At 73.2% G+C, this 54,871-nt stretch carries 54 protein-coding genes (2 of these 54 running past the window's edge); 25 read left to right on the top strand and 29 right to left on the bottom strand.

Annotated elements, in window-relative coordinates; genetic code table 11:
• From ACGF3A_RS26190 to ACGF3A_RS26160, 7 genes are all read right to left on the bottom strand, one after another.
• Positions 1-5,223: the beginning of an amino acid adenylation domain-containing protein gene (locus ACGF3A_RS26190; RefSeq protein ID WP_393733383.1), read on the bottom strand. Its footprint begins 5,949 nt before the window's first position; 5,223 of the gene's 11,172 nt are visible here — the first part of the coding sequence; it begins with the start codon at positions 5,221-5,223; its stop codon lies beyond the left edge, outside the window.
• 58 nt (positions 5,224-5,281) lie between these two features.
• On the bottom strand, positions 5,282-7,111 hold the full coding sequence (locus ACGF3A_RS26185) for an ABC transporter ATP-binding protein (RefSeq protein WP_393732765.1): 1,830 nt from the start codon (positions 7,109-7,111) through the stop codon (positions 5,282-5,284).
• Between the two features lie 8 nt (positions 7,112-7,119).
• Complete coding sequence (locus ACGF3A_RS26180) at positions 7,120-8,169, bottom strand: iron-siderophore ABC transporter substrate-binding protein (RefSeq protein ID WP_393732764.1); 1,050 nt, start codon at positions 8,167-8,169, stop codon at positions 7,120-7,122.
• A 69-nt stretch (positions 8,170-8,238) separates the two neighbouring features.
• Entirely contained in the window at positions 8,239-9,081 is an 843-nt protein-coding gene (locus ACGF3A_RS26175; RefSeq protein ID WP_393733382.1) for an ABC transporter ATP-binding protein, read from the bottom strand.
• A 105-nt stretch (positions 9,082-9,186) separates the two neighbouring features.
• On the bottom strand, positions 9,187-10,272 hold the full coding sequence (locus ACGF3A_RS26170; protein ID WP_393733381.1) for a FecCD family ABC transporter permease: 1,086 nt from the start codon (positions 10,270-10,272) through the stop codon (positions 9,187-9,189).
• 20 nt (positions 10,273-10,292) lie between these two features.
• Positions 10,293-11,354, bottom strand: coding sequence for a FecCD family ABC transporter permease (locus ACGF3A_RS26165; RefSeq protein ID WP_393732763.1), 1,062 nt, complete (start codon positions 11,352-11,354; stop codon positions 10,293-10,295).
• Between the two features lie 11 nt (positions 11,355-11,365).
• Positions 11,366-12,727 (bottom strand): lysine N(6)-hydroxylase/L-ornithine N(5)-oxygenase family protein, encoded by a 1,362-nt coding sequence (locus tag ACGF3A_RS26160; protein ID WP_393732762.1) that lies wholly within the window; start codon positions 12,725-12,727, stop codon positions 11,366-11,368.
• 209 nt (positions 12,728-12,936) lie between these two features.
• Here ACGF3A_RS26160 and ACGF3A_RS26155 point away from each other — a divergent pair, with 209 nt between their 5' ends.
• Positions 12,937-13,884 carry a methionyl-tRNA formyltransferase gene (locus tag ACGF3A_RS26155; protein WP_393732761.1) on the top strand — a complete coding sequence of 316 codons (948 nt, stop codon included), beginning with the start codon at positions 12,937-12,939 and terminating at the stop codon, positions 13,882-13,884.
• A gap of 83 nt (positions 13,885-13,967) precedes the next feature.
• Here ACGF3A_RS26155 and ACGF3A_RS26150 read toward each other — a convergent pair whose 3' ends face one another.
• The 3 genes from ACGF3A_RS26150 to ACGF3A_RS26140 form a co-directional block, all read right to left on the bottom strand.
• The gene (locus ACGF3A_RS26150) at positions 13,968-14,840 is read right to left on the bottom strand and encodes a calcium-binding protein (protein WP_393732760.1); all 873 of its coding nucleotides are present in this window, start codon (positions 14,838-14,840) and stop codon (positions 13,968-13,970) included.
• A gap of 172 nt (positions 14,841-15,012) precedes the next feature.
• On the bottom strand, positions 15,013-16,188 hold the full coding sequence (locus ACGF3A_RS26145) for a M24 family metallopeptidase (protein WP_393732759.1): 1,176 nt from the start codon (positions 16,186-16,188) through the stop codon (positions 15,013-15,015).
• Between the two features lie 16 nt (positions 16,189-16,204).
• Entirely contained in the window at positions 16,205-16,510 is a 306-nt protein-coding gene (locus ACGF3A_RS26140) for a hypothetical protein (protein WP_393732758.1), read from the bottom strand.
• 254 nt (positions 16,511-16,764) lie between these two features.
• Here ACGF3A_RS26140 and snpA point away from each other — a divergent pair, with 254 nt between their 5' ends.
• Positions 16,765-17,433 carry a snapalysin gene (snpA, locus tag ACGF3A_RS26135; RefSeq protein WP_393732757.1) on the top strand — a complete coding sequence of 223 codons (669 nt, stop codon included), beginning with the start codon at positions 16,765-16,767 and terminating at the stop codon, positions 17,431-17,433.
• Positions 17,434-17,522: 89 nt separating this feature from the next.
• Here the strand turns inward: snpA and ACGF3A_RS26130 are convergent, their stop codons facing one another.
• Complete coding sequence (locus tag ACGF3A_RS26130; RefSeq protein ID WP_393732756.1) at positions 17,523-19,052, bottom strand: VWA domain-containing protein; 1,530 nt, start codon at positions 19,050-19,052, stop codon at positions 17,523-17,525.
• 2 nt (positions 19,053-19,054) lie between these two features.
• Positions 19,055-20,302, bottom strand: a complete 1,248-nt coding sequence (locus tag ACGF3A_RS26125) for an AAA family ATPase (RefSeq protein ID WP_393732755.1) — start codon at positions 20,300-20,302, stop codon at positions 19,055-19,057.
• Positions 20,303-20,400: 98 nt separating this feature from the next.
• Here ACGF3A_RS26125 and ACGF3A_RS26120 point away from each other — a divergent pair, with 98 nt between their 5' ends.
• The 3 genes from ACGF3A_RS26120 (at position 20,401) to ACGF3A_RS26110 (ending at position 22,360) form a co-directional block, all read left to right on the top strand.
• On the top strand, positions 20,401-20,925 hold the full coding sequence (locus ACGF3A_RS26120; RefSeq protein WP_393732754.1) for an AAA family ATPase: 525 nt from the start codon (positions 20,401-20,403) through the stop codon (positions 20,923-20,925).
• 182 nt (positions 20,926-21,107) lie between these two features.
• Entirely contained in the window at positions 21,108-21,695 is a 588-nt protein-coding gene (locus ACGF3A_RS26115) for a dihydrofolate reductase family protein (RefSeq protein WP_393732753.1), read from the top strand.
• Positions 21,692-22,360 (top strand): DUF1772 domain-containing protein, encoded by a 669-nt coding sequence (locus ACGF3A_RS26110; protein ID WP_393732752.1) that lies wholly within the window; start codon positions 21,692-21,694, stop codon positions 22,358-22,360. The genes ACGF3A_RS26115 and ACGF3A_RS26110 overlap by 4 nt, the downstream gene beginning before the upstream one ends.
• Positions 22,361-22,393: 33 nt before the next feature.
• Here ACGF3A_RS26110 and ACGF3A_RS26105 read toward each other — a convergent pair whose 3' ends face one another.
• Positions 22,394-23,977: an MFS transporter gene (locus ACGF3A_RS26105; protein WP_393732751.1), complete on the bottom strand. Its 1,584-nt coding sequence runs from the start codon at positions 23,975-23,977 to the stop codon at positions 22,394-22,396.
• A gap of 94 nt (positions 23,978-24,071) precedes the next feature.
• Between ACGF3A_RS26105 and ACGF3A_RS26100 the strand changes: the two genes are divergently transcribed.
• Genes ACGF3A_RS26100 through ACGF3A_RS26085 form a run of 4 tightly spaced genes read left to right on the top strand, consistent with a single transcriptional unit; the run spans position 24,072 to position 26,433 of the window.
• Positions 24,072-24,512 carry a MarR family winged helix-turn-helix transcriptional regulator gene (locus ACGF3A_RS26100; protein ID WP_393732750.1) on the top strand — a complete coding sequence of 147 codons (441 nt, stop codon included), beginning with the start codon at positions 24,072-24,074 and terminating at the stop codon, positions 24,510-24,512.
• Between the two features lie 23 nt (positions 24,513-24,535).
• Positions 24,536-24,715: a GNAT family N-acetyltransferase gene (locus ACGF3A_RS26095; protein ID WP_393732749.1), complete on the top strand. Its 180-nt coding sequence runs from the start codon at positions 24,536-24,538 to the stop codon at positions 24,713-24,715.
• A 37-nt stretch (positions 24,716-24,752) separates the two neighbouring features.
• Positions 24,753-25,685, top strand: coding sequence for an alpha/beta hydrolase (locus ACGF3A_RS26090; RefSeq protein ID WP_393732748.1), 933 nt, complete (start codon positions 24,753-24,755; stop codon positions 25,683-25,685).
• 34 nt (positions 25,686-25,719) lie between these two features.
• On the top strand, positions 25,720-26,433 hold the full coding sequence (locus tag ACGF3A_RS26085) for a helix-turn-helix transcriptional regulator (RefSeq protein ID WP_393732747.1): 714 nt from the start codon (positions 25,720-25,722) through the stop codon (positions 26,431-26,433).
• Here the strand turns inward: ACGF3A_RS26085 and ACGF3A_RS26080 are convergent.
• From ACGF3A_RS26080 to ACGF3A_RS26070, 3 genes are all read right to left on the bottom strand, one after another.
• Entirely contained in the window at positions 26,423-27,493 is a 1,071-nt protein-coding gene (locus ACGF3A_RS26080; RefSeq protein ID WP_393732746.1) for a BtrH N-terminal domain-containing protein, read from the bottom strand. The genes ACGF3A_RS26085 and ACGF3A_RS26080 overlap by 11 nt on opposite strands.
• A complete protein-coding gene (locus ACGF3A_RS26075; protein WP_393732745.1) occupies positions 27,490-28,296 on the bottom strand; it encodes a MerR family transcriptional regulator in 807 nt (268 codons plus the stop codon). Before ACGF3A_RS26075 ends, ACGF3A_RS26080 begins: the two co-directional genes overlap by 4 nt.
• Before the next feature lie 61 nt (positions 28,297-28,357).
• Positions 28,358-29,278, bottom strand: coding sequence for an NAD(P)-dependent oxidoreductase (locus tag ACGF3A_RS26070; RefSeq protein ID WP_393732744.1), 921 nt, complete (start codon positions 29,276-29,278; stop codon positions 28,358-28,360).
• Between the two features lie 85 nt (positions 29,279-29,363).
• Here ACGF3A_RS26070 and ACGF3A_RS26065 point away from each other — a divergent pair, with 85 nt between their 5' ends.
• Positions 29,364-29,771 (top strand): MerR family transcriptional regulator, encoded by a 408-nt coding sequence (locus ACGF3A_RS26065; RefSeq protein ID WP_393732743.1) that lies wholly within the window; start codon positions 29,364-29,366, stop codon positions 29,769-29,771.
• 29 nt (positions 29,772-29,800) lie between these two features.
• Here the strand turns inward: ACGF3A_RS26065 and ACGF3A_RS26060 are convergent, their stop codons facing one another.
• The 3 genes from ACGF3A_RS26060 to ACGF3A_RS26050 all read right to left on the bottom strand — a co-directional run bounded on the left by ACGF3A_RS26060 (position 29,801) and on the right by ACGF3A_RS26050 (position 31,274).
• Positions 29,801-30,241: a GNAT family N-acetyltransferase gene (locus tag ACGF3A_RS26060; RefSeq protein WP_393732742.1), complete on the bottom strand. Its 441-nt coding sequence runs from the start codon at positions 30,239-30,241 to the stop codon at positions 29,801-29,803.
• A 33-nt stretch (positions 30,242-30,274) separates the two neighbouring features.
• On the bottom strand, positions 30,275-30,772 hold the full coding sequence (locus ACGF3A_RS26055; protein ID WP_393732741.1) for a GNAT family N-acetyltransferase: 498 nt from the start codon (positions 30,770-30,772) through the stop codon (positions 30,275-30,277).
• A gap of 97 nt (positions 30,773-30,869) precedes the next feature.
• Positions 30,870-31,274: a hypothetical protein gene (locus ACGF3A_RS26050; RefSeq protein WP_393732740.1), complete on the bottom strand. Its 405-nt coding sequence runs from the start codon at positions 31,272-31,274 to the stop codon at positions 30,870-30,872.
• A 166-nt stretch (positions 31,275-31,440) separates the two neighbouring features.
• Between ACGF3A_RS26050 and ACGF3A_RS26045 the strand changes: the two genes are divergently transcribed.
• From ACGF3A_RS26045 to ACGF3A_RS26020, 6 genes are all read left to right on the top strand, one after another.
• Positions 31,441-32,082, top strand: coding sequence for a PadR family transcriptional regulator (locus tag ACGF3A_RS26045; protein WP_393732739.1), 642 nt, complete (start codon positions 31,441-31,443; stop codon positions 32,080-32,082).
• Between the two features lie 151 nt (positions 32,083-32,233).
• Positions 32,234-32,704 (top strand): SgcJ/EcaC family oxidoreductase, encoded by a 471-nt coding sequence (locus tag ACGF3A_RS26040; RefSeq protein WP_393732738.1) that lies wholly within the window; start codon positions 32,234-32,236, stop codon positions 32,702-32,704.
• A gap of 72 nt (positions 32,705-32,776) precedes the next feature.
• Positions 32,777-34,879 (top strand): hypothetical protein, encoded by a 2,103-nt coding sequence (locus tag ACGF3A_RS26035; protein WP_393732737.1) that lies wholly within the window; start codon positions 32,777-32,779, stop codon positions 34,877-34,879.
• Between the two features lie 69 nt (positions 34,880-34,948).
• On the top strand, positions 34,949-35,350 hold the full coding sequence (locus tag ACGF3A_RS26030; protein ID WP_393732736.1) for a GntR family transcriptional regulator: 402 nt from the start codon (positions 34,949-34,951) through the stop codon (positions 35,348-35,350).
• Complete coding sequence (locus ACGF3A_RS26025; RefSeq protein WP_393732735.1) at positions 35,350-36,285, top strand: ABC transporter ATP-binding protein; 936 nt, start codon at positions 35,350-35,352, stop codon at positions 36,283-36,285. The genes ACGF3A_RS26030 and ACGF3A_RS26025 overlap by 1 nt, the downstream gene beginning before the upstream one ends.
• Positions 36,282-37,238, top strand: coding sequence for an ABC transporter permease subunit (locus ACGF3A_RS26020; protein ID WP_393732734.1), 957 nt, complete (start codon positions 36,282-36,284; stop codon positions 37,236-37,238). Before ACGF3A_RS26025 ends, ACGF3A_RS26020 begins: the two co-directional genes overlap by 4 nt.
• A gap of 44 nt (positions 37,239-37,282) precedes the next feature.
• Here the strand turns inward: ACGF3A_RS26020 and ACGF3A_RS26015 are convergent, their stop codons facing one another.
• The gene (locus tag ACGF3A_RS26015) at positions 37,283-37,810 is read right to left on the bottom strand and encodes a nitroreductase family deazaflavin-dependent oxidoreductase (protein WP_393732733.1); all 528 of its coding nucleotides are present in this window, start codon (positions 37,808-37,810) and stop codon (positions 37,283-37,285) included.
• A 97-nt stretch (positions 37,811-37,907) separates the two neighbouring features.
• On the opposite strand from ACGF3A_RS26015, the gene ACGF3A_RS26010 reads away from it, so the two are divergent.
• Positions 37,908-38,519, top strand: a complete 612-nt coding sequence (locus ACGF3A_RS26010) for a TetR/AcrR family transcriptional regulator (protein WP_393732732.1) — start codon at positions 37,908-37,910, stop codon at positions 38,517-38,519.
• A 21-nt stretch (positions 38,520-38,540) separates the two neighbouring features.
• Here the strand turns inward: ACGF3A_RS26010 and ACGF3A_RS26005 are convergent, their stop codons facing one another.
• Complete coding sequence (locus ACGF3A_RS26005; protein WP_393732731.1) at positions 38,541-39,677, bottom strand: DUF4132 domain-containing protein; 1,137 nt, start codon at positions 39,675-39,677, stop codon at positions 38,541-38,543.
• A gap of 98 nt (positions 39,678-39,775) precedes the next feature.
• Here ACGF3A_RS26005 and ACGF3A_RS26000 point away from each other — a divergent pair, with 98 nt between their 5' ends.
• Entirely contained in the window at positions 39,776-40,294 is a 519-nt protein-coding gene (locus ACGF3A_RS26000; RefSeq protein ID WP_393732730.1) for a proline dehydrogenase, read from the top strand.
• Between the two features lie 80 nt (positions 40,295-40,374).
• Here ACGF3A_RS26000 and ACGF3A_RS25995 read toward each other — a convergent pair whose 3' ends face one another.
• Positions 40,375-41,604: a serine hydrolase domain-containing protein gene (locus ACGF3A_RS25995; RefSeq protein WP_393732729.1), complete on the bottom strand. Its 1,230-nt coding sequence runs from the start codon at positions 41,602-41,604 to the stop codon at positions 40,375-40,377.
• A 106-nt stretch (positions 41,605-41,710) separates the two neighbouring features.
• Complete coding sequence (locus ACGF3A_RS25990; protein ID WP_393732728.1) at positions 41,711-42,460, bottom strand: dienelactone hydrolase family protein; 750 nt, start codon at positions 42,458-42,460, stop codon at positions 41,711-41,713.
• A gap of 109 nt (positions 42,461-42,569) precedes the next feature.
• Between ACGF3A_RS25990 and ACGF3A_RS25985 the strand changes: the two genes are divergently transcribed.
• Positions 42,570-43,052, top strand: a complete 483-nt coding sequence (locus ACGF3A_RS25985) for a MarR family winged helix-turn-helix transcriptional regulator (RefSeq protein ID WP_393732727.1) — start codon at positions 42,570-42,572, stop codon at positions 43,050-43,052.
• Between the two features lie 256 nt (positions 43,053-43,308).
• Here the strand turns inward: ACGF3A_RS25985 and ACGF3A_RS25980 are convergent, their stop codons facing one another.
• The 3 genes from ACGF3A_RS25980 to ACGF3A_RS25970 form a co-directional block, all read right to left on the bottom strand.
• The gene (locus ACGF3A_RS25980) at positions 43,309-44,337 is read right to left on the bottom strand and encodes a hypothetical protein (RefSeq protein WP_393732726.1); all 1,029 of its coding nucleotides are present in this window, start codon (positions 44,335-44,337) and stop codon (positions 43,309-43,311) included.
• 178 nt (positions 44,338-44,515) lie between these two features.
• Positions 44,516-45,571 (bottom strand): phosphotransferase family protein, encoded by a 1,056-nt coding sequence (locus tag ACGF3A_RS25975; protein WP_393732725.1) that lies wholly within the window; start codon positions 45,569-45,571, stop codon positions 44,516-44,518.
• A 57-nt stretch (positions 45,572-45,628) separates the two neighbouring features.
• Entirely contained in the window at positions 45,629-46,033 is a 405-nt protein-coding gene (locus ACGF3A_RS25970) for a hypothetical protein (RefSeq protein ID WP_393732724.1), read from the bottom strand.
• Between the two features lie 66 nt (positions 46,034-46,099).
• Between ACGF3A_RS25970 and ACGF3A_RS25965 the strand changes: the two genes are divergently transcribed.
• The 4 genes from ACGF3A_RS25965 to ACGF3A_RS25950 all read left to right on the top strand — a co-directional run bounded on the left by ACGF3A_RS25965 (position 46,100) and on the right by ACGF3A_RS25950 (position 49,932).
• Positions 46,100-47,284 carry a 4-hydroxybenzoate 3-monooxygenase gene (locus ACGF3A_RS25965; protein WP_393732723.1) on the top strand — a complete coding sequence of 395 codons (1,185 nt, stop codon included), beginning with the start codon at positions 46,100-46,102 and terminating at the stop codon, positions 47,282-47,284.
• 136 nt (positions 47,285-47,420) lie between these two features.
• On the top strand, positions 47,421-48,191 hold the full coding sequence (gene pcaH, locus ACGF3A_RS25960) for a protocatechuate 3,4-dioxygenase subunit beta (RefSeq protein WP_393732722.1): 771 nt from the start codon (positions 47,421-47,423) through the stop codon (positions 48,189-48,191).
• Positions 48,188-48,772 (top strand): protocatechuate 3,4-dioxygenase subunit alpha, encoded by a 585-nt coding sequence (gene pcaG / locus ACGF3A_RS25955; RefSeq protein WP_393732721.1) that lies wholly within the window; start codon positions 48,188-48,190, stop codon positions 48,770-48,772. Before pcaH ends, pcaG begins: the two co-directional genes overlap by 4 nt.
• Positions 48,769-49,932: an alpha/beta fold hydrolase gene (locus ACGF3A_RS25950; protein WP_393732720.1), complete on the top strand. Its 1,164-nt coding sequence runs from the start codon at positions 48,769-48,771 to the stop codon at positions 49,930-49,932. Before pcaG ends, ACGF3A_RS25950 begins: the two co-directional genes overlap by 4 nt.
• 10 nt (positions 49,933-49,942) lie before the next feature.
• On the opposite strand, the gene ACGF3A_RS25945 is transcribed toward ACGF3A_RS25950, so the two are convergent.
• Complete coding sequence (locus ACGF3A_RS25945) at positions 49,943-50,992, bottom strand: methyltransferase (protein WP_393732719.1); 1,050 nt, start codon at positions 50,990-50,992, stop codon at positions 49,943-49,945.
• Positions 50,993-51,071: 79 nt separating this feature from the next.
• Positions 51,072-52,073, bottom strand: coding sequence for a GlxA family transcriptional regulator (locus ACGF3A_RS25940; protein WP_393732718.1), 1,002 nt, complete (start codon positions 52,071-52,073; stop codon positions 51,072-51,074).
• 97 nt (positions 52,074-52,170) lie between these two features.
• Between ACGF3A_RS25940 and ACGF3A_RS25935 the strand changes: the two genes are divergently transcribed.
• Complete coding sequence (locus tag ACGF3A_RS25935) at positions 52,171-52,995, top strand: dienelactone hydrolase family protein (RefSeq protein WP_393732717.1); 825 nt, start codon at positions 52,171-52,173, stop codon at positions 52,993-52,995.
• A 7-nt stretch (positions 52,996-53,002) separates the two neighbouring features.
• Here the strand turns inward: ACGF3A_RS25935 and ACGF3A_RS25930 are convergent, their stop codons facing one another.
• The gene (locus ACGF3A_RS25930) at positions 53,003-53,608 is read right to left on the bottom strand and encodes a CGNR zinc finger domain-containing protein (RefSeq protein ID WP_393732716.1); all 606 of its coding nucleotides are present in this window, start codon (positions 53,606-53,608) and stop codon (positions 53,003-53,005) included.
• Between the two features lie 138 nt (positions 53,609-53,746).
• Between ACGF3A_RS25930 and ACGF3A_RS25925 the strand changes: the two genes are divergently transcribed.
• On the top strand, positions 53,747-54,871 hold the 5' portion of the coding sequence (locus ACGF3A_RS25925) for an MFS transporter (RefSeq protein ID WP_393732715.1). 129 nt of this gene lie beyond the right edge of the window; the window shows 1,125 of its 1,254 coding nt (coding positions 1-1,125); it begins with the start codon at positions 53,747-53,749; its stop codon lies off the right edge, out of view.

The following is a 54,871-nucleotide window of genomic DNA, read 5'->3' as shown; positions in this document are numbered from 1 at the left end:
GCCTCCGGCGGTGGCGCACGCGACGAGGGCGACGACCTGTTCGAGAGAGCGGGGGAGGGCGACGGCGACGCGGGTGCCGGGGCCGATTCCGGCGGCGCGCAGCGCGGCGGCCGACGCGTCCTTGGCCTCGGCCAGTTCGCCGTACGTCAGCGAGCGGGTGCCGCCGTCCAGCGCGCACTGCGTGACGGCGGTGGCGGCCGGGTCGCGCCGCGCGGCGGCGTCGAAGAGGGCGCCCAGCGTTGTCGGCGCGGCCGTGGCGGGGAGCTGGTCGTCCTCGGATGCCAGCTCCTCGACGTGCGTGTCCGGGCGGGTGAGCAGGGCGGTGAGGGCGTCGGCGAACGTCCGCAGGACGCGCCGGGCGCTCGACTCGCGCAGCAGCTCGCCGTCGTAGATCAGGCTGAAGCGCGGGCCGCCGTCGGGCGTGCGTTCCACGACCAGGGTCAGCGGGTAGTGCGGGGCGCCCTCGTTGACGACGTCGGTGACGACGAGCGTGTCGCCGGGGCGGCGCAGCGCGGCGACGTCGGTCGCGACGTCGAAGACGACCAGCGTGTCGAACAGGGGGCCCGCCGCGCCCGCCTGGCGGCCGGTCCGGGAGAGCGAGACGTGCTGGTGCGGCTGGACGGCGCCCTGGTGCTCCCGTACGGAGGCGAGCAGGTCGCGCGCGGTGGTGGTGCCGGTCCAGTGGGCGCGTACCGGGATGGTGTTGATGAAGAGGCCCACCATGTCCGCGATGCCGGGCACGTCGGCGTCGCGTCCGGAGACCGTGGAGCCGAAGACGACGTCCCGGCTGTGCAGGATGCCGCCCAGCGTCGCCGCCCACGCGCTGTGCACGGCGACGCTCAGCGGCACACCGGCCGAGGCGGCGGCCGCGTCGATGTCGTCCGGCGGGACGAGGACGGTCTCGGCGTACCGGTCCGAGGGGGTGTGGCCCTCGGCGACGAGCGAGGGGCCCGGCAGCCCGGCGAGCTGCTCGCCCCAGACGTGGTCGCTCTCGTCCTCGTCGCGCCCGGCGAGCCAGCGGACGTAGTCGGGGAAGCCGCCGAGGGGGTGGACGGTGCCCGGCGCGTGGTACTCGGCCAGCAGGGCGCGGAGCATCGGCGGCACCGACCAGCCGTCGGCGATGAGGTGGTGCACGGTCTGCACGAGGACGTTCCGGCCGGAGCCCGCGCGGACGAGGGTGCAGCGCATCAGCGGCCCGGCGGCCAGGTCGAACCCGGCGCGGCGGTCCCGCTCGGCGAGCGCGCGGATCTCCTCGTCGCCGATGCCGGGACGGTCCAGGACCGTGAACGGGGCCTCCACCCCGCTCTCCAGCACCGAGACGACACGTCCGTCGGCCAGCGGCACGAACCGTGCGGCCAGGTTCGGGTAGAGGGCGAGCAGCCGAGTGGCCGCTGCCGCGAGCCGGTCGGCGTCCACCTCACCGTCAAGGGTGAGGAGCTGCTGCTCGACGTAGCTGCCCGCCGAGTCCTCGTCGTAGACCGAGTGGAAGTACAGGCCCTCCTGCAGCGGGGTGAGCGGCAGGATGTCGCGCAGCTCCGGGCCGTCGAGGGCGTCCACGTCGGCCTGCGTGAGCGGCACGGGGGCGAAGTCGCTGGGGGAGTGGCCGCCGTGGCCGGGTCCTGAGAGGTCGGCGAGCCCGTGCAGCGCGTCCTGGAAGTAGGCGGCGAGGGCCGTGACGTCCTCGTCGCGGAAGACACCCTCGGGCCAGGAGAGGGCGGTGGTCAGCTCGTGCCCGCCGCCCGCGTCGGGGGCGGGTTCGGCGATCGCGTTGAACTCCAGGGCGCGCGGCAGCCGCATCGCCGGGTCGCGCCGCTCGCCGAGCTGCCCGGTGGGGCCCGCGAGCTGCCAGTCCTCGGCGGAGCCCGAGTCGAAGCGGCCCAGGTAGTTGAAGAGCACCTGCGGCGCGGGCCCTTCGAAAGCGGGCCCTTCGAAAGCGGGCCCTTCGAAAGCGGGCCCTTCAAAAGAGGTGCCGTGCAGATAGCGCAGTACGCCGTACGCGAGCCCGTTGCCCGGCACCCGGGCCAGGTCCTCCTTGACGGCCTTGAGTGCGGCGGCCAGATACGCGGGCGCGGTGAGGTCGTCCGTGAGGTCGTCCGCGGGGCCCGGGTCCACGGTCACGGGGAAGAGCGTGGTGAACCAGCCGACGGTCCGCGACAGATCCGGCTCGGCACCGTCGGCCGCCGCGGCCACGTGGCGGCCCTCGCGGCCGTGTCCCTCCAGCTCGATGTGCGCGAACGTCTGGTCCTGCCCGAGGTCGCGGCGCCACCGGGCGAGGGCGACGGCGAGCGCCGTCAGCAGCACGTCGTTGACGCCCGCGTGGAACCGCGCGGGGACCTCGCCGAGCAGCGCGGCCGTGGTCCGGGGGCCGACCGTGACAGTACGTGTCCGCTCCCGCGCGACGGTGTCGCCCGCGGCGAGCGCGCGCCTGCCCACCGGCAGGTCCGGGCCCGGCAGGGGCTCCTGGAAGAAGGCGCGGTCGGCCTCGAAGTCCGTCCGCTCCAGCAGCTGCGTCCAGCGCCGGAACGAGGTACCGGCGCGCGGCAGCGCGATCGGCTCGCCCGAGGCGAACTGCCGCCAGGCCGTGGCCATGTCCTCCATCAGGACCCGCCAGGAGACCCCGTCGATCACCACATGGTGGGCGACGAGGACGAGTTGGCGCTCGGCGCGGCGCCAGACGGCGCGCAGCATCACGCCGCCCGCCGGGTCCAGCTCCGCGGTGGCCAGCGCCACGCACGCGTCCACCGGACGGTCGCTCTCCCGCCACCCCGTGCCGCCGGGGCCCGCTGGGCCCGCCTCCTCCGGGATGTCGAAGCTCCAGCGGTCGCCGCGCACCAGCCGGGCGCGGAGCATGGCGTGCCGTGCGACGAGGGCGCCGAGGAGCGCGTCGAGCGCGTCCGGGGTCAGCTCCGCCGGGGTGCCCAGCACCACCGACTGCGTGAAGCCGTCGATCGCGTCCGTGGTCTCGCCGAGCCACTGCACGATGGGCGAGCCCACGACGGGGCCGGTCGCCACGTCGCCGCGGTCCACCGGGGCGGCGTCCTCCCGGCTCGCGACCGCCGCCAGGGCGCCGAGGGCGCTGTGGGCGAAGATCTGCCCGACGGTGACATGGAGGCCCGCCTCGCGCAGCGCGCTCAGCAGCGAGATGGTCAGCAGACTGTCGCCGCCGAGCCGGAAGAAGTCCTGGTCGACGCCGACCTCGTCGGGCGCGAGCCCCAGCACCGAGGCGACCGCCGCGCACACCGCGCGCTCGTTCTCGGTGGCGGGCGGTACGACCGAGGCCGTACGGAGCACGGGTTCGGGCAGCGCGCGCCGGTCGAGCTTGCCGTTGGCGGTGAGCGGGAACGCGTCCATCACCACGAGGTGGGCGGGCACCATGTGCTCCACCATGTGCGCGGCGGCCCACTCCGTGACCTCTTCGGCCCGCAGGTCCTCCCTGCCGGACACCGGGATCACGTAGCCCACCAGATACGTGCTGCCCGCCGGGCTCTTCTTGGCGACGACGCAGCTGTGCCGTACGGCGGGGTGTTCGGCGAGTCCGGCCTCGACGTCCTCGATCTCCAGCCGCATGCCGCGGATCTTGATCTGGTTGTCCGCGCGGCCCAGGAAGTCGAGCGAACCGTCGGGCGCGAACCGCGCGAGGTCGCCGGTCCGGTAGAGCCGGGAGCCTCGGGAGCCGTCCGTGGCGAAAGGATTCGCCACGAAGCGGGACGCGGTCAGCCCCGGCGCGCCGACGTAGCCGCGGCCGAGGAGGAAGCCGCCCGCGTACAGCTCGCCGCCGACCCCGACGGGGACCGGGCGCAGCTCGTCGTCCAGCACGTACAGCTCGGTGTTGGGGTTGGCCTTGCCGATGGACGTCGAGAGGCGCTCGGCCGCGCCCCGGTAGATGACGTGGGAGACGCCGATCGTCGTCTCGGCCGGGCCGTAGCCGTGGTAGAGCGGGATGTCGAGCTGGGTGCGGAACCGTTCGTACAGCTCGGGGGTGAGCACCTCGCCGCCGCACCAGACATGGCGCAGGCTGTCCAGCCGCCCGGTGCCGTCCGCCATCTCCAGCAGCACGTCCAGCATGGAGGAGACGAGGTAGGTGAACGTGACGCGCTGCTCGGCGATGACGCTCAGCAGATGGTGCGGGTCGCGCTCGCCGCCGGGCCGCAGGACCACGAGCCTGCCGCCGCGGACCAGCGGCAGGAAGATCTCGTTGATGGAGATGTCGAAGGAGAGCGGCGCCTTGAAGAGGGAGGCGTCGTCGTGGCCGAATCCCAGGATCTCCCGCGACTGCCACAGCAGCCGTTCGCTGATCGCCTCGTGCCGGATCATCGCGCCCTTGGGCCGCCCGCTCGAACCCGAGGTGAAGATCACGTAGGCCAGCGCCTCGCCCGGGAGCGTGACCTCGGGCGGTTCGACGGGCAGCGCACCGTACGCCCAGTCGTCGAGGTCGACGGCGAGGGCCGGTGGTTCGCCGGGTGACCCCGCGCCCGATCCGTCGAGCTGCGCGACGACGCCCGCGTCGTCGATGACGAGGGCGCGGCGCTCGGCGGGCCACTGCGGGTCGAGCGGGACGAACGCGCCTCCGGCCTGGAGCACGCCGAGCAGCCCGATCACCATCTCGGCGGAGCGGCCCAGCGAGATCCCGACGGTCTGCTCGGCTCCGAGCCCGTCCGCGCGGAGCCGGTGCGCCAACTGGGCGGACAGCTCGGCGGCCTGGCGGTACGTCAGCGTGCGCCGCTCGTCGACGACCGCGATCTCGTCCGGCCTGGCCCTGACCTGCTCGTGGAAGAGCTCGACGAGGGTGGGGCGTACGCGCTCGGCCCGGGTGTCGTTCCACCGGGCCAGCTGCGCGATCCGGGCGGGGATGCTGGAGGGGGCGATGGTGCCGAGCGGCCGGTCGGGGAAGTCGGCCAGGTCGTCGAGCGCGAGCTGCGCTTCGGCCAGGTCGACGCCCTCGGGGACGGCGATGCCCCAGCCGTCGGCGCCTCGCGCCCCTTGTGCCCCGATGTCCCAACCCGGCGTCCCCGCACCGCCGTTGTCCGCCCAGCCGAGGACGTCGGGGAAGGGCGTGCCGGGGGAGAGGTCGATGCCGTCCGGGCTGCGGCCCGTCGCCCAGTACGCCAGTCCGATGGCGCACGCGGTGGCGACGGTCCGGTCGGGATACTCGCCGATCCGGCGGCGGACGCCGGTCAGACGGGAGGGAGACAGCAGGGCGGTACGGGGGCGGCGTTCCATCATCGAAGAGTCGGCCATCGAAGACTCAGCGTCCCTTCCAACGGATGAAAGTTAGCCTAACCTAACCTGCGACGTTGTCACTACCGCCTCGCCAGGCCCGCCACAGCCGTGCGTACCAGCCGCCCAGCGCGACCAACTCCTCGTGCGTGCCCTGCTCCACCACGCGGCCCGCGTCCAGCACGGCGATCCGGTCGGCGGACATCGCCTGGGTCAGCCGGTGCGCCACGAACAGCGTGGTACGCCCCGCGCACGCGGCCAGCACGGACCGCTCCAGCTCGGCGGCGCCCTCGCTGCCCGCCTCGGCGGTCGACTCGTCGAGCACCACCACGGGCGCGCGGCCCAGCACCAGCCGGGCCAGGGCGAGCTGGGTGACCTTGGTGACGTCCAGGCGCTCGCCGCCCTCGCCGACCGTGGTGTCCGGCCCCTCGGGCAGCGCGTCGGCCCACTCCTCGGCGCCCACCGTGCGCAGCGCTTCCCGCAGTTCGGCGTCCGTCGCGTCCGGCGCCGCCAGCCGCAGATCGTCGGCGAGCGGGCCGGAGAACACGTGCGTCTCCTGCGTCAGGATGCTCACCAGGGCCCGCGCCCCGGCCTCGTCCAGCCCGGCCAGATCGGTCTGCCCGATGCGGACCGACCCGGCCTCCGGCGTCCCGATGCCCGCGATCAGCGCGGCCAGGGTCGTCTTCCCCGCGCCCGTGGCGCCTACGAGCGCGAGGGAGCCCCCGGCCGGGATCGTCAGGCCGACGTCCCGCAGGACCGGTTCCTCGGTGCCCGGGTAGCGGAAGGTCAGCCCCTCCACGGTCACCGGGAGCGGCGCGACGCCCGCGCGGGCCACGGGCGCGTCGCCCACCAGCCGGTCCTCGGCGTCCTCGCCCAGCACCCCCACGAGCCGGGTCAGGCTGGCGCCCGACTTCTGCGCCTCGTCGAAGGTGAACATGATGGCGCCCAGCGGCGTGAAGAGCCGGTGGAACATCAACGGGGCGGCCGAGACCTGGCCCAGGCTGGCGGCGTCGGCCTCCAGCAGCGCGTACCCCACCACGATGATCAGGACCAGGCCGATGAACTCCGCGCGGTTCTCCCGCCCGACGAACCGGCCGAAGAAGCGGAACACCTCGACGCCCAGGTCGCGCACCCGCCACGACTTCTCCGTGACCTTCTCGCGGAAGGCCCCCTCCAGCCCGTACGCGCGCACCGTGTCGATGCCGTCCAGCCCGCTGATCAGCGCCTGCGCGCGGTCGGCCTGGGCGGCGCGCTGCTTGCGGTAGAGCGGTGCGGAGCGGGGCAGGTACCAGCGCAGCGCGAGCGCGTAGGCGGGCAGCGCGCCGGCGCCCGCGAGGCCCAGCCGCCAGTCCAGCCCGAACATGCCGACGGTGGCGATGGCGACCAGCACGCCCGCGGAGAAGACCGTGGGGATCGCCATGCGGATGCCCTTGGACAGCACCGCCACGTCGTCCCCGACGCGGGAGAGCACATCGCCCCGGCCGACCTGCTCGATCCGCGCGCTCGGCATGCCCAGCACCGCGCGCACGGCGCCCTCCCGCAGCGTGGCGAGGAGATCGGCGCCCAGCCGCCCGATGAGGTACGTGGACACGGCGGTGGCCACCGCGCCCAGCAGCGCGGCGGCCACGAGCACCACGCCGATCGTGGCGAGGACCGAGCGCGGCTCGTCTCCGACGACCCCGTCGACCACGCGGCTGAGCAGCAGCACGGGGAGCACCTGGAGCGCCGCGCCCGCCACCGTGGTGAGCACGGTGGCGGTCGTCAGCCAGGGCTTCTCGCGGCAGTGCTCGCCGACCCAGCGCGCCGCCTCGCGGCCGCTCGCCGTGCGCAGGGTGTTCCGGGCAGGCCTGGGGTCGGGGGTACGGGCGCCGGGGTGCGTCTCGGTCGTGCTCACGCCTGCCGCTACCCGGCCGACTTCACGAGCTCGTCGATCGCGTACGGCAGGGAGAGCAGCGTCGCCTGGGACATGGCCGCGCCGACGGCCGGGCCCTCGCTGTCGAGCAGATAGGAGACCTTGTCCTTCTTGACCGCGTCCAGGTTGGCGAAGAGCTTGAACTTCTTCAGCGCCTTCTGGTCGGCCTTGTCGTTGATGACGAAGATCCGGTCGACGTCGACCAGGTCGACGCGCTCGGGGGAGAGCTCGACGGAGAACTTGTCGCCCGCGATCTTGTCGATCTTCTTCTCGCCCTTGAAGCCGATGCCGGACAGCAGCTGCCCGCGCACGTCCTTGGTGGTGAAAGGTGCCACCGAGTTCTTGTACCAGGACAGCGCGACGGCCGTCTGGTTCTTGAAGTCCGGGTGCTTCTTACGGGCTTCCGCCATCTGGTCCTCGATGCCCTGGACCAGCTTGTCGCCCTTCTTCTCCTGGCCCAGTGCCTTGGCGATGTGGCGCGCGTTGTCCTGCCAGGGCGCGCTGAAGGGCTCCTTCTCGGCCTTGGTGCGGCCCACCGTGGGAGCGATCTTGGAGAGCTTGTCGTACGCGGCCTGGTCGATCTCGGAGTAGACCGCGATGATCAGGTCGGGGCGCAGGGAGGCGATCTTCTCGTAGTTCGGCCCTGAGTCGCCGTTCTTCATGATGACCTCGGGCTTGGTGTCGCCCCACTTGTCCTTGACCCAGGGCCACTGGGTGTTGATGTCGGGGGACTTGCCCTGCGGGTTGGGGTACTGGTCGGTCATGCCGACCGGCTTGGTGCCGAGCGCGAGGGCCGCCTGGTCGTCCGTGTAGCCGACGGTGACGACGCGGCGCGGGGCCTTGTCGACCTTCGTGGTGCCGAACGCGTGCTCCACGCTGACCGGGAACGAGCCCTTCGCGGCGGCCGGGCTGTCGTCGCTCGGCTGGTCCGACGAGTCGGAACCGCATCCCGCGAGGAGGCCGACGCCGAGAGCGGCGGCGGACACCGTCGCCGCCAGCCGCCGTGCCGACTTCTGGAGCGTCGTTCTGTGGAGGAGCATGCGTCAGTCCCCTGCTTTCGCGCTGGCCATAGATGAGGTAAGCCTAGCCTAAATATGCCTTGCGCGGATCTAGTTGAGCCGCACGTGCGTGCGGCCGATCGGGACGATGAGCGGCCGGTCGCCCACCGGGTCGTCGATCACCTGAGCCCGCAGCCCGAACGCCTCGTCCAGCAGCTCTGCGGTGATGACCTCGCGCGGATGGCCCTGCGCCAGGATCGACCCGTCCTTCATCACGATCAGGTTGTCGCTGTACCGCGTCGCCAGGTTGAGGTCGTGCAGCACCATGACCACCGCGCACCCCGTCTCGTGCAGATCGTCCACGAGGTCGAGCACGTCGATCGCGTGCGCCAGGTCCAGATACGTCGTCGGCTCGTCCAGCAGCAGCAGATCGGTGCCCTGGGCCAGGGTCATGGAGATCCATACGCGCTGGCGCTGCCCGCCCGAGAGCGAGTCGACCGGCCGGTCGGCGAGGTCGGCGACGCCGGTCATCGCGAGCGCGCGCTCCACCACGCCGGCGTCGTCCGAGGACCACTGGCGCAGCCAGCTCTGGTGCGGATGGCGGCCCCTGGCGACCAGGTCCGCCACCGTGAGCCCCTCGGGCGCGACGGGCGCCTGCGGCAGCAGGCCCAGCTTCTTGGCCACGTCCTTGGTCCTGAGCTTGGCGATGTCGTCGCCGTCCAGCACGACCGTTCCCCTGGCGGGCTTGAGGAGCCGTGAGAGGGTCCGCAACAGGGTCGTCTTGCCGCAGCCGTTGGGGCCGATGATCGTGGTGATCACCCCGGGCGGTATCGCGACGTCGAGCCCGTCGATGACGTTCCGGCCGCCGTAGCCGACCGTGACGTCACGGACGGCCAGACGTGCGCCGTCGGTACGGGCGGTACGGGCGGTACGGGATCCGTCCGTACGCGACACTTCCGTACGCGCGGCGTCCGCGTCCCCGGGGACGGTCTTCGTCCCGCCGGTACCGGTCCCGGTGATGTGCTGAGCGGCCACAAGACCCCCTCGACTTAGGTTCGCCTAGCCTTTGTACATCGATCGGAGGTTCGCCCGCACCAGCAGGTACACGAGGAACGGTCCGCCGATCGCCGCGGTGACCACGCCCACGGGCAGCGTCATCGGCAGCGCCACCCGCGCCACGAGGTCGGAGCCGATCAGCAGCACCGCCCCCACCAGCCCCGAAGCGGCCAGCGGCGGCGTCGGGTGCCGTGCGAGCCGCATCGCCACCTGCGGTGCCACCAGCGCGACGAACGGGACCGGCCCCGCGGCGCTGACCGCCACACCGGCGAGCAGGACCGCGCACAGCAGCAGGACGGCCCGCACCCGCGTGAACCGCACGCCCAGGCCCGCGGCGATCTCGTCGCCGAAGTGCAGCGGCTTGAACTGGAAGGCCACGCAGGTCACGACGGCGAGCAGCGCCACCGTGGACCACCCAGCCACCCCCACCTCGTCCCAGGAGCGGTCCTCCAGCGAGCCGACCAGCCACGCCTGTGCCTTGGCCACGTCCCTGATGTCGGCCCTGACCAGCAGCCAGGTCGTGAGCGCCTGCGTCACGGCGCTCACCGAGATGCCGATGAGGATGAGGCGGAAGCCGTCGATCCCGCGCCGCCAGGCGAGGAAGTACACCAGCAGCCCCGCGCCGAGCCCGCCCGCCAGCGCCGCGACGGAGAGGCCCACGGAGCTGGTGACGGCCATGGCGGCGCCGCCCGACGTGGTCACCAGGAACACCGCGACGACTCCGGCGCCGCCGGTGATGCCCAGCACGTCCGGGCTCGCCAGCGGATTGCGCGCCACGGACTGCGTGATCGCCCCGGACACCCCCAGCGCGATCCCCACCACGAGACCGGCAAGGGCGCGGGGCATGCGCAGGTCCATGATGACGAACTCGTCGGCCTGCTCGCCCCGTCCGACGACCGTGGCCATCACCTGCGGCAGTCCGATCTGGAAGTCGCCGGTGCCGATGGAGAGGCAGAACACCAGGAAGGTCGCCGCCGCCAGCAGCAGCGTGACGCCCATGACCCAGGGCCGCCAGACGAACGACAGCGGGCCGAGCCGCACTCCGGGCGGCACCGACGGCTTCCCGGGCTCCACTTCCGTCCCGCTCATCGTCCCGTTCACGGTGTCGCTCATGCCTTCCTGAACTTTCCGCGCCAGACCAGCGCCGCGAAGAACGGGGCGCCCAGCAGCGCGACGACGACTCCGGCGTCCAGCTCGCCCGGCCGTACGACCAGGCGCCCCACGATGTCGCAGACCAGCAGGACGACCGCCCCCAGCAGCCCCGCGTACGGCACCAGCCAGCGGTAGTCGGGCCCGGTCAGATACCGGGCCACGTGGGCGACCATGAGGCCGAGGAAGGCGATGGGCCCGCACGCGGCCGTCGCCGCGCCCGCGAGCAGGGTGATGGCGAGGATGCCGACGGTCCGGCTGCGCGCGATGTTCACGCCCAGCCCCCGCGCCACGTCGTCGCCCAGGTTGAGCAGGTTGAGGGCGGGCAGCGTGGTCAGGGCCAGCACCAGGCCGACGGCGATGAAGGCGGTGACCGGCCAGATGACGTCGAAGCCGACCCCGGCCACCGAGCCCGTGTTCCAGAACCGCAGCGCGTTCAGCGACTGCTTGTCCGAGAGCGCGACGGCCGTGGTCATCGCCGCGAGGAACACCGTGATCCCCTGCCCGGCCAGGGCGAGCGTCAGCGGATTCCCGGCCCCCCGCCCCAGGCTCGCCAGCCCGAACACGACGACGCCCGAGAGCGCGGCGCCCGCGAAGGCGAACCAGACGTACTGGAACGGATTGCTGAAGCCGAACAGGGCGATCACCGACACCACGGCGAACGAGGCACCCGCGTTCACGCCCAGCAGCCCCGTGTCGGCGATCGGGTTCCGGGTGTACCCCTGGATCAGCGCCCCGCCCACGCCCAGCGCGACACCCGCGACGACCGCGAGGACCGTACGGGGCACCCGTACGGTCCGCACGATCAGCCGGATCTCGGTGAGCCGCTGGTCCGGGTCCGGGGGAGCGAAGAGCCCGTGCCACACGTCGGCGGGGCTCAGCGCGCGCGCCCCGACGGCCAGCGACAGCGCGGCCGTGACCACGAGGAGCACCGCCAGCGCGAGCAGCCCCGTCAGCCGTCGCCGACGGGCCCCCGTCGTGGTTCCCCCGGGGGCGGGGCGCTCAAGTGCGGTTGTGGACATGCCGACGTACGTTATCCCTTCGGTGCCGGACCACCGGACGGGACCTCCGACGGTGCGCCGGCGAGCAGCGAGTCGAGGATGTCCCCGACCCGGACCGCGGTGTTGGAGAGCAGCGACGAGGTGATGCCGTGCGTGTGCTCGGTGCCGCCCTGGAGGTAGATGCCGCAGCGCAGCCCCGGGTCCGTCGCCACGCGGTAGTCGCGCTCGACGCGGACGCGGCCCTCCTCGTCGCGCAGGCAGCGCCCGGCGGTCTCGCCGAGCAGCCCGAGGGGGTCGGAGGGCCCGTAGCCGGTGGCGAAGACCACGAGGTCCGCGTCGAGAGCGGTCTCCTCGCCGGTGACGAGGGACTGCACGGTGGCGCGGACGTGGCCCGGGGTCTCCTTCACGTCGGCGAGCCGGGAGACGTTGAAGAAGCGCAGCCGCTCGGTGCCGAGGACCTTCTCCTGGTACATCTGCCGGTACAGGCTGTCGATGAGATCGATGTCCACCACGGAGTAGTTGGTGTTGCCGTGGTAGTCCATGAGCTGCCGCTTGATGTTCTCGGGCGCCGCGAAGTAGTCGTCGACGGCGCCCGGGTCGAATATCCGGTTCGCGAAGCCGCTGTCGTCGGCCGGGCTGTAGCCGTAGCGGGAGAACACCGCGCAGACCTCGGCCTCGGGGAAGCGGCGGCTCAGATAGGCGACGTTCTCGGCGGCGCTCTGTCCCGCGCCGACGACGACGAACCGGGAGGGAGCGGCGCCCTCCTGGCCCTCCAGCGCGTCGATCCTCTTCAGCAGCTCGGAGTTGTGCCACACGCGGTCGCCGCGCTCGACGCCCTCCGGCATGAGGGGGCGCAGCCCGGTGCCGATGACGAGGTTGCGGGTCCGGTGCACCTCCAGCCCCTCGCCGGAACGGACCGTGACGTCGAGGAACTCCACGTCCCCGTCGGGCCCGTCGCTCCCGTCCCGGACCACGGGGGTGACGCCGACGACCTCGTGACCGTAGGAGACCATGTCGCCGACCTGCGCCGCGGCCCACTCGAAGTAGTCGTGGAACTCGACGCGGAGCGGGAAGAGGCTCTTGTGGTTGATGAAGTCGACCAGCCGCCCCCTGCTCTTGAGGTAGCACAGGAAGCTGAACTCGCTGGCCGGGTTCCGGAGCGTGACCAGGTCCTTGAGGAAGGAGACCTGCATGGTCGCGTCGTCGATGAGCATGCCGCGGTGCCAACCGAAGCGCGGCTGCTGCTCGAAGAAGTGCCCGGTGACGGCCTCGTCCCTGCCGGCGCGTGCGTTGTGCTCGTGGAGCGCGATCGCCATGGCCACGTTGGACGGGCCGAAACCGATGCCGATCAGGTCGTGGACCGTGGGGGTGTCACCAGGAAGAGCCCGTGACATGTCACTCCTATCGTGAGCGGCTCACCATCACAACTTAGGTGAGCCTAAGCTAAACCTGGAGGGCTGTCGATAGGGCGGGCCGGACGATGGACGGAGGCCGTCCTCCCCCAACTGGGGTATCGCATGCGCGCATTGGCCACTAAGGTAAGGCTTGCTTTAGTTTCTGCTGGTCAGTCCTGCCCTGAGAGTCACGCACTGAGGAGGAGCCCATGCGGGTCGTCATGTTCGGTTACCAGACCTGGGGCCACCGCACCCTGCGAGCCCTGCTGGACTCCGAGCACGACGTGGTGCTGGTCGTCACGCACCCCAAGAGCGAGCACGCGTACGAGAAGATCTGGAGCGACTCCGTCGCCGACCTCGCCGAGGAGCACGGCGTTCCGGTGCTGATCCGCAACCGCCCCGACGACGACGAGCTGTTCGAGCGCCTCAAGGAGGCCGACCCGGACATCATCGTGGCCAACAACTGGCGGACCTGGATCCCCCCGCACCTCTTCGCCCTGCCCCGCCACGGCACGCTCAACGTCCACGACTCGCTGCTGCCCCAGTACGCGGGCTTCTCCCCGCTCATCTGGGCCCTCATCAACGGCGAGTCCGAGGTCGGCGTCACCGCGCACATGATGAACGACGAGCTGGACGCGGGCGACATCGTCCGCCAGGAGGCCGTGCCGGTCGGCCCCCGCGACACCGCGACCGACCTCTTCCACAAGACCGTCGACCTCATCGCCCCCGTCACCATCGGGGCGCTCGCCCGCATCGCCGCCGGGGAGACGGAGTTCACCGCGCAGGACCGCTCGCGGGCCAGCTTCTTCCACAAGCGCGCCGCCGAGGACATCCGCATCGACTGGACCTGGCCCGCCGAGGACCTCGACCGCCTGGTCCGCGCCCAGTCCGAGCCGTACCCGAGCGCGTTCACCTTCCACCGGGGCAAGCGCCTCGAAGTCCTCGGCGCCGTGGTCTCCCAGGGGCGCTACGGCGGCACGCCGGGCCGGATCTTCTACCGCGAGGGCGAGGGCGTGGTGATCGTCGCCGGGGCCGACGCGCGCACGGGCCGCAACCATGGGCTGGCGATCACCCGCGTGCGTACGGAGGACGGGCGCGAGCTGGCGGCCACCGACTACTTCACGTCGATGGGCGGCTATCTGACCAACCGCCCCTGACGCGTGCCCCGTGACCGGGAGGCCGCCCCACGCGAGCGGCCTCCCGGACGGACGGGCGTACGGGCGTACGGATGGGGAAGCGGTCAGTCCTGGACGACCACGTTGCTGCCCGGGCCCCCGGAGAGGGTGTCCCGGCCCGCGCCGCCGTACAGCTTGTCGTCGCCGCTGTTGCCCCACATGCGGTCGGCCCCGGCGTTCCCGTACATGAGGTCGTTGCCCTTGCCGCCGTACATCTCGTCGTCCCCGTCGGCGCCGTAGAGCTTGTCGGCGCCGTCGTCGGCGTGCATGATCTGGCCGCCCTTGCCGCCGCGGAGCACGTCGTCGCCCGCGCCGCCGCTCAGGAACTCGCCGCCGTCGGTGGTCGAGACCGTGTCGTCGCCGTCGTCGCCCGCGGCGGACCCGTACGCGCCTATCGCGAGGACGTCGTCACCCGCGCCGCCGTGCACCGACGCGCCGTCGTCCTTGCCGCCGTGGTCGCTGTTCCACTTGTCCTTTCCGTCGCCCAGCCGGACGGTGTTGAAGTAATAGACCTGATCGGTCGCATTGTCGAAGGTGGCGGAGTCGTCGCCGTCGCCCAGGTCCATTTCCAGGGATTCGAGCGGCGACTGGCTCTCGGGCGCTTCGACCGTGCACGAAATCCTGGTCTTGTCCGAGGCGTCCGGGTGCTCGCACCCGTCCCCGGTCTCGACCGGGACCGAGTCGTCGATGACGAAGGTGAACTGCGAACGGTCGTCGTTGTACGACTGCTCGATCGCCACCTTGTTGGCCTGACCAGCGGCGGCGGTGTAAGTGAGGTGCCATCCGTACTCGTTGACCGAGGCGGTGGCCGCGGGCTCGGCCGCCGCCGCAGGCCCGGCGAGAGCGAGCGGGACGGCCAGCCCTGTGCCGAGAACGGATGCCAGCACGGACACGGACAGGGCACGGCGCGTCCGGCGGCTGCCGGGGCGAGAGGACATTGCATAACCTCCAAGAGGTGGGGTGAATTCCTTTCGCGATGTGTGACAGCCGGGATATCCACTCGGTTGCCCGCCTTCGGCGAGTAAATGGATTGTGCAATATTATGGACCGTGGAATTCATGCACGGTTCCCGATCCATTCACCGAAGGCGGGCCAGGACCGCCAGGACCGTCAGTCCGCCGGGAGCACCGTGAGTTCGCGGTGCGTCAGATTGAGGCGCTCGCCGCCCTGTTCGGTCACCGTGACGATGTCCTCGATGCGGGCGCCGAAGCGGTCGGGCAGATAGATGCCCGGCTCGATCGAGAAGGCCATGCCCGGCTCCAGCGGCAGGTCGCTGCCCGCGACGATGTACGGCTCCTCGTGGGTGGACAGGCCGATGCCGTGCCCCGTGCGGTGGATGAAGTGCGGGCCGTATCCGGCGGCGGTGATGATGTCCCGTCCCACGGCGTCGAGCTGCTCCGCCGTGATGCCCGGGCGCACGGCGTCGGTCTGCGCGGCCTGGGCCCGCTCCAGGACCGCGTACAGCTCGCGGAACTCCTCGGGCGGCTCGCCCACGGCGTACGTCCGCGTGGAGTCCGAGCAGTAGCCCTCCGGCGTCGTGCCGCCGATGTCGACGACCACGGGGTCGCCGGAGCGGATGATCCGCTCGCCCACCTCGTGGTGCGGGCTCGCGCCGTTGGGGCCGGAGCCCACGATGACGAAGTCGACGGTGACGTGCCCCGCCTCCATGATCGCGTCCGCGATGTCCCGGCTCACCTCCTGCTCCGTACGGCCGGGACGCAGCCACTCGCCCATGCGGCGGTGGACGCGGTCGATGGCCGCACCGGCCCGGCGCAGCGCCTCGGTCTCGGCGGGGGACTTGCGCATCCGCAGCTCGCGCAGCACGTCACCGGCGAGGACCTGCTCGGTGCCGGGCATCGCGCCGCGGAAGGCGAGGAGCTTCTCGGCCCACATGTGGTTGTCGACCGCGACGCGGCCGGAGCCGCCCGTACCGCTGGTGCCGCTCGCGCCGCCGGGCAGGCGGCGGGCGACGAGTGCGTACGGGTCGTCCGTCTCGTCCCAGCCGACGATCTCGATCCCCAGCCCTCCGGCCGCCGAGGCCCGCGCCGCGGGCTCCTCCAGCGCGGGCACGACGAGGAAGGGGTCGCCCGCCGCCGGGAGGGCGAGGCAGGTGAGCCGCTCCAGCGGCAGTGCGTGATAGCCCGTCAGATACCGCAGGTCCGCGCCCGGCGAGACGAGCAGCGCGTCGATCCCCGCTGCGGCGGTCACCTCGCGGGCACGGGCGAGACGGGTGGCGCCCTCGTCGGCGGGGGCGGATGCGGACGGGAGTTCGGAAGGCTCGATCATGCCCGCCACGGTAGCGTCACCGCCGCCACGGAAGCCTCTCCACCGAGGCGATGTCGCCCCTCGCCAGCAGCCCGAAGAGCCGGAGGATCTCCTCGCGGGCGACCTCCCGCAGCTCCCCGGGAGGTGCCGAGCCGTCCTCCGTGTTCTCCCAGACGAGCAGGCCGTCGCGGAACGCGCTGAGGTACCAGCCGCTCTCGTGGGACAGCGACACGTCCGGGTGCTCGTCGTCCGCTTCGGCGAGGCCGTCCAGCACGCGGGCCCTCGTCTCCGGGTCCGGTTCGTCGACCGTCGCGCCCATGACGTCATGCATGAAGTGGCTCATGCGCCCATTCCCTCACGCGGCGCTCCGCGCCCGGACGCGGGTGCGCCGGGTACCGGGTACGCGTGTGCCGTAGGCCGCACTTCGCACATCGGCGGATGCGTCGCTCCTATCACCACTTGGCATCATTCCGCCGGACCCTGCCCCCGCACAGACTCTCCGGCAGCAGGAATCCCACCGGAAGGACCGGCCCCGCCCCCACGTTCCCGCGTTCCCCACGCGGCGGCCGGTCTGCGGACCCACAAGGAGACCCCCCGATGAGAAACCGAAGAACCGCTCTGTCGGTGACGCTCGGCCTGGGCGTGGCCGTCACCCTCGGCCTGGGCGCGGGCCCCGCCTCCGCCCAGGAGGCACCCACCCCCTCCGCTCCCGCGCTCACCTCGGGCACGCAGGGCTACACGGGCGAGAGCCAGAAGACGAACGAGAAGTTCTTCAAGGCCGTCGTAGAAGACGCCCTGAAGAAGCAGGCCGCGAAGCCGGGCATCCAGCTCGTCACGGTCAACTACTCGGCGAGCGGCGCCCCGACCTTCAGGAACCAGATAGCCAACAGCACGGCCGTATGGAACTCCTCCGTCCGGAACGTGCAGCTCCGCGAGGGCGGCAACGCGTCGTTCAGCTACCGCGAGGGCAACGACCCGCGCGGCTCGTACGCGCAGACCGACGGACACGGACGCGGCTACATCTTCCTCGACTACCGGCAGAACCAGCAGTACTCCTCCAACCGCGTCGTCGCCCACGAGACCGGCCACGTGCTCGGCCTGCCGGACCACTACTCGGGTCCCTGCTCCGAGCTGATGTCGGGCGGCGGCCCCGGCACGTCCTGCAGGAACGACCGGCCCAACGCGACGGAGCGCGCCCGCGTCGACCGGCTCTGGCAGAACGGCGTGGCGAGCGTCGCCTTCGACAAGGTGGCCTTCGGCAAGTAGCCCTGACCCCCGTCCCTACGGGCCTTCGGCACCCGGCACCCGGTACGCGGCCGCACCGCGCGTGCCGGGTGCCGTCCGACGTCCCGTCGTCAGATCACGCGGAACAGGTCGGCCGCCGCGTGGACGTCGGTGAGGTCCTCCACCGAGCGGAGGTTGTCGCACAGCGTGTCCAGCACCGAGTCGGCCTCGGCCGCGCGCGGGGCGCCGATGGCCACGCCGAAGACGCGGAAACCCAGCGCGCGCTTGGCCTCCCGCCAGCCCCGCATCCACTCCTCGGTGACCTCGCATTCGTCGTCGGTGAGCATCACGATGTCCCCGCGCGTACGGGCCGCGTCGTTGAACTCCTCCTCCAGCAGCGCGCCCGCCGCCGACAGCGGCGCCTGGTAGCTGGTGCCGCCGCCGAGGAAGCTCTCGGCGAAGTCGAGCACCTGGAGGGGATCCGCGGGCGCGTCGGCGGGGAAGCGGAAGACGCGGACCTTGTCGGCGGCCGAGAAGAGGATGCCGACGAAGTCCCGCCGGGCGTGCCGGGCCTGGTCCAGCAGGGCCAGGGCACACCCCTTGGCCCACGCCTCCCGGGTGACCCCGCCGGGCCCCGCCTCGTACATGGAGTGCGAGGTGTCCACGCACGCGATCACGGCGCCCTGCCCGGTGGGCCGCTCGCCCTGGCTCTCGTAGAGCATCAGCTCCCCGGCGGCGTACCGCGCGGCGAACACCGCGCGCAGCTCGGGCAGGCCCAGATTGGCCAGCTCGGAGGGGATGAGGCGCGAGAGGTCGTCGCCGAGGGTGACACCGACCAGCTCCCCGCCCGCGTTCTCGACCTTACGGGCGCGCTCCCCGCCCGCCATCTGCCGGAAGCGGCCGATCAGTTCGGCCCACTGCGCGAGCCGGCTGGTGCGCAGCCGCTCGGCGAGCCGGGCCCGCTGCTCGTACGGCAGCCGTTCCAGCTCGCCGGGGTCCACGCCCCACGCCCGCAGCAGCGCGACCTCCTCCCGTTCCGGCCCGGGCCCCGGCGGCGCCGCCGCGTTCCGTACGGCGCCGGGAGCGCCCGGCTGTGCGGGGGCGCCGGACGCCTGGACGGCCTGTCGCGGAGCCTCGGCGGCAGGAGCCGGTGTCGGTGCCGGAGCCGGTGCCGTACGGGAGGCGTCGTCATCGGCCCGGACGGGGGCGGGGACGGAGGCGGGGGCCGGGGTCGGGGCCGGTCGGGGGTCTCGTTGCGGGGCGTCGTCCCGTTCGCGCTCCAGCATCCGGCGCACCGCCGCGGCCTGGGCGAGCACGGCCATGGCGGCGGCGTACGGGTCCCCGGCCGTCTCCCGGCGCAGCACGGCGAAGTCCGCCGACTCCACGAGCGCGCCGACGACCTGCCGCTGGACGCGCCGGGACGGCGCCATCTCCTCGGGCCCGCGCAGCCGGGGGCCGGTCTTGTAGGCGGCCAGGAAGACGTCGGCGAGGAGGTCGGCGGCGTGCTCGTGGCGCGCGCCCAGCTCCTGGGCCAGCTCGCGCAGCGCCGCCGACCGCTCGAACGTCTCGCTCCAGGCGGCCCGGTCGAACCGGTCCGCGACCACGACCGACGTGTGCTGTCCGGCGCCGTCTCCGGCGGAACCGTGCGGTGTCTCGTCCATGATCAGCGCTGGGCTGCCTGCGCCACGCTGGCGTCCACGCCGAGCGCCTCGGTGAGCACGCGGGCGCGGACGGCGCGCTGGCGGGCGGTGACCCGGTCGATGGCGGCGGTCGAACGGCCCGCGCGCGCCGCCTCCGCGCGCAGCAGCTCCAGCCGCTTGCCCGCCTGGGCGAGCTGGCCGTGCGCCTTTCTGATCACCCAGTCGCTCAGCGCCTCGCGCGACTGCCCGGCCAGCGCGTCGAGCTGCGTCTCCAGCTCCTCGACGGTGTCGGCCAGATCGAGGGCCTCCTTGGCGTCGGGGTTGACCAGCTGCAGCACCTCGCGCTCGACGGTGGGCCGTTCGGCGGGGGAGCCCCACAGCACATGGGTGAGCACCGACAGATCGGCCTCGGCCACCTCCGTACGGCCGTCGAGGTACGCGGAGGCCTGGAGCAGGCCGACCGCCTGGCGCCAGCGGCGGTCGGAGGCGACCAGCTCCCTGCGGCGCAGGGCGGCCCGCAGCGTGCACACCGCTTCGACGATCGCCTCGGGGACGTCCACCGCCGGGACGCCTTCGCGCACCGCGTGCGTCAGCTCGGCCAGTCCGACGGTGGTGCGCGCCGGCGTCTCCGGGCGGCGGACGGCGGAGCGGACGAGCGCGGCGAAGTTCGAGGGGTCCTCCAGGTATCCGACCTCGATCCGTACGAGCAGCCGGTCGTAGATCGCGGCGGAGTCCTCGCCGCTGGGCAGCTCGTTGCTCGCGGTGATGGCGCCGATGAGGGGGCAGGGGATCGGGGCGCCGCCGTTCTCGGGGTGGTAGATCCGCTCGTTGAGATAGCCCAGCGTCTCGTTGAGTGCCGCCGTGGAGCACTTGAAGATCTCGTCGATGAACGCGACGTGCGCGGTCGTGGCCCGCCCGTCGTAGACCTGGCGGTACTCGCCACGGGCCAGCGCGGCCACGTCGATGGGCCCGAAGATGCGCGTCGGCGCCGTGAACTTGGAGAGCAGGATCTCCCAGTAGGACGCCCCGTCGATCCGTCCCGCCAGTTCCCGGGCCATCTCGGACTTCGCCGTTCCGGGCGGGCCGAGCACGAGCGAGTGCTGCCCGGCGAGCAACGTCACCACGAGCGTGCGCACCACGTCGGCACGCTCGTAGAAGCGGTCCGCCAGCTCGTCGCCGATCATCCGCAGCCGCTTCGCGGTGTCCTCCGCGTCCCGCGCGCCCTCCGCGCCCTCCGCGTCCCGTACGACCTCAGCGTCCTGTACGCCCATGCCCAAGCCAACCCCCTGCCGGTGACGCCGGAATGTCCCCGCGATCGATCCTTTGTCCGAGCAAGATTACGCGGGCGGATCCCCGTAGGGTCGGACAGATGATCATCTGGTTGAACGGAACCTTCGGAGCCGGGAAGACCACCACGGCAGGGGAGCTCACCGCGCGGGTCCCGGACTCGCGGCTCTTCGACGCGGAGAAGGTCGGCGAAATGCTCTGGCACGTCCTGGGCGTCCCGGAGCGGGACTTCCAGGACTTCCCGCCGTGGCGGGGGCTCGTCGTGGAGACGGCCAGGCAGGTGCTCGACCACGTCGGCGGCACCCTGGTCGTCACACAGACGGTGCTGGTGGAGTCGTACTGGCGGGAGATCCACGGCGGGCTGACCCGGGCCGGGATCCCGGTGCACCACTTCCTGCTCCACACCGACCAGGAGACGCTGGTGGAGCGCATCGAGACCGACACCAAGCCGGAGAGCGTCGAGGGACGCCAGTGGCGGCTCGACCACCTCGCCGACTATCAGCGGGCCCTGCCCTGGCTGCGCGCGGCGGCCGACGTCGTCGACACGACCTCGACCCCGCCCGGCCGGGTCGCGGAGACCGTCATGTCGCGGGTGCCGGCCCGGTGACGACGGTGGTGACGCGGGAGTGTCCGGCGGCGGCATCGATTACCCGCGGATAATCGAGCGGTATCCGATTCAGCGTTGTTCCAGGGCACGGCATCGGCTGGGATGGGTGGCACACCGACGCGGAACCGTACCTCGTCACGGCGGACGGACCGCCGTCCCCGCCCTCATCCCAGGAGACGCGCATGCGACGTCTGACCTACTTCGTCGGCGCCAGCGTGGACGGCTTCATCGCCGACACCGACGGCTCCCTCGACGCCTTCTTCCCACTGCCCGACGGCCTCGTCGAGCACGTGGTGGCCCACTATCCGCAGACCCTGCCCACCCATCTCCACGAGCAGCTGGGGGTCAGCGACCCCCAAGGTCCCTTCGACACCGTCGTGATGGGCCGCGGCACCTACGAGCCCGGCCTGAAGGAGGGCGTCGCGAGCCCGTACTCCCATCTGCGGCAGTACGTGTTCTCCACCGGCATGACCAGCCCGGACCCCGCCGTCACCGTCGTCTCCACCGACCCGGCCGAGGCGGTACGGGAACTCAAGCGCGAGCCGGGCGAGGGGATCTGGCTCGCCGGAGGGGGCGGCCTCGCCGCGGCGCTGGCGCCCGAGATCGACGAACTGATCGTGAAGTTCTACCCGTTCGTGCTCGGCGCGGGCATCGGCATCTTCAACGGCCCGATCGCGCCTCTCCACCTCACCCTCACCGGCACCGAGGTCCTCGCGGGCGGCGCCGTCGTCCACACCTACACCCGGAACTCGGCGAGGAGGCCCGCGTGAAGACGCTGCAGACGGTCACGCTGCTGGCCGCCACGCTCGCCACCGGCCTGATGGCGGGGCTGTTCACCGCCTTCTCCTACGCGGTCATGCCCGGTCTGGGCCGCTCCTCCGACCGCACGATGGTCGAGGCGATGCAGAACATCAACAAGGCCATCCTCAACCCCGCCTTCATGCTCCCCTTCATGGGCGCCCTCCCGCTCCTCGGGCTCGCCACCTATCTGGCCTGGCGCGGGCAGGGCCGCCAGGCGCTGCCCTGGATCATCGGCGCACTCGTGCTGTACGTGATCGCCTTCGCGATCACCAGCGCCGTCAACGTCCCCCTCAACGACCAGCTCGCCGGGGCCGCGAACCCGGACAGCGCCTCGGGAGCCGCCGCGGCCCGGGAGAAGTTCGAGAGCAGCTGGGTCCTCTGGAACACCGTGCGTGCCCTCGTGCACACCGCGGCCTTCGTCTGCCTCCTGTGGGCCCTGATCACCTACGCCGCCCAGCAGCTGCACGACAGCAACGCGTCGGGCGCCCGCGGACAGGGCGTCCGGAGCGGGGTCCCGGTCGCCGGGGCCGGTCCGGCTCCCGCCGTCGGGCCGTGGTCCCCGTCGACTCCGTCGGCTCCGGTGGCTCCGTGGTCCCCGTCGGCTCCGGCCGGGGCGCCGGGGTCACCGGTCTGACGCCCGCGCCGCCGCCCGCTCTGGGCACAGGGGTCACCCCTTGATCCGGTCCGGGACCGCCTCGTCCACCGGGGGCGGCCCGGGCCGGTCGGCGTCCGTGCCGCCCCCGGACCCGGCCGGGCGGAGGGCGTACGCCAGCAGCGCGGCGGCGGCGAGGGCGATCAGCATCAGGACAGCCGAACCGGCGTGCATGGCCTTGATGAACGCCGCGTCGGCGGCGTCCGCCAGCGCGGGGCGGTCGAGCGTCGCGGCGAGGTGCCGGGCCTGTTCGGCGGAGACCTGGGCCTGTTCCCGTACGGGGGCGGGGGCACCGTCCAAGGAGCTCTCGACGGCGTTGCGGTAGACGAGCGACATGAGCGTGCCGCCCACCGCGATCCCGAGCAGACTGCCGGTCTGCCGGACGGTGTTGAGGACCGCCGAGCCCGCTCCGGCCCGGTCCAGCGGCAGGGTCGCCAGCAGCGCGGCGGTCACCGGGCCGATCACCATGCCGATCGAGAGGCCCTGGACCAGCAGCACGCCCTCGATGGGCAGGAGCGGCGTGTGCTGCCCGAACTGGGTGAAGCAGCCCATGGCCAGAGCCGTCGAGGTCAGCGCCGTGCCGGAGACGCGGAGCAGCGACCAGCGGCGCACCAGGCGGACGCCGAGCGGCGCCCCGACGATCGTCCCGAGCGCCGCCGGGGTGGTGGTGAGCCCGGCCTCCAGCGGCGAGAAGCTGCGTACGCCCTGGAAGTAGAAGGCGCCGTAGAAGCCCGAGGCCGTCATGGCGAGGAGCAGCAGCCCGACCGCGGCGTTGCCCCCGCCGAACATCCGCCGGGCGAGCAGCCGGGGGTCGAAGCTGGGCTGCCGGTGGCGCAGTTCGGCGCGGACGAAGGCGGCCAGCAGGGCCAGTCCGGCGGCGGCCGGTCCCCAGACCTCCGGGTCGCTCCAGGACGTCACCTGTCCGGCCCGGATCAGCCCGTACGCCAGCGACGCGAGCCCGGAGACGGACAGGAGGAGCCCGGTCACGTCGAGCGTACGGCGGGTGGGGCTGCGGAAGTCGGGGATCAGCGTGAGGATGCCGACCAGGGCCAGCACCACGACCGGGATGTTGACGAGGAAGACCGAGCCCCACCAGAAGCGGTCGAGCAGCACCCCGGCCAGCAACGGGCCCGCGGCGACCCCGACACCGGCCGACGCCGAGGAGATGCCGATCGCGGTCGTCCGCGCGGGCCCGCTGAACGTCCACATGAGGACGGCCATGGAGGCGGGCATGATCAGCGCGCTGCCCAGGCCCATCGCGGCCCGGGCGGCGATGAGTTGGCCCGGCCCCGCGGCGTAGGCGGCCCAGACGGAGGCGGCGGCGAAGACCGCCATGCCGGTCGCGAGCACGGTCCGGTGGCCGAAGCGGTCGCCCAGGGCGCCCGCGGTGAACATGAGCGTGGCGAAGACCAGGGTGTACGAGCCGGTGGCCCACTGCAGCTCGGCCGGGTCGGCGCCCAGTCCGCGCGCCGGATCGGCGAGGGTCTCGAAGGCGGTGGTGAGGATCGTGTTGTCGAGCCAGATCAGCAGCGAGGACGACAGGAGGACGGCGAGGATCAGCCGCTGCCGGGTTCTGGGCAGCGCTGGGGACGTGGTCATGGATACCTTCGGTAGAATCGACAGGAACCTGACGGCTTGAGTGTGAGAGAACGTCAAGAACCTGTCAATCTCCGCAGCTTGAGGAGGACGCACGGTGGAATCGGACGGTCCCGGCCGGGACGGAACCGGCTCGCTGACCTTCATGGTCCGCAGGGCCTGGCTGAACATGCGGGCGGCGATCGGCGCCGAACTGGAGGAGTTCGGGCTGTCCACCTCGCAGTACGCGACCCTGATGATGACCGCCGCACAGCCCGGCCTCTCCGTCGCGGAGATCGCCCGCAGGGTCGCGAGCACCCGGCAGGCCGCCAACGAGATGCTCGGCAGCCTGGAGCGCGAGGGCCTGATCGAGCGCCGCCCCAACCCCTCCGACCGGCGTACGCAACAGGTCCACGTCACCGAGCCGGGGCTCGCCCTCCTGGCGAAGGCCCGGATCGCGGTCGACCGCCGCGAGGCCGAACTGGAGGCCACGCTCCCGCCGGAGCAGCGGCGCGCGATCCGCGACTGGCTCGAAGGCATCGCGGACGCCTGCCGCTGACCCCGGACGGCGGCCCCGTCTCCATGGCCGCGGCGACCTCGCCGGTCGCGGGCGCCATGGACGTCGTCCTCTTCGCGGATCCGGCCAACGCCACCAGCAACGCCCTCTACCAGCGTCTCGGCTTCGTCCGGCTCGTCGAATTCGCCGTGTACGACGTCCCGTTCACCGGTGGGGCTGTGACGCAGGTCGCAGAGGAAGGGTGACACGACGCTGTCGCGGCCCGCTGCGACGGTCGGCGGCATGACGATCACAGATGAGGACTGCCTCCCCGAGACCCTCGCGTTCAACGAGCGGTACGCGGCCGCCGCGGCGAGCCGTCCCGCACGCGGGCGGGCCCCGGACGCGCGCACCCTGGCGCTCCTGCGGCGCAACCGGCTCGGCGGCGACACGCCACCGGAGAGACTGCCGCACGGCCAGGACCGCGTCGTCGGGAACGGGGTGCCGGTGCGGGTCTTCGTGCCGGACCTCGTGGACGGCGTATATCTGCACTTCCACGGCGGCGGCTGGGCGTTCGGCTCGGCGGGCGGGCAGGACGAGCGGCTGTGGCGGCTCGCCGGGCAGGCGCGGCTGGCCGTGGTGAGCGTGGACTACCGGCTCGCGCCGGAACACCCGTTCCCCGCCGGACCTGACGACTGCGAGACGGCCGCCCGCTGGCTGGTGGAGCACGCCGCGGCCGAGTTCGGCACCGAACGGCTGCTGATCGGCGGCGAATCGGCCGGTGCGCACCTGGGCGTCGGCACGCTGCTGCGCCTGCGCGACCGGCACGGCATCACGGGGGCGTTCCGCGCCGCCCACCTGCTCTTCGGCCCGTACGACCTGTCGATGACCCCGAGCCAGCGCACGTTCGGCTCCCGGGGGCTGCTGAGCGGCACGGACTCCCTCCGGGGCAGCTACGAGCTGTTCACGCCGGGGATGGGGGAGGAGCAGCGCCGCGATCCCGAGGTGTCGCCCCTGTTCGCTGAGCTGGCCGGGATGCCGCCCGCGCGGATCGTCGTCGGCACCGAGGACCCGCTGCTGGACGACTCGCTCTTCCTGGCCCAGCGCTGGGAGGCGGCCGGTGCGGCCGTACAGCTCGGCGTCGTCGCCGGGGCGATGCACGGCTTCACCCTGTTCCCGCTGACCGTGACCGCGCGGGAACTGCGGCGCGAGCGGGACTTCCTGGCCGCCGCGTGACGCTGGCGTCGGCCGCGCCGGTAGCGTCACCGTCATGAACCGGACCGCACGGCTGTACGCGCTGGTGGAGGAGCTCCGCGCGGCGGCGCCACGCCCGCTCACCGTCGCGGCGCTCGCCGCGCGGTTCGAGGTCAGCGCCCGCACGGTGCAGCGCGACCTGCAGACCCTGATGGAGACCGGCGTCCCGGTGCGCTCCGTCACCGGCCGGGGCGGCGGCTGGTCCATCGACCCGGAGATGACCCTGCCCCCGGTCCACTTCACCGCCGGCGAGGCCGCAGCGCTGACCGCCGCGCTCGCCGCGACCGGCGCCACCACGCCCTACGCGGACGCCGCCCGTACGGCGGCCCAGAAGATCACGGCCTCGATCGCCGGTCCCGCCTCGGCGGCGGCCAGGGAGCTCGCCGCGCGGATCGTCGCCCTGCCGACAGGCCGCGGCTCCGCCGTCCGTACGGCGGTGGAGCGCGCCCTCGCCCGCAACCTGGTGCTGCGGCTGTCCTACACCGACGCGGCGGGCCGCGCGAGCGACCGCGTCGTGGAACCGGCCGGACTGCTCACCGCGGACGGCCGCTGGTACCTCATCGCCTGGTGCCGTACGCGCGGGGCGGGCCGGGGCTTCCGGCTGGACCGGATCGTGGAGGCGGAGCCGACCGGTGAGCAGGCCCGGCCCCACGACCTGGCCGAACTGCTGCTCGGCTCGGCCGGGGCGGGCGCGGTGCGGCCCACCGCGCTGACCCCGCTCACCCGGTGACCGTGACGCCGTCCCGGGTGCCGTCACCGAGGCCGCTCAGCGCCTCCATGGCCGCACGCTCCACGCGCGCGAGGTCGCCGAGGACGGCGCCCGCCCGTACGAGGGGACGGGTGTCACCCGACTCACCCGTCTCGCCCGTCTCGCCCGACTCGCCCGGCCCACCGGCCTCGGCGATGAGCGCCGCGGTCTCCGTCCAGAGCGTGGCCGCCTCGGCGTACAGCCGGTGCCCGGTGCGCAGACGGTGGTCGTCGAGGAGTTCGAGGGACTCGGCGAGGAAGTCGCGGTAGAGGTTGCGGAAGAGGGCGCCGCCGGTGCCGCCCCGCTCCATCAGGAAGGCGGCCCGCGGCAGATCGCGCCGCGGATCGTCCGTGCGTGAGAGCCAGGTGGGGACGAGCCGTGCCGCCTTCGCGATGCCCCGGTGGCCGAGGTTGGCGATGGGCGGATGGAGGAACGCGTCGGCGCACGCGGTGATCGCGGGCACGAGGTGCTCCCGGGGCAAGGGAGGGCCGTTCGGCGCCGTGAGGGTGAACGACCGGTGCCTCGCCGTCATCGGACCGCGCGCGGCCCTCGCCCGGGCGAGGCTCGCCAGGCTCGTGGCCACCGCCCCGCCCTGCTGCTCGGTGTCCACGAGGTGGGCGTCGCGGTCGTCGTAGCCGTACATGGCCACGACATGGCCGCCGAAGTGCACCTTCGTGGCGAAGTGGTCCAGGTGGTAGCTGTCGAGCTGGAGCCCGACGGGCCGTCCGGCGCCGAGCGGGGCGGCCACGTTCTCCCATGCCCTGCGGGCCGAGCCGGTCTCCTTGACCTGGAGGTCCAGTCCCAGGCGGGCGGCCAGGTTCCGGGTCAGCTCGAAGGGCCTGACCCGGCCGCCGAGGAAGGGGAAGTCCATGTTCTTGCTGTCCCAGTAGACGAAGGACAGCCCGGCGCCGAGCCCGAAGAGCATCGGCTCGGACAGCTCCAGCCCCTCGTGCCGCAGCAGCACCCCCAGGGCGGTCGTCTCGCAGTGCCGCATGCCGCGCGGATCGATGCCGCTCACCCGTGTGTCGCTCGCCTGCGTCATGCCGCGCCCTCCTCGACGGGAACGACCACCCGGGTCGTCAGCTCCTCCTGCGGTGCCTCGTCTGGCCCGACGAGATACGCCTCGCGTACGGGCGCGCGCGGCCGCAGCCCCTGCTCGTGCACGGCCGCGAACAGCGCGTTGTACGCCAGGGGCACCTCGGCGTAGGACCCGATGTGCGTGGTCGCGGCGGCGCGCCCGCCGGGCAGCTCCTCGCACTCCACGCCGGGCACCGCGACGTCCCGCGGCACCCGCGCCCCGACGGCGATCTCCATCCGCTCCGCCAGGTCCAGCGGGTACAGCCCCCACAGCGGCGGCTCCCACGCCACCCCCGCCCCGCCGAGCGCGGAGAGCAGCCGGCCGACGCACGCCCCGACCGTCTCCCCGATCTCCGGGGGAGCGCAGCGCGAGCGTACGACCGCGAGGCGCCGCTCCGGCTCGCCGCCCAGCTCCACCTCGTAACCGGGCAGACCGCCCGCCGCGAGCCGCTCCAGCATCCGCATCCGCGCCTGGTCCCTGCTGATCCGCTCGGCGACCCGGTCCCGCTCCGTGCGCAGGATCCGCGCCCGGTCCTCCGGTCCGGCGGCCAGCGCCCGGGCGATGACGGGCAGGGGGAGGTCCATCTCGCGGAGCAGCGCGATGGTCAGGGCGTCGCGCGCCTGCTCCGGCGCGTAGGAGCGGTAGCCCGTACGGGCGTCCACGTGGGCGGGGCCGAGCAGGCCGGTCTCGTCGTAGTGCCGCAGCTGTTTGACGCTGAGGCGGCAGAGGCGGGCGAAGCGCCCGATGGTGAGGAGTTCGTCGCGCACGCCCTCATGGTGGACTCTCCTACGGGGGGAGAGTCCACCGCCGCGCGGTCATGACCCTCGGTCACGCTCGTCCCTCCAGCGGTCTGCCCAGCGGTGCGCGGAACTGCTCGACCATCGCCGCGTAGCCGCTGCCGCCGTGCCCGTCGGCCACCGCCCGTTCGGCCAGGGCCTTGAGGAAGCGGGGGAGTTCCGCGCTGACTCCCAGGCACCTGCTCTCCTCGACGACGTGCTCCATCGCCGCGAGGTGGGTGTCGAGGGTGGACTCCGGCTCCGAGTACGCGCCGTCGTCGATCTGCCGTGCGAAGCCGGGCAGCCAGCCCGCCGTGCTCTCGATCCCCTTCCGGGCGATCGGGGTGAACGCGACGGCATCCACCCCCGCCGCCTTGAGCAGCGCGGCACCCTGCAGATAGCCGTTCAGCATGCTCCACATCAGGCTCAGCGCGGCGACCTCGTGCAGCGCCGTCAGCCCGTGGTCGTCGCCGAGGTGAGCCGTCTCGCCGCCGAGGCTCCGCAGCGTGGGCTCGTACGTCGCAAAGGCCGGCAGGGGCCCGCTGAAGACGACGGTGACGCCCGCCGCTCCGACCTCGGCGGGAACGGCCATGATCGCGCCGTCGAGGTAGGCGGCACCGTGCCGCGCCGCCCACGCGGCGGTCTCCCTGGCCTGCGCGGAGGTGCCCGACGACAGGTTCACCAGGGTCCGGCCGTCGAGCGAGTCCCGCACGGGATCGAGGAGTCCGCGCACCGCCGCGGTGTCCGTCACGCAGACGACCGTCAACGGGCTCGCCGTGACGGCCGTGGTGACGGAATCGGCCAGGGCCGCGCCCTGGGCGACGAGTTCCCCGGCCTTCTCCGGGCTGCGGTTCCACACGGTCGTGGGGTGACCGGCGCGCAGGAAGGCCCCTGCCAGCGCCCGGCCCATCGCACCCAGGCCGATGACCGTCACGGACGTACGGCCGTCGTCAGAACCCTCGGGACCACGCATCAACTTCTCCTTCCGAAGGGGCCGTTCCCGGCCACCGCCGTATCGTGGGCCTTCACACCGGTATGAAGGTCAAGGAGAACGGCTGATGCTGATCGGCGAGCTGAGCCGGCGCACCGGGGTCCGCACCCACCAGCTGCGCTACTACGAGGCCCAGGGCCTCCTCCGTCCCGAGCGCGACTCCAACGGCTACCGCGCGTACGACGAGGACGCCGTGCTGGCCGTGACCCAGGTGCGCAAGCTGCTCGCGGCCGGGCTGCCCACGGACGAGATCGAGTTCCTGCTGCCCTGCGCCACGGGCACGGCCCCGGACCTCAAGCCCTGCCCCGAACTCCTGGACGCCCTCCACGCCCGCCTGGCCGCCCTCGACGCCCACATCGCCACGCTCACCCGCACGCGCGGGGCCCTGCGCGAGTACGTCGAGGCCACGGAGGCGTTCGCGGCCGGGGTAGGCCAAGGGGTAGGGGAAGGGGTAGGGGAAGGGGAAGGGCAGTAGGCCCGAGCACGCGCCGGGCGGTCCGTTCCCTATGTCCTGGGGTCCGCGCCCATCAGGCGGTACATGCCGACCGAGTCGTGCGTGGCGGTGTCGGCGAAGCCGAACTTCTCGTAGAGGAAGCGCGCGGGGCCGTCCGCGATCAGTGAGACGTAGGCGGTGGCGGGCGCCCGGCGCTCCAGCTCCTCGGTGAGGGCCGCCATGATGTGCTTGCCGAGGCCGAGTCCCTGGTGGGCGGGGTGCACGCAGATGTCGACGACCTGGAACGCGGTGCCGCCGTCGCCGATGATCCGCCCCATGCCGATGGGCCGCCCCTCATGGTGGAGGACCACGCCGTACCAGGTGTGGGGGAGGGCGACGGCGACCGCCTCGGGGTCCTTGTCGGAGAGGCCCGCCTCGGTGCGCAGGCGGCGGAAGTCGTCGACGGAGGGCACGCCCTCACGGAGCTCGTAAGGCTCACTCAAGCTCTTCATGTATTACACGTTACAGGTCGCCGTCCCGTCGGCTCAGCCTGGCCCGAGCGCCTTGACGTACCAGTGGTCCGCCTTGCCGTGCCCTTCGTACGGCGCGGACTCCTCGTAACCGTGCCGGGTGTACAGGGCCCGCGCCTCGGTGAGCTGCGTGTTGGTCTCGCACACGAGCCGGACCGCGCCCAGCCTCCTGGCCGCCTCCTCGACGGCGAGGAGCAGGCCCCGGCCCAGACCCGCTCCCCTCCCCGCGGGGTGCACGTACATCCTCTTGAGCTCGGCGGTCCCGGGATCGGCTCGCAGCAGCCGCAGCCCCGCGCAGCCCAGGAACTCGCCCCCGCCGCCGCGCGCGACGAGGAACTCGCCGTCGGGCGGACGGAGGTCGGTGTGCGGGTCCTCGGCGAGCACCGCGCGGATCTCCGCCTCCGTACCCGGACGCCCCAGCACCCGCCGCCCCATCTCGGCGAAGTACTGGCGCATCACCTCGTCGACGTCCGCGCCGGTGACGGGCTCCCTATCGATGGTCCAGGTCGGCATGCGGGACATGGTCCCGGACCTGCCCGCGGCCGTCCATGGCGGGGACACCCGCGTTCCGGGTCCCGGGCCCCGGTGTGCGAGCCGTTCCCCGTGTGGCTCAGATGGGGTCGCTGGTGTAGATCCTCGTGTTCGACTGGCTGCCGATGAAGGGCTTGTTGACGGCCCAGAGCCAGGCGTCCTGGTACTCCGGCACGTCGAAGTTGCACCTCACCCAGCCCGCGTCGCTGCCGCGCTCGTTGAAGCACTCGCGGCCCCAGCGCGCCGGGAGCTTCGACTTGATCGTGCCCGCGACGGAGTCGCCGTTCGCCTTCGTGTCCTTGACCCAGACGAGGTCCCCGGCCGCGACGAAGCACGACTTCGCGCCCGGCGTCGACACGCACTTGGCACCCGACGGCGGCGCACCGCTCGGGGTGCCGTTCGCGGCCGTTGCCATGGTCGCCGTCCCGGCGGTGATGAGTACCGCCGCGGGAACCGCTATCAGCGCGCGCCCAAGTCCGTTCATGTGCACTCCCGTTGGTGAGATGTCCGTGCCGTGTCGACCCGGCCATTCAACATCAACACCGGATCGTGGCCGCCGCCGCCCTCCCCTCTCCCCGGGCTCTTGCTTCATATAGTGCACCGCGCAATAATGAGACCTGCTGTACGGATGGAGGAGGCGGGAGCGAGCCGTGAAGCTGCGTCGAGGGGACCGAGATCTGGCCGGGCTGACGGTGCTGGCGTTGCTGTGGACGGGACCGCGGCACACGTACGACATGCACCGGCTGATGCTCGACTGGCACAAGGACTTCGTGACGGGGCTGCCGCGGAGCATGTACCACGCCGTGGACCGGCTCCTGCGCGACGGTTTCATCGAGCCGGTCGGCGCCGAGCGCCCCGGCCCGCGCCCGGAGCGTACGGTCTACGCGCTGACCAAGGCGGGCGCGCGCGAACTGCACGAACGTGAGCGGCGGTTGCTGCGCGTGCCCGACCGGGACTCCACCCTCCTGGTCGCCGCGCTCTCCTTCCTCGGCGTCCTGCCGCCCGGCGAGGCGGCCGAGGCGCTCCGTCAGCGCGTCACCGCGCTGACGGAGGAGACCTCGGCGTTGAGCACCGAACTGGAGGCCGTCTCCGGGGAGCTGCCCCGACTGCTCCTGCTGGAGACGGAGTACGAGCGCGTGCGGAGGGAAGCGGAGCTCGCCTGGGTACGGGCCGTGGCCGAGGACATCGGCGCCGGGAAGCTCCAGTGGTCCCGGGAGCAGCTCGCGGCCCAGGAGGGACGGACGCTGCCGCCCGAGGAGACGGAGGAGACGGAGACCGGCACGGACGAGTGACCGTACAAGTCCGGGCGGGGCGCTGCCACGCCCCGCCCGGATCAAGGAACCACTGCCCGCGTTCCCGCCGGTGCGGCTCCCCTCTGGCAGAGCAGAGCCTAGCCAGGGGACGTGGGTGAAGGGAAACACCTACCGACCTGGAGTGATCAGAATGACGCACACCACACTCGACGCCGAGCCCCACCGCCCGGCGATCACGGCCACGCTCGAACGGATCGCCGAGGCGTGGAACGCGGGGGACGCGGCCGCGTACGCCGCGGAGTTCACGGAGGACGCCAGCTACGTCGCCTTCCACGGCCAGATCATGCGCGGGCGCCCGGAGATCGAGCACGTGCACCGCATGCTCTTCGACGGCCCGCTGCGGGGCTCCCACATGGAGGACCTGGGCAGCACCACGGGCACCGGCGTCCCGCCGAGGCTCGTCCGCCCTGGCGTCGCCGTGGTCGTAGAGGCGGGGGGAATCCGGCTCGACGGCGCCGCCGAACTGACGGACGACCGCCGGTCGGTCCTGACGTTCGTGCTCGTGGAGGAGGAGGGCGGGGTCTGGCGGATCGCCGCGTTCCAGAACACCCGCCAGCAGGTGCTGGAGGGCGGACCCGGCATGGCCCGGACTCCCCAGTAGGAGCCTCCGGCAGCCTGTACGGCGCACGAAAACTGTGGGCCGCCCCGCGCGCCGTACGGGCAAGATACGGACGTGGATCCCCTTCTCTGCGGGCTCGCCGCCAACCCGGCCCTGCCCGACGCACTCGTCGACCGGCTCCTCGCACACGCGGACGCCGATGTCGCCGCGAGCCTGGCCGGTCGCGCCGGACTGAGCCGCGCGCAGGTCCGTGCGCTGGCCACCTGCGCGGAGGAGACGGCCGTACAGCTCGCGTACGACGGCAAGCTCACCGCAGCCGATGTCGACCCGGTCGCACAGCCCCTCGCGGCCCTCGCCCTGCTCGACCAGGGCGAGGGAAAGCCGGAATGGCCCCGCCTCCTCGCGGCGGACCCCTTCGTGGAACACCGGGAGAAACTGGCCGCCTGCCCCGCTCTTCCGCCCGATGTGCTGGACGCGCTCGCGGCCGACCCGGACGTACGCGTCATCGCCGAACTGGCGCTGTGGGCAGGCCTGGACGGTCCGGGCCAGCCGGCTGGGGCGGACCAGGTGGACCAGCCGGGCCGGTCGGGCCAGGCGGATCAGCTGGGCCGGTCGGGCCAGGCGGACGGGTCGGGCCGGTCGGATCGGGCGGATCGGGCGGATCATCCGGGCCGGTCGGGCCGAGCGGGCCAGGCAGACGGGCTGGATCAGTCGGGCAGGTCGGGCCAGCCGGATCGGGTGGGTCAGCCGGATCGGGTGGGCCAGCTGGACTGGCCGGTCCGGTCGGATCATCCGGGCCAGCCGGATCGGGTGGGCCAAGCGGACTGGGTGGCCCAGCCGGATCAGTCGGACCAGCCGAGCCAGGTGGATCTGGCGGATCATCCGGGCCGGTTGGATCAGCCGGTCCGGTCGGGCCAGTCGGACTGGGTGGGCCAGCCGGATCAGCCGAGCCGGGCGGATCAGGCGGAGCAGCCGCGCCAGGCGGGCCAGCCGGATCAGGCGGATCAGGCGGACCGGTTGGGTCAGCCGGGCCATCCGGGCCATCCGGGCCGGGCGGGCCAGCCGGGCCAGGCGGGCCAGCCGGGCCGGGTGGGGCAGGTGGTCGCGTTGCTGGCGCGGTTGGCCCGGCACTCGCACGTTGAGGTGCGCAGTGCGGTGGCGGCGAATGTGGCCGCGCCGTCGGACGTTCTGGCCGCGCTGGTCACGGGAGAGGGACTGCCCCCGGCGCTCCGATGCCTGGTCTGTGACCGTGAGGCGACGCCGTTCACGCACGATCCGTACTGCGCGCGGGCGGAGTGCACGCTGCGGCCGGGCGCCGCCTGCGACGGCTCGCACCAGTCCACCGTGCACGAGTTGTACGAGCGCGCGCTGAGCAATCCGGCCACGCCCATCGACGTGCTCACCGGCTTCGCCGACCACCCCTCGACGCTGCTGCGCTGGCGCCTCGCCGCCCGCCCCGATCTGCCGCCGCACCTCGCCGAACGGCTCGCCGACGACCCCGCGCCCGGAGTGCGGGCGGACCTCGCCGCGAACCCCGCGATCGGCGAGGGGACGATGCGACGCCTGGCGGAGGACCGTGACCCGGATGTACGCCGTGACCTCGCGTCGAATCCGCGGGTGCCGCTCGACGTACTGACGCGGCTGGCCTCCGGCACGAAGACCGGCGCGACGCTGCTGCCCCGTATCGCTGCCGCCTCGCCCGAGGAGGTCGTCGCGCTGGCGGCGTCCCCGCGACCGGGCGTACGGATGCTGCTCGCCGAGCGCCGCGATCTGCCGGACGCGATCCGTGACGCGCTCGCCACGGACCCCGACGCCAAGGTGGTGAAGTCCGTCGCCGGGCACCCGGGCCTGACCGGAGCTCAGCTCCGCGCCATGGTCGAACGTCACGGCACCCGCGTCATGGCCATGGTGGCGGCCAACCCGGACGTACCCCCTGCCCTGCTGGAGGATCTGGCACGGCACACCCCGCCGGTGAAGAAGGCGCTCCGGGCGGTGGCCCGGCACCCCGGCGCGACCCCGCGCGCGCTGCTCGCCTGCCTGTCGGACGTACGCGCGAGGCGCCTCGCCGCCGCGCACCCGGCCCTGCCCCCGCGGACCGTCGCCGAACTGCTGGCCGACGAGGACCCCCAGGTGGCCGAGGCGGCGGCAGCCAACCCGGCGCTGCCGCGCACGCTGATGACGCGCACGCTGATGACGCGGCTGTGCCCGGCCTCTTGACCGCGCCGCGCGCCGGGGTCTTACTTTTACTAGGTTCCTAGGCAAGAGGAACAAGCGTGGGGGTGGCCCGTGTTCGTCTTCCACTTGGCTTCGTCGTCCGGAGTGCCGCCGTACCTGCAGCTCGTTCATCAGGTGCGCGGTGCGTTGCTGCTCGGGTACCTGGTGCCCGGCGACCGACTGCCGCTGATCCGTGAGGTGGTGGCCGAGCTCGCCATCAACCCCAACACCGTGGCCAAGGCGTACCGTCAGCTCGAACTCGAAGGGCTGGCCGAGGGGCGGCCGGGGCTCGGGACGTTCGTGGCCGACTCCCCGCGCACGGCGGTGCCGCACGGCAGTTACGCGGCGCTGCGCCGCGACCTCGAGGGCTGGCTGCGCCGGGCGGACGCGGCGGGGCTCGACGACGCGGACGTCACGGCGCTGATCGCGGCGATCCGCCGCCGGGAGGACGGCGGCCGGGCGGGAGTCGCGTGATGACCGCGCCGCCCTGTGAGGACGTCGCCGTCCGGGCCGAGGGCCTGACCAAGCGGTACGGCAAGACGTACGCCCTCGACGACTGTGATCTCGTACTGCCCTCGGGGCACGTCGTGGCCCTGGTCGGACCCAACGGCGCGGGCAAGACCACGCTGTTACGGCTGATCTCCGGCCTGCTCCGGCCCACCTCCGGCCGGGTCTCCGTGCTGGGCGTGACGGCGCCCGCCGGCACCGTCGACATCGCCGACACCGCCGCCGCCCTGGCCCGCGTCGGCTACGTGGCCCAGGAGCATCCCCTCTACCGGCGCTTCACGGTGAGCGAGCTGCTGCGGTTCGGACGCGAGCTGAACCCGGGCTGGGACGCGGACCTCGGGCGCGAGCGCCTCGCCGACCTGGACATTCCCCTGGACCGGCGGGCCGCCGAGCTGTCCGGCGGCCAGCAGGCGCAGGTGGCGCTCGTGCTGGCGCTGGCCAAGCGCCCCCGTCTCCTCGTCCTGGACGAACCGCTCGCCCAGCTCGATCCGCTCGCCCGGCGGGAGTTCCTGAGCACCCTGATGGCGGCGGTGGCGGAGGACGGCATCACGGTGCTCTTCTCCTCCCACGTGGTCTCCGAACTGGAGCGCGTGTGCGACTGGCTGGTGCTCATCGCGGGAGGCCGGATCCACCTCTCCTCCGACGTGGACACCCTCCTCGCCGACCACCGGCTGCTGGTCGGTCCGCGCAACGGCCATGACGAGACCCTGGGCAGCGCAGAAGGGGTGCTGACGGTCGCGCTCGGCGCCCGCCACGTCAACGTGGTGGCCCGCACCGGCACGGGACCCGTCTCTCCCGGCTGGGAGGCCCATCCGCTCGGGCTGGAGGACCTGGTGCACGCCTACCTCCAGCACGCGCGCACCGCGCCCCCGGCCCCGGCCAAGGAGGTCCGGCTGCCATGAAATGGCTGATCTGGCGCCAGCACCGCGCCGACGCGGCGGTGCTGCTCACGGTGCTCGCCCTGACCGCGCTCGCCCTGGTGCCCAACGCCCTCGACATGCACCACCTGTTCGAGACCTCCGGCGCGGCGGAGTGTCTCGCCGCCGAACGCGGCGGCTGCCGGAGCGCCTTCCTGCAGGACATCGCCGACGGATACCAGCCCTACATCAACAGCGTCGTCCCCTGGCTGGTCGTTCTCCCCGCCGCCTGCGGGATGTTCCTGGGCGCACCCCTGCTCGCCCGCGAGTACGAGCACGGGACCTGGCAACTGGCCTGGTCCCAGTCCGTTCCGCGCACCCGGTGGCTGACCGGCAAGCTCCTGGCGGTGGGCGTCGCGGTCGTCCTCACCACCGCCGCCACGTCCTGGCTGGTGACCTGGTGGTTCTCCGCCGACGCGAAGGTCAAGGGCCGCCTAGACATGGCCTTCTCGGTCCAGGGCCTCGTCTATCCCGCCCACGCGCTGTTCGCCTTCGCCGCCGGAGCACTGGCCGGTTGCCTGCTGCGCCGCACGCTGCCCGCGATGGCCGCGACGCTGACCGTCTATCTGGCGGTGCGCGTCCCCGTGGAGACGCAGCTGCGGATGCGTCTGCTGCCGCCCCGCGAACTGGTCCTGGACCCCACGAGGAAGAACGTCCACCTGCTCCAGCCCGGCCCGGCGGACCGCGTCCTCGGCCAAGGACTGACCGGCCCCGACGGGCAGCACCTGTCCAAGGCCACCGCGGACACCCTGGCCGCCGAGGTCCCGCGCGGCGCATGGCCCCGGTACCTGCACGACCACGGGCTGCGGGACTGGTACGTCTACCAGCCCGCCGACCGCTTCTGGACACTGCAGGCCATCGAGGCCGGTCTGTTCCTGGCCCTGACCGCGATCCTCCTCGCGACACTGCTCGTCCGGATACGCCGTCGTCCCGTCTGACGGCCCGGCCCGGCCCGGCTCGGCCCGGCCCGCGCCCGACGTCGTCAGGACGTAGCGGGCCCCTGGGTGCGCTCCAGGACGACGACCGGGATCTGCCTTCCGGAGGCTGCCTCGAACTCGGCGAACTTCGGGACGAGCGCCACCTCTCGGGCCCAGATCCGCTCGCGCTCCGCGCCCTCCGCGAGGCGAGCCGTGACCGGCACGGTCTCCGTGCCCACCTCGATGGTGGTCCGTGGATTCGCCATCAGGTTGTGGTACCAGACCGGATGACGCGGGCTGCCGCCGTGGGTACCGAAGACGGCCCAGTTGTCGCCGACCGGCTGGAAGAACAGAGGGCTGATCCGGGCGCGCCCGGTCCTGGCCCCGGTGTGGTGGACGAGGATGAGCGGCATGCCTCGCTCGTCGAACCCCGGTATGCGGGGCGGCACGGGACGGCCCGCGGCGAAATCCTCCTCGCTGCTCCACGGCACGTACCCGGCGTTGGCCCGGAACTCGGCGATGATCTGTTCGTTCCAGCTGCTCTTCGCGGTGGTGGCGGTGGTGGCGGCGGTGGCGGACGGGTCGTCGGACATGGCATCCCCTTCACTATCCGGAGCACTTGCTCCTCAACGTAGCACGAGGCGGAGCGCGCGCTCCGCTTAAGGGGTTCAAGGGGATATGCTCGACCGCATGGCAGCGGCTGAACAAGAAGGCACCACCCGGCGTCGCGCGCCGCGCGTGGACGCGGTCCGCAACCGGGAAGCGATCATGGACGTCGCCGCCGAGGTGCTGGCCGAGCAGGGCACGGCCGTGGACGTACGGGAGATCGCCCGCCGCGCCGGAGTGGGCATGGGCACCATCTACCGGCACTTCCCGAAGAAGGAGGACCTCGTCCGCACGGTCCTGCACCGGGACTTCTCCAAGTGGGCGGAATCCGCCCGCCGCGCGGCGATCGACGCCGAGGAGCCCTGGGCGGCGCTGACCGACTTCTACCAGCAGGCCCTGACCGGTTACGCACGCCACCGCGCCATCATGGAGAACTCCGCGCTGACCTGGTCGGATCCCGATCTGGAGGGCCTTGAGCAGCTCCGCCTCGTCATCGAGCAGCTGTGCGCCCGTGCCCACGCGGCGGAGTTGCTGCGCCCCGGCGTGACCACGGACGACCTGCTGCTCCTGCTGGTCTCGCTGGGCCACGTCGTCCAGTTCACCGATCAGTGCCGCCCGCAGATGTGGAACAGGCTGTTGCACATCTCCCTCGACGGGCTGCGCGCCGACCACCGTGCGCCGCTGCCCGCCGAGTAGCACTCCGCCACGTACGGACGGCTACGAGTCCGTGCCCTCCGGGCGCAGCCGGATCTGCGCGGTCGGCGGCAGCGTCGCGGGGTCGGCGTCCAGGTCGAGGGCGTGGAATCCCTCGCCCTCCGCCAGTTGGTACTCCCAGCTCAGGGCGCGGGTGACCACGCCGGTGACCGGATGGTCCAGGTAGAAGCGCCGCCAGTCCTGCCAGCGCCAGGTGCGCTTGTCGTCGGCCAGGGCGGCGAGGCGGGACCGCTCCTCGGCGACGGTGGCCTGGATGCCCTTGGCGTGACGCCGCACGCCGTCGACGTCCTGGGGCCACGTGCGCTTCTTGTAGCCGGTGGGTGACCTGAACGGTGCCGTGGTGCGGAGGGTGGTGCCGTCCTCCTCGATCCAGTCGACGGTGACCTGCCCGCTCGGGTGCACGGTGATCACGGCGTCCAGCCCGGCGTTCCACCACAGGGCGCCGTGGCCGATCCAGCCGATCGTCAGCGTCCCGTCCTTCTCCAGGCCGTGCCGGGGAACGGTGCGCTCGGCCACCTCGTGCGGCGGGACGCCGAGCCGCGCCGCGGCCTTCTTCACCGACTTCACCAGCACCCTCTGGGGATGCCGGGAAGGCGACACCCAGTAGTGCAGGTCCCAGAGCTCGTCCATCGCCGCCAGGCCGGGCAGTTCACCCAGCGAGGCGAACGCGGCACCGGCGAGATCGTCGTCCACGCGGTAGAAGGTCTCCATGGCCTGCGCGGTCTTACGGGCCAGCACCGCGAGGTCGGCGGCCAGCGGCGCCGGGTCCTGCCGGACCCACCCCGCGGCGAGCGTGCAGCCGATCGCCAGACTCCACGCGGGGGAGGGCGGTTTGGTCTGGCCCAGCTCCCGGATCACGTGGTCGGGCTCCGTGGCCCCGTGGAAGGAATGTCCTGCGGCCAGCTCCCGGACCGCGTACCGGACCAGGTCCTCGGCGCCGTCCGCCTTGAGCAGCTGCCTGGTGCGGCGCTTCCACGCCGTATCGACCTTGTACCGCCAGTTCCAGAACTCGGTGGCTGTGCCGAGGTGGCAGACGAGCTGGGCCAGGTCCGCGGGCAGACCGGTCAGGCGGTCCCGGGTACGCACGCTCCACGCGTTGCCCGCGTCGAGCAGGTGCGTGACGGATGTCGATTCGCTCATGCCTTGATCATGCCAAGGGGGACTGACAATCGAAGAACTCGTTCAGGGTGACCAACCGCAGTGCGTACGGCGCGTGATCCGCCCGGCAGACTGGGGCCATGGACGCAGGACTCGCCGCGCTGCTGGGCGCCGCCGTCGGTTCTCTCGCGACCCTGGGTGCCGCGATCGTCAACGGCCGTGCGCAGGCCCGGACTCAGCGGGACCAGTGGCGCCGTCAGCAACGCCGCGACGCGTACGCCGGATACCTCGGCGCGCTCCATGACCGCGACATCGCCATGGACGCGGTTCTCGACACACTGCGCTCGGACGACCCCGATCTGCCGGACCTCGACGAGAGGACAGACCGTTTCATCGGCCTGGCCCGCGAAGTGCACCGCGCAGCGGAGATCGTCATTCTGGAGGGCCCGGCATCCCTCGCCGAGGCCGCCGGACGCGTCACTCACGCCTCCAGCGACCTCTCGCAGCTCGTGCGGCGCATGGCGGAACGCGCTCGCGAACGGGACACCACCGGCAAGGCCGAGGACGTCGCCCTCGCCGCCGCACGCGAACGCGCGCTCTACCAGGCGGTGAAGGACTTCCGCCACGCCGCCCGCGACACGATCGACGGCGCGGACTGACACGTCGCCGGCCCGGCCTGCGCGTCATGGAGGAGGCGGCGGCGCCACGTCGGACGAGGCGCAGGGGCCCGTCGTTCCGGTCAGCGCTTCTGGCTCGCGCCCGCGCCCGAACCCTTGCCGCAGAACTCGGCCTCGACGACGCCCCCGTAGGTCGAGGCGTCCCAGTCGCCGTTGAGGTTGAACGTCAGGTGGTGCTTGCCGTCCTTGGTGGCGGCCGTGCCCGACAGGGAGCCGTTGGCGCGGCCCGTCTTGCCGAACACCTTGACGCCGCAGGGCAGGGTGACGGACTCGACGCCGAGTCCGTAGCCGAAGCCCTTCTGCTCCGCGGGGACGGTCGTCAGCATCTCCCGCAGGGCCGCGGGGCGGAGCAGCTTGCCGGTGAGGAGGGAGTGGAGGAACGTGTTCACGTCGCCGGTGGTGGAGGTCGCCTCGCCCGCGGCGCCGAGCCAGGTCATGTTCTGCCGGGTGGCGTCGACGACCGGCGCGCCGGGCCGCTTGTCGCGCAGCTTGGAGTAGCCGACCGGGTGGGGGCGCGGCAGCGAGGCCCGCTGCCCGGGGAACGAGGTCTCGCGCAGCCGGAGCGGCCGCAGGACCCGGCGCTCGGCCTCGTGGGCGTAGGAGTGCCCGGTCACCTTCTCGACGACCATTCCCGCCAGGACGAAGTTGGTGTTGGCGTACGAGGCGGACGCGCCCGGCGCGTGCTGCGGGGCGCGCTTCATCGCCAGCGCGACGAGATCCGCCGGGCGGTGGGTGTCGTACCGGTGCTCCGGGAAGCCCGCTCCGGACGTGCGGCGCTGGAACTCGGGGTCGGCGGTGTACTCGTTGAGCCCGCTGGTGTGGTTGAGCAGCTGGCGGAGAGTGATCTTCCGCCCGTCGTTGCCGTTGCCGCGCACGACCCCGGGGAGCCAGTGGTCGACGGTGTCGTCCAGGTCGAGGCGCCCCTCCTGCTGGAGCTGGAGCAGCACGGTGGCGACGAAGACCTTGGTGATGCTCGCGGCCCGGAAGTGGTCCGCGCGGCTCCGCTTGCGGTGCGTCTTCGTGTCCGCGTACCCGGCCGTCCCGAACCAGGTGTTCCCGTTCTTCCACGTCTCGGCGGCGGCGCCCGGGAGCCCGCCCTTCTCGACCACGGCCCGCAGCGCCTCACGGGTCGCCCGGTGATCGTCGGCCGACGCGTCGGACGGGGAGGCGAGGACGGCGTTCGCGGTCACGCCCGCCCCGGCCAGCGTGGCCAGGGCGAGGGCGACGGCGGTCGCACGGGCGGGGGTGCTGAGCGTGCGGCGGCGGTGTGTTCCTGAAGTGCTTGTTCGCATGCCAGGAGGCTAGGAAGCGAGGCACCCCCGGCGGCATCGACGAAAGTAAACCGCTGTCCTGACCTTCGTACTGCCTTCCGCGGCGGGGCGCGGCGGGGCGCGGCGCTCAGCTCCTGGCCAGCGCTCGTTCGAGGAGGGGGAGCAGTCGGTCCCAGTGGCGCTGCAGCCCCTCGGGGCTGAAGGCGGAGGTGTCGGACATGGTGAAGCCGTGGACGGTGTCCGGGTAGAGCTCGGTGGTGTACGTGACACCCGCGGCGTCCAGCGAGGTGCGGAGCTCGGCGAGGGCCTCGGGCGTCAAGTCGCCCTCCGCGAGGCCGAGATGGACCTCCGCGGTGAGCTCGGGGACGCCGAGGTGCGCGCTGTCGGGCGCGTCGGTGACCAGGAGGCCGGGGTGGAAACCGGCGAGCGCGCCGACCAGTCCGGGGTGGGCCGCCGCGGTGCGCAGCGCCAGGGCGGCGCCCAAGCAGTAGCCGATCACGCCGACCGGTCCGTCGCCGACCTCGGGCCGGGCGGTGAGGAAGGTGAGGTAGGCGTCGGCGTCGCTCAGGACCCGCTCGGCGGTGTGCTCCTGGATCAGGGGCATCAGCTCGGTGAAGAGGGCGGGCCGGTTGTCGTCGTCGATGAGCTCGGGGAGCTCGATCACCGGGGCCGGGCCCTGCCGGTAGTAGAGGTTAGGGACGAGCACGTAGTACCCGTGCCCGGCCAGCTCGGTGGCCTTCCGCTCCAGCTCGGGGCGCGGACCGAAGGCGTCCGGGTAGAGCAGCACGCCGGGGTGCGGGCCGTCCCCGTCGGGGTACGCGGCGAAGGCGTCGGCCTGACCGTCCTTGGTGGGGATCCGGAGTGTCGTGGTGGGCAAGATCTGCCTTTCTTGGAGTGCGCTCGAAGAATGTTCGCCTGACTAACGATCTCGGCGCGTGTGAACGTACATCGTTAGTCGGACTCACGCAATGTCTAGGATGAGCGCCATGATCCGAGCCGAAGCCGCCCAGGCCACCGATGCGCTCAGGACGCCCGACCGGCTGCGGCGCCTGGCGAGCCGTCTGCTCTCGCAGCTCACCGTGCGGTCGGACCGGCTGATCAATGACGGGCTGGCCCGGGCCGACGCCCGGAAGTGGCACTACGCCGTGCTCGCCTCGCTCCAGGACCACGGGCCGGGCAGTCAGGCGACGCTCAGCGGGCGCACCGGCATCTACCGCAGCGACATGGTCGGCGTGCTCAACGAGCTGTCCGCGCGCCGCCTCGTCGAGCGCGCCCCCGACCCCGCCGACCGGCGCCGCAACGTCATCACGATCTCCGCCCGGGGCCGCCGTCACCTCCACCGCCTCGACAAGGTGCTCGACGACCTCCACGACGAACTGCTCGAACCGCTGGACCCGGCCGAACGCGAGCAGTTCGTACGGCTGCTCACCCGCCTGCTCGACCACCACACCCGCGCCGGAGCGGTGTGAGCGTCCGCAACTGGCATATATCCATGCCGCAGACGTAGCAGAACAGCACATCCGTGCTCACCCGTCGCACCGCGTGTCCCGACGGGCCGCCGAAACGTTTTGCGGGGTGAAGCACGGGGGCTGGGCACGCCCACGGGGGCCCGTGCAACGGCGGTCCCGGGATACTCGCGTCCACGCCCGGGACCCGCCCGGCCCCGCCGCCCACGGGCCGACCGTCACCGGTCGGCCGAAGCGGCGGGGCCTCCTCCGGCCGTGGTCACTTCCCGGCGGCGGCGACCGTTCTGCCCACCGCGGTCGTCACGGTGTCCGTCGGCAGGTAGCGGGCCTCCGCGAGGAGACGCGTGCGCAGCGCCGACGCGTAGGGACTGCCCGGCGCGAGCGTGCCGAGCAGCGTGGCGGCCTCGCGGCAGAGTCCGGCCAGGTATGCGTGGTACGGGCCCAGGACGTCGGGGTCGAGCATCATCGCCCGCAGTTCGTCACGGCCGGCGCCGGAGGACGCGGCCTGGGCCAGCAGCGCGCGCACCCGCCGGTGCCGGGCGCCCCCGGTCGAGTGCAGGAGGCGGACCAGCAGGTAGTTGGCCGTTCCGTTGCGCAGGTCCTCGCAGGCGCCGTGCCGCAGGTCGTCCTCGTCGTTGCGGAACTGTGCCAGCATCCCCAGCAGATGCCCGAACCGCCCCCACGCCGCGACGCCGTCCGCCGCGTCCCCCTCGTCCCCCTCGTCCTCCGCCTCGCCGCCGCCTGCCGCGAGGCGGGCGGCCATGGTGGCGGCCATCGCGTAGACGGACCCGCTCTTGTCCCGGTACGTGGCGAGGACCGCGTCCGGCGTCGTCGCGGTCGGCTCGCCGAGGAGATCGCCCACCTGCCCGTTGCTGGCGACGGTCCAGCAGTCGAGGTAGTCCCGTCGCAGACGGTCGCGCAGCCCGTCCGCGACCGGCAGCCGCGACAGCGCGCGCAACGGCAGCGCGTACCCGCACTCCAGAGCCGCCGTCAGCGCGACGCCCCGGGGCAGCCCGTACATTTGCTTGCCCGCGTCGCCGTCGGCCACGTCGTCGAACGTGTTCGCGGCCCGCCACCACAGCGCGTGCACCCCCGCCAGGGGAACGGCGGGCCCGGCGTCGCCCGTCATGGCCGCGTGGACCAGGAGCGGCAGCGAGAGTTCGTGCGGCGACTGCCTGCCGCAGACGACGAGCTGCCGCAGCGCGGAGCCCAGTTGCGCCTGCCCCGCGCCGTACTCGCTCAGCAGCGCGTCGAGATACCGCTCCGTCCGCTCGAACGCGGCAGCCATGTCCGCTTCCGCAGCGGATTCCGGCACGGGCGGCGTGGGGGGCGTGTGGGGCGTGTGGGGCGTCGGAAGCACTCGCACTCTCCAAGGGCGTTGAGGGGACGGCGCGTGGTGATCCACGCCTCCGGTCCCGCCCAGAATGCGTCCCGCCCGCCCGTACGCCGGACATGTGCGCGGTACGTCACTCCAATGGCCTGCGCGTGGGGAGGGGGCGGAGAGTGGGCCAGCGGGTGAGCATCGCCGCGCGGAGGGATGTGGCGAGCTCTCCCAGGCGCTTGAGGCCGCCGGTGCCCTCCTCGGCGGCCATGCCGCTCACGACGCCGAGGCGGTGGACGAGGCGCTGGCGGGCCGTCGCCGTGCCCCACTCCCAGTCCTGCTCGGGGAGCAGGGCGAGATGGTCGGCGGTGCCGCGGTACGCGCGCTGCACCAGGGCGTCGCCGCGCAGGAGCCAGCCCGCGCAGGCGTCGGTGAGGTTCTCGGGGACGTCGGTGCCCGTCGCGTCGCGCCACGTCGCGCGGTACGCGGCTTCCGCCGCCCGGAGCAGGGGAGGGGGCGGGGCGGTGACGCACCAGCAGGTGGGGAACCCGACGCGCAGATAGGCGAGTTCGACGAGGCCGCTGCCCAGGGACGCCTGTTCGAAGTCGATGAAGCGGACGCCGCCGCCGGAGTGCAGGTCGTTGCCGGGGCAGGGGTCGCCGTGGAGCAGGGCGTGGTCGCCCGGCGCCGTACGCAGCCGGTCCACGAGGGCGTCCAGTTCCGCCCGTACGCCGGGCGAGGGCGGGACGCCGAGCGCCCCGGCGAGCGCGAGGAAGGAGTCGACGTCGCTCTCGTCGGGTCCGGACCAGGCGGGGAGCGCGCCGCTGTCGTCCGGCCCCGTGGCCGCGTGGAGCCGGGCCAGCGCGGTGGCGTGGTCGATCACCCACTCCTCGCCGGGCCGCCCCTCGTCCACGTGCTCCAGGACCAGGACGTGTGCGTCGGGGTCGGTGCCGAGGAGGGCGGGCACCACGGGCGGCTCGACGCGGGACGCGAGCCGGAGCGCGGTCACCTCGCGGGCGTACCGCTCGGCGGCCTCGGGCCCTTCGACGAACTGCTTGATCACCACCGGCGCTCCGGACAGCTCCGCCCGCCACACCCGCGACCGCGGACTGCTGTCCAGCCTGCGCCCCTCGCCGGGCACACCGAGCTCGGCCCGCAGCTTCTCCCCGAACGGCAGCTCTGACGGCGGTTCTGCGCGCATGGCGTCATCCTCGCACGCGTCGCGGGCGTCACCGGCGCGGGGAAGACCACCCGCGCCTCACGCCGGAGACGGGTCCGTGAAGCGGGCGAAGCCTGTGAGGCGGGGGGAGAAGGTGACCTCGCTCTCCTCGCCGAGGGCCGAGCGGATGCCGGAGGCCACGTCGTCGTCCGGCTCGCCGAAGACCTCGAAGCGTTCGACCGTGCAGTGCTTCATGACCTCCTGGATGTACGGGTCCGAGAGCTTCCAGTGCAGGCGGACCGCGTCGGAGTCCCGGTAGAGCTGGAAGCTGTGCGCGAGCATCCGTTCCTCGTCCACGAAGGTCTCCACCATCAGCTGCGGCCCGTGCCGCTCGACGAAGTCGACGGCCTGGGTGACGGCTTCGCGGAAGTCGGCCAGGTGCCCTTCGGTGATGCGCATCGTGTTGCGGAAGAGGAGGATCGCGGCGTCGTCGTGTGAAGTCATGGCGCCATCCTGAATGTTCAATCGCACTTCAAGTCAAGTGCGTCGGCGTGGGGGGAGAGGGAGCCCGTGCACACCACCGTCGGGATCGTCGGCGGAGGCCCCGCCGGTCTGCTGCTCGCGCGGCTGCTCCACCGCGCCGGAGTCGCGAGCGTGGTCCTGGAGGCGCGGGACCGGGCGTACGTGGAGCGGCGGCAGCGTGCCGGGATCCTGGAGCAGGCGACCGTCGACGTGCTGCGGGCCGCGGGCGCGGGGGAGCGGCTGGACCGGGAGGGCATGCCGCACGACGGGATCGAGCTGCGCTTCGACGGCCGCGCCCACCGCCTCGACTTCCCGGCCCTCACGGGCGGACGGCGCGTGTGGGTCTACGCCCAGACCGAGGTCGTCAAGGACCTGATCGCGCTCCAGCTCGCCGACGGCGGCCCGCTCCTCTTCGAGGCGCGGGCCCACGCGGTGGACGTGACCGACCGCCCCGTGGTCCGGTACCGGCACGAGGGCCGCGAGGGGGAGCTCACCTGCGACTACGTCGTGGGATGCGACGGCTTCCACGGCGTGACGCGCGCCGCCGTGCCCGAGGGCGCGCTGACGACGTACGCCCGCGCCTACCCGTACTCCTGGCTCGGCGTCCTGGCCCAGGCCCCGCCCGTGCACGAGGAGCTGGTCTACGCGCACTCGCCGCGCGGCTTCGCGCTGGCCAGCATGCGCACGCCCGCCGTCAGCCGCCTGTACCTCCAGGTGCCCCGCGGTACGGAGCCCGCCGCCTGGCCCGACGAGCGGATCTGGGACGAGCTGGACGCGCGCCTCGCCCTGGCCGCCGAGCCCGGGCGGAGGCTGGAGCGCGGGCCGGTGCTGCAGAAGTCCGTGCTGCCGATGCGGAGTTCGGTGACCGAGCCGATGCGGTACGGCAGGCTCTTCCTCGCGGGCGACGCCGCGCACATCGTGCCGCCCACGGGCGCCAAGGGGCTCAACCTCGCCGTCGCCGACGTCGTCGTCCTCGCCCGCGCGTTCGACCGGCTACGGGCCACCGGCTCGACCGCGCCGCTCGACGCGTACTCCGCGACGTGCCTGCGCCGGGTCTGGCGAGCCGAGCACTTCTCGTACTTCATGACCACGACGCTGCACACCGACCCGGACCAGTCCCCGTTCGAGACGCGGCTGCAGCTCTCCCAGCTCGACCGGATCGCCTCCTCGCGGCACGCCGCGGCCGAACTCGCCGCGAACTACACGGGGTTGCCCCTGGAGTCCACGGACTGAGGACGCCGAACTGCGGCGGGGTGAACTCCTCCTTGACCCCTCCCAGGGGCGGTGCCAGCATGACGGCGCTCGTCCGAAAGCTCGTCCGAAAGCTCAGTGCACCGATGGCTGACCCGGCGGTACGGCAGGAGCGCCTATGGCTCACTCACAGTCCGACATGGACAGCGAGATCGACGCCTGCCAGTCCGCCTACGACAAGGCGGTCGCGGACGGCGCCCCCGCCCGTCACCATCCGCCGCGCGACTATGCCCCGTACCGCAGCTCCCAGCTCCGCCACCCCCGTCGGCCGCTCGTCCCCGTGCACGGCGACCCCGAGGCCGCCGAGCTGACCGGGCCCGTCTTCGGCCCGACCGACGTCACCGCGACCGACAACGACCTCACCCTGCAGCACCGGGGCGAGCCGCTGGGCGAGCGGATCACCGTCTCCGGACGGCTGCTGGACCGCCGGGGGCGGCCCGTACGGGGCCAGTTGATCGAGCTGTGGCAGGCCAACGCCTCCGGCCGCTACGCCCACCAGCGCGACCGGCACGACGAGCACCCCGCCCCGCTCGACCCGAACTTCACCGGCGTCGGCCGGACCCTGACCGACGACGAGGGCCGCTACGCGTTCACCACCGTCAAGCCCGGCGCGTACCCCTGGGGCAACCACGCCAACGCCTGGCGCCCCGCGCACCTGCACTTCTCCGTCTTCGGCACGGCGTTCGCCCAGCGCCTCGTGACCCAGATGTACTTCCCGGGCGACCCGCTCCACCCGTACGACCCGATACTGCGCTCCGTCACCGACCGGGCAGCGCGCGCCCGGCTCGTCGCCGCCTACCGGCACGAGCTCTCCCGGCCCGGACTCTCCCTCGGCTACGCGTGGGACATCGTCCTCGACGGCCCCTCCGCCACCTGGGCGACCCCGTGAGCGGGACGCCGGAGCCGGGGCCGGGGGAGCGGCTGCCGACGCCCTCCCACACCGTCGGCCCGTTCTACGGCTACGCCCTGCCCTTCCCCGGAGGGGAGGACATCGCGCCGCCGGGGCACCCCGACCGCATCACCGTCCACGGGCACGTCCTGGACGGCGCGGGCGAACCCGTGCCGGACGCGCTGCTGGAGTTCTGGCAGGCCGCCCCCGACGGCTCCCTCGCCGGGGCCACCGGCTCGATGCGGCGCGACCCGGTCGACGGGGGCTTCCTCGGCCGCAACGGCACGGACTTCACCGGCTTCGGCCGCGTCCCCACCGACGCCGACGGGCACTACGCCCTGCACACCCTCCCGCCAGGTGGCGCCGGGTTGCCGTACGTCAGCGTGTGCGTCTTCGCGCGCGGGCTGCTCCACCACCTCTTCACCCGCGTCTACCTCGCCGACGGCCCCGACCCCCTGCTCGACGCGCTCCCCGCCGCACGCCGCGCCACGCTCCTCGCGGCAGAGGAGCGGTACCGCACGTACCGCTTCGACATCCGTCTCCAGGGAGCGGGCGAGACGGTCTTCCTGGAGTTCCCGTGACCGAGACCGCCCTGCGCCACCGCGCCGAAGGCCCGCACTCCGCGCCCGTACTGCTGCTCGGGCCCGCGCTCGGCACCTCCATGGCGCTGTGGCACGGCGTCGCGCCCGAGCTGTCCGTCACCCACCGGACCGTCCGCTGGGACCTTCCTGGGCATGGTGCGTCGGCTGCGTCGCTCATCGGGCCGGGAGCGACTGTCGCCGACCTTGCGGACCTGGTGCTCGGCCTCGCCGACGCGCTGGGCGCCGCGCGCTTCTCGTACGCCGGGGTCTCGCTCGGGGGCGCCGTCGGGCTGCATCTCGCCGCGCAGCATCCCGAACGCGTGGACCGCCTCGCGGTGCTGTGCTCCTCCGCGCACTTCGGCGGCGAGGCGAGATGGCGGGAGCGGGCGGTCACCGTACGGCGCGAGGGGGCGGCCGGACTGGCCGGGCTGGCGGCGACCGCGCACGAGCGGTGGTTCACGGAGGGTTTCCGCGTGCCCCGGCTCGTCGAGGACCACCGGACGGCCGACCCGGCGGCGTATGCCGCGTGCTGCGACGCGCTCGCCGCCTTCGACATCCGCGACGAACTGCCGCTGATCACGGCGCCGACACTGCTCGTCGCCGGGCGCGAGGACCCCGCGACACCGCCGGCGCACGCGCGGGAGATCGCCGACGCCGTTCCCGGCGCCGCCCTCACCGAGCTGCCCGGCGCCTCCCATCTGGCCCCCGCCGAACGCCCGGAGGCCGTGCTCGCCGCGCTCCGCGCCCACTTCACGGTCCGTACGGACCGCACGGACCGTACGGACGGAGGCGCCGCGCAGGGCATGGCGGTCCGCCGCCGGACCCTCGGCGACGCGCACGTGGACCGGGCGCAGAGCCGTCAGAGCGCCTTCACCGCGCGCTTCCAGGAGTTCGTCTCGCGCTACGCGTGGGGCGAGATCTGGACCGACCCCACGCTCCCGCCCCGCGAGCGCAGCCTGATCACCCTCACGGCCCTCGTCGCCCATGGCCACCTCGGCGAACTGGCCCTGCACGTCCGCGCCGCCCGCCGCAACGGCCTCACCCCCGACGAGATCGCCGCGGCCCTGCTCCAGACGGCCGTGTACTGCGGCGTACCGGCGGCGAACGCGGCGTTCGCCGTGGCCCAGCGCGTACTGGAGGAGGAGGGGGACGACGGCTGACCGCTCCTCGTCAGACCGCCACGGCCTCGACCACCGACGCGAACAGCCCCGTGTCCAGGACCCGCCGGAAGCGGAACCCGGCGGGGGTCAGGAGCGCGGCGAACTCCTCGCGGGTCCGTTCGCGGCCCTCCAGGAGCGCGGCCATCAGGACGTCGAGGGACTTGGCCGGGTGCGGGGCGTTGCCGGGCGGGATCACGGAGTCGACGATCAGCAGGCGGGCGCCGTGCGGGGCCGCGGCGCGGCACGTACGGAGGATGCGGAGGCAGTCCTCGTCCGGCCAGTCGTGCAGCACGTGCTTGAGGACGTACACGTCGCCGCCCCCGGGAACGTGATCGAAGAAGTCGCCGCCCTCGGCGCGCCAGCGGCCCTCCAGCTCAGGCTCATCGCCGAGCAGTTGGCGGCCGACGGCGTCCGGGCGGTCGAACAGTACGCCCGTGAGGCCCGCGTGCCGTCGCAGCACCGCGCGCAGCAGCCCACCCCGGCCGCCGCCGACGTCCACGACCGTGCCCTCCTCCGGCCACGGGAACTGCTCGGCCACCGCCCCGTCCACGGGCGCGGCGAACGAGGTCATGCCCAGGTCGAACAGTTCGCCCTTCGCCGGGTTGGCCATCAGGTACGGGAAGAACTCGACGCCGAATACCTCCGCGAACGACGGCCCCGGCGTCCGTACGCTCTCGTCCAGCCGCTCCGACAGCCGCGCGAACATCTCGTCCGTCAGCATCTCCGCGAGCGTGCGCTGCGAGTGCGGTACGTCCGCGCGCAGCAGCTCCGCCGCCGGGGTGAGCCGGAACCGGGGCTCGCCCTCGCCCTTGTCCTCCTCCTCGGCGAAGATGCCGCGCGTGGCCAACAGCCGTAACACGCCGCGCAGATGCGCCGCGTCGAGCCCGGCGGCCCGTGCGAGTTCGGCGGCCGTGGCGGGGCCGTTCTCGGCGAGCAGATCGGCGACGCGGTGGCGGGCGACGGCGCGTATCGCGCCCGAGTAGAGGTGTCCGAGGGCGAGATCGAGGAGTTCGGCGGGGTCGGCGACCGGGCGCCCGGGGCCGTCGTCGGGTCGGCTCATCGCGACATGGTGGCAGCCCGTGCCACAGGGCTCCAGGGGTGCGGCACGGCGAGTACGCGAGTACGTCCGCCGCCTGCCCTCAGCGCGCGGCGCGGCGGAACGACGCCCGGTACTCCCGCGGCCGCTGCCCCGTGTGCTTGGCGAAGAGCACGGCGAACGTCCCCGGATCCCGGTACCCGACCGAGGCGGCGACGCCCGCGACCGTACGGTCCGTCGTCTCCAGCAGATGGCGGGCGCGGCGGACCCGCGCGTCCTGGAGGTGGGCGAGCGGGCTCCGGCCGGTCTCGTCCGCGAAGCGCCGCAGCAGCGTACGCGTGCTGACGTGGAACGTCTCCGCCAGCGCCGCGAGGTCGTAGCGCGCGTCGAGGTGCTGGTCGAGTCGGCGCATGACCCGGCGCGAGAAGTCGTTGCCGGGCTGGGGGAGGAGCCGCGCGTCGACGTACGGCGTCTGCGAGACGCGCGCCTGGTCGACGAGCGCCACCCGCGCGGTCGTACGGGCCACGTCCGCGCCGCTGTGCCGCGCGATCAGCTCCAGCGCGAAGTCGTACATCGCGCTGAACGCGGCCGTCGTCGTCACGCCCCGGTCGGTGACGACGAGCCGCTCGGCGCGCACGTCGGCGGCCGGGCAGTGGCGGGCCAGTTCGTCCGCGAGGAGCCATGCCGTCGTGGCGCGGCGGCCGTCGAGCAGACCGGCCTCGGCGAGGAGGAACGCGCCGACGCAGATCGACACCACGGCGCGCCCTTCGGCGGCGTGCGCGCGCACCGCCGCGATCTCGGGCGCCAGCGGCGCGAGCCGCCCCGCCACGTCGAGCCCCGGCCGGAGTTCGAACCCCGGCACGACGAGCACGTCGACCTCGCGCAGCGGAGAGACGGCGAGTTCGGCGCCGCCGGACGCGAGGACGCGGCGCCGAGGTGAGAGGACGGACGCGGCGTACGCGGAGCTGTTCGCACCCGTGGCGTCCGCACCGGAGACGTGCGTACCGGCGACGTGCGAGGCCATCGTCAACAGGTCCGGCACGCCGAAGACTTCGGACGCGAAACAGCCCGGATAGGCCAGCACCCCGACCCGCAGCGCGCTCATCCCGTACGCCCTCCCTCGCCGTCCGTGGCGAGATCGCCCGCTTCCCTGGCGATCCGGCCTCTCACCGTACGCGGGCGCCGCGCGCCACGCTGCCTCCATGAGTGCTGAGAGTGCTGACGCGGGACGTGCTGACGACGCGATGACGGACTTCTCCCGGCGGCAGGTGGAGGTGGCCGGGGTGACGAAGACGGTGTACGCCGCGGGCTCCGGGCCCGCCGTCGTGCTGATGCCGGAGATGCCGGGCATCAGCCCTGACGTGCTGCGCCTGGCGCGCTGGGTGCGGGACGCGGGCTTCACCGTCCAAGTGCCCTCGCTCTTCGGGCTCGACGGCGCGTACCCGGGGGCCGAGGGGACGGAGGTCGTACGGCGGGCGTGCGTGAGCGCGGAGTTCCGCGCGTTCGCCGGGGGCGGCACCAGCCCCGTCACGGCGTGGCTGCGCGGCCTGGCGCGCGAGGCCCACGCCGCGTGCGGCGGACCGGGCGTCGGCGCGATCGGGCTCTGCTTCACCGGCAACTTCGCGCTCACCATGGCGCTGGAGCCCTCCGTCGTCGCGCCCGTCGTCAACCACCCCTCGCTGCCGCTCGACGACCCCGGCGGGCTGGAGCTGAGCGACGAGGACGCCCGCGCGCTCCAGGACCGTGTGGCGCGGGACCGGCTGAAGGTGCTCGCCTACCGCTTCGACAACGACCGCTGGTGCACGGGCCAGCGCTTCGCCGCCTACCGCGCGCTCCTGGGCGAGGCCTTCGACGGCCGCGTACTGCCGGGCGACGTCGCGAGGACGGACCCGCCGCCGTTCTTCCGTGACGTGGTCGGCACGCCGCACAGCGTCGTCACCGCGCACCTGGTCGACGAGGACGGACACCCCACGGTGCGGGCGAGGGACGAGATCCTCGCGTTCCTGACCGAACGGCTGCACGCCTGAGCCGGGCTCAGTCCTTACCGGAGTCCGCCGCCGTCCTGCGGGCGCGGTGCGCGGCGGCCTTGACGCGGCTCTGGCAGGCGGTCGAGCAGAACTGGCGCGTGCCGTTGCGGGAGGTGTCGGTGAACACCCGGTCGCAGCGCGGCGCCTGGCACACCCCGAGCCGCCCGGCGAGATCGCTGCCCGCGGCGAGCGCGAGCCCGGCCGCGCACCCGGCACTCCAGCCGACGCCGGGGGAGTCCTCGGAACCGTGGAAGTGCACCTGCCAGGGCTCGCCGGGCGCGCGGTCGAGCTGGGGGCGGGCGCCGGTGGAGCGGAGCAGGCCGTTGAGCGTGTCGGCGGCGGCGTCCAGGTCCCCGGAGGCGGCGGCCTCGAACACGTGCCGCATCTCGCGCGCCGTACGGGCGAGACACTCCACGTCCTCCGGGTCGAGCGGGGCGGGCGGGGCGGGCGGGGAACTGGTTCCGGTGGAGGGGAGCGCGGCGGCGACGGCGCTGGTCAGGTCGTCGCCGCCACGCGGCGCGGTGTAGGGCTTGCCGCGCCGTTGGCCGTCGGTGAGGGCGTTCACGAGCGAGACGGCCGCGTCGAGCAGCAGCGTCACGTGACTGTCGAACATCACTTGACCAGTCACTCCTTCGAGGTCTAGATTCCGTCACCGGCATTATCCATTTCACCGGTCACGGGGGTGTGTGCGGTGCGCGTACCGGGTCGCGTAGTCCGATACGAGAGACGTGCGTCGCCTGGGCGGGAAGGGGTGGCGGCCCGGCAGCGGTTGCCCCGTACCGTATGGCTGCTGGTCGTGGCCCGTGCGGTGAACCGCCTCGGCGCCTTCTCGCTCTCCTTCCTCACGGTGCTGATGACCACCGCGTTCGGGGCGAGCGCGGCCACCGCCGGGATCGTCGCGGCGGCGTTCGGCGTCGCGACGATCCCCTCGCGGCTGGCGGGCGGACGGCTGGCGGACCGCCTCGGCCGCCGCCGCACCCTCGTCCTCGGCCTCGTGGGCTGCGCGGCGGCGCAGGCGGGGATCGCCGCGGCGCCGAACCTCGCGACCGCCGCCGTGTGCGCCGTCCTGCTGGGCCTCGCCTTCGAGCTGTACGAGCCGCCGAGCCAGGCGATCATCGCCGACGCGGTCGGCGCCGAGCACCGGGTTCGCGCGTACAGCCTGCTGAACGCCGCCCTCGCCGTGGCGGGCATGGGCGCGGGTCTGTTGGCCGCCGGGCTCGGCCGCTGGGACCTGCGCTGGCTGTTCGTCGCCGACGCGGCCACCTGCCTCCTGTGCGCCCTCGTCATGCGCCTCGCGCTGCCGGACGACCGTCCGGGGGTCGCCGATACGCCGCGCGGTCCCGCACCGCGGCCGCCCCACGCCCCTTCTGGGGTCGCCCCTTGGCGGGACCGGGCCCTGCTGTCCCTGCTCGCCTCGGGGACGTTCTTCGCCCTCGCCTACCTCCAGGTCATGGCCATGCTCCCGCTCACGCTCGAACGCCGCGGGCTCCAGGCCGCCGACGCCGGACTCCTGCTGACGGTCTCGGCGGTGACCGTCGTGGCGGGCCAGCCCGCACTCCGCAGGGGACCGCTCGCCACGCTCGCTCCCCGTACGGCGTTCGCCTCCGGCTACCTGCTGCTCGCCCTCGGCCTCGCCGGGTACGCGGCGGCCGGATGCCTCCCCCTCTTCGCCCTGGCGACCGTCGTCTGGAGCGTGGGCGACCTCCTGGTCATGGGCCGCCTCATCGCCACGGCCGCCGACCTCGCCCCGCCGGGCGGCACCGGCCGCTATCTGGCCGTCTACGGCACGAGCTGGGGCATCGCGAGCGTCGCCGCCCCGCTCCTCGGCACCCAGCTCCTCCAGCACGCGGGCACCACCACGCTCTGGCTCACCACC

Origin of the sequence: Streptomyces sp. NPDC048172 (genome assembly GCF_043202595.1) — a bacterium.
Classification (GTDB): Bacteria; Actinomycetota; Actinomycetes; order Streptomycetales; family Streptomycetaceae; genus Streptomyces.
This window is presented reverse-complemented; position numbering and strand designations above follow the sequence as displayed.

What these genes read in the sequence shown, in the direction of transcription:
- ACGF3A_RS26015 (WP_393732733.1), bottom strand. Translation starts at nt 37,810, where the DNA reads ATGTCCGACGACCCGTCCGCCACCGCCGCCACCACCGCCACCACCGCG.
- ACGF3A_RS26040 (WP_393732738.1), top strand. Translation starts at nt 32,234, where the DNA reads ATGACGCACACCACACTCGACGCCGAGCCCCACCGCCCGGCGATCACG.
- ACGF3A_RS26150 (WP_393732760.1), bottom strand. Translation starts at nt 14,840, where the DNA reads ATGTCCTCTCGCCCCGGCAGCCGCCGGACGCGCCGTGCCCTGTCCGTG.
- ACGF3A_RS25935 (WP_393732717.1), top strand. Translation starts at nt 52,171, where the DNA reads ATGAGTGCTGAGAGTGCTGACGCGGGACGTGCTGACGACGCGATGACG.
- ACGF3A_RS26145 (WP_393732759.1), bottom strand. Translation starts at nt 16,188, where the DNA reads ATGATCGAGCCTTCCGAACTCCCGTCCGCATCCGCCCCCGCCGACGAG.
- pcaH (WP_393732722.1), top strand. Translation starts at nt 47,421, where the DNA reads ATGGCTCACTCACAGTCCGACATGGACAGCGAGATCGACGCCTGCCAG.
- ACGF3A_RS26130 (WP_393732756.1), bottom strand. Translation starts at nt 19,052, where the DNA reads ATGGACGAGACACCGCACGGTTCCGCCGGAGACGGCGCCGGACAGCAC.
- ACGF3A_RS26005 (WP_393732731.1), bottom strand. Translation starts at nt 39,677, where the DNA reads ATGAGCGAATCGACATCCGTCACGCACCTGCTCGACGCGGGCAACGCG.
- ACGF3A_RS26170 (WP_393733381.1), bottom strand. Translation starts at nt 10,272, where the DNA reads ATGAGCGGGACGGAAGTGGAGCCCGGGAAGCCGTCGGTGCCGCCCGGA.
- ACGF3A_RS26105 (WP_393732751.1), bottom strand. Translation starts at nt 23,977, where the DNA reads ATGACCACGTCCCCAGCGCTGCCCAGAACCCGGCAGCGGCTGATCCTC.
- snpA (WP_393732757.1), top strand. Translation starts at nt 16,765, where the DNA reads ATGAGAAACCGAAGAACCGCTCTGTCGGTGACGCTCGGCCTGGGCGTG.
- ACGF3A_RS26095 (WP_393732749.1), top strand. Translation starts at nt 24,536, where the DNA reads ATGGCCGCGGCGACCTCGCCGGTCGCGGGCGCCATGGACGTCGTCCTC.
- ACGF3A_RS26125 (WP_393732755.1), bottom strand. Translation starts at nt 20,302, where the DNA reads ATGGGCGTACAGGACGCTGAGGTCGTACGGGACGCGGAGGGCGCGGAG.
- ACGF3A_RS26120 (WP_393732754.1), top strand. Translation starts at nt 20,401, where the DNA reads ATGATCATCTGGTTGAACGGAACCTTCGGAGCCGGGAAGACCACCACG.
- ACGF3A_RS26180 (WP_393732764.1), bottom strand. Translation starts at nt 8,169, where the DNA reads ATGCTCCTCCACAGAACGACGCTCCAGAAGTCGGCACGGCGGCTGGCG.
- ACGF3A_RS25975 (WP_393732725.1), bottom strand. Translation starts at nt 45,571, where the DNA reads ATGCGCGCAGAACCGCCGTCAGAGCTGCCGTTCGGGGAGAAGCTGCGG.
- ACGF3A_RS26165 (WP_393732763.1), bottom strand. Translation starts at nt 11,354, where the DNA reads ATGTCCACAACCGCACTTGAGCGCCCCGCCCCCGGGGGAACCACGACG.
- ACGF3A_RS26010 (WP_393732732.1), top strand. Translation starts at nt 37,908, where the DNA reads ATGGCAGCGGCTGAACAAGAAGGCACCACCCGGCGTCGCGCGCCGCGC.
- ACGF3A_RS26140 (WP_393732758.1), bottom strand. Translation starts at nt 16,510, where the DNA reads ATGAGCCACTTCATGCATGACGTCATGGGCGCGACGGTCGACGAACCG.
- ACGF3A_RS25980 (WP_393732726.1), bottom strand. Translation starts at nt 44,337, where the DNA reads ATGGCTGCCGCGTTCGAGCGGACGGAGCGGTATCTCGACGCGCTGCTG.
- ACGF3A_RS26055 (WP_393732741.1), bottom strand. Translation starts at nt 30,772, where the DNA reads ATGCCGACCTGGACCATCGATAGGGAGCCCGTCACCGGCGCGGACGTC.
- ACGF3A_RS25940 (WP_393732718.1), bottom strand. Translation starts at nt 52,073, where the DNA reads ATGAGCGCGCTGCGGGTCGGGGTGCTGGCCTATCCGGGCTGTTTCGCG.
- ACGF3A_RS26090 (WP_393732748.1), top strand. Translation starts at nt 24,753, where the DNA reads ATGACGATCACAGATGAGGACTGCCTCCCCGAGACCCTCGCGTTCAAC.
- ACGF3A_RS26065 (WP_393732743.1), top strand. Translation starts at nt 29,364, where the DNA reads ATGCTGATCGGCGAGCTGAGCCGGCGCACCGGGGTCCGCACCCACCAG.
- ACGF3A_RS26050 (WP_393732740.1), bottom strand. Translation starts at nt 31,274, where the DNA reads ATGAACGGACTTGGGCGCGCGCTGATAGCGGTTCCCGCGGCGGTACTC.
- ACGF3A_RS26000 (WP_393732730.1), top strand. Translation starts at nt 39,776, where the DNA reads ATGGACGCAGGACTCGCCGCGCTGCTGGGCGCCGCCGTCGGTTCTCTC.
- ACGF3A_RS25945 (WP_393732719.1), bottom strand. Translation starts at nt 50,992, where the DNA reads ATGAGCCGACCCGACGACGGCCCCGGGCGCCCGGTCGCCGACCCCGCC.
- ACGF3A_RS26160 (WP_393732762.1), bottom strand. Translation starts at nt 12,727, where the DNA reads ATGTCACGGGCTCTTCCTGGTGACACCCCCACGGTCCACGACCTGATC.
- ACGF3A_RS26115 (WP_393732753.1), top strand. Translation starts at nt 21,108, where the DNA reads ATGCGACGTCTGACCTACTTCGTCGGCGCCAGCGTGGACGGCTTCATC.
- ACGF3A_RS26025 (WP_393732735.1), top strand. Translation starts at nt 35,350, where the DNA reads ATGACCGCGCCGCCCTGTGAGGACGTCGCCGTCCGGGCCGAGGGCCTG.
- ACGF3A_RS25970 (WP_393732724.1), bottom strand. Translation starts at nt 46,033, where the DNA reads ATGACTTCACACGACGACGCCGCGATCCTCCTCTTCCGCAACACGATG.
- ACGF3A_RS25930 (WP_393732716.1), bottom strand. Translation starts at nt 53,608, where the DNA reads ATGTTCGACAGTCACGTGACGCTGCTGCTCGACGCGGCCGTCTCGCTC.
- ACGF3A_RS25995 (WP_393732729.1), bottom strand. Translation starts at nt 41,604, where the DNA reads ATGCGAACAAGCACTTCAGGAACACACCGCCGCCGCACGCTCAGCACC.
- ACGF3A_RS26020 (WP_393732734.1), top strand. Translation starts at nt 36,282, where the DNA reads ATGAAATGGCTGATCTGGCGCCAGCACCGCGCCGACGCGGCGGTGCTG.
- ACGF3A_RS26070 (WP_393732744.1), bottom strand. Translation starts at nt 29,278, where the DNA reads ATGCGTGGTCCCGAGGGTTCTGACGACGGCCGTACGTCCGTGACGGTC.
- ACGF3A_RS26085 (WP_393732747.1), top strand. Translation starts at nt 25,720, where the DNA reads ATGAACCGGACCGCACGGCTGTACGCGCTGGTGGAGGAGCTCCGCGCG.
- ACGF3A_RS26080 (WP_393732746.1), bottom strand. Translation starts at nt 27,493, where the DNA reads ATGACGCAGGCGAGCGACACACGGGTGAGCGGCATCGATCCGCGCGGC.
- ACGF3A_RS26155 (WP_393732761.1), top strand. Translation starts at nt 12,937, where the DNA reads ATGCGGGTCGTCATGTTCGGTTACCAGACCTGGGGCCACCGCACCCTG.
- ACGF3A_RS26060 (WP_393732742.1), bottom strand. Translation starts at nt 30,241, where the DNA reads ATGAAGAGCTTGAGTGAGCCTTACGAGCTCCGTGAGGGCGTGCCCTCC.
- ACGF3A_RS25985 (WP_393732727.1), top strand. Translation starts at nt 42,570, where the DNA reads ATGATCCGAGCCGAAGCCGCCCAGGCCACCGATGCGCTCAGGACGCCC.